The sequence below is a fragment of the Lentilactobacillus sp. TOM.63 genome (assembly GCF_030361045.1).
Taxonomy (GTDB): domain Bacteria; phylum Bacillota; class Bacilli; order Lactobacillales; family Lactobacillaceae; genus Lentilactobacillus; species Lentilactobacillus dabitei.
Map to the genome: position 1 here is coordinate 1 of NZ_JAUCAP010000008.1, position 57,671 is coordinate 57,671.

General features: G+C 41.1%; 59 protein-coding genes, 2 tRNA genes and 1 other annotated feature (1 of these 62 running past the window's edge). Of the genes, 10 read left to right on the forward strand and 51 right to left on the reverse strand.

Going from position 1 to position 57,671, the window contains the following annotated elements:
• Positions 1–137 precede the first annotated feature (137 nt).
• The 25 genes from rpmF to QUF07_RS02700 form a co-directional block, all read right to left on the reverse strand.
• Positions 138–314 (reverse strand): 50S ribosomal protein L32, encoded by a 177-nt coding sequence (gene rpmF / locus QUF07_RS02580; RefSeq protein ID WP_289426740.1) that lies wholly within the window; start codon positions 312–314, stop codon positions 138–140.
• A 55-nt stretch (positions 315–369) separates the two neighbouring features.
• Positions 370–924 carry a DUF177 domain-containing protein gene (locus QUF07_RS02585; protein WP_054746682.1) on the reverse strand — a complete coding sequence of 185 codons (555 nt, stop codon included), beginning with the start codon at positions 922–924 and terminating at the stop codon, positions 370–372.
• Positions 925–1,010: 86 nt separating this feature from the next.
• Positions 1,011–2,144: a nucleotidyltransferase gene (locus QUF07_RS02590; protein WP_289426741.1), complete on the reverse strand. Its 1,134-nt coding sequence runs from the start codon at positions 2,142–2,144 to the stop codon at positions 1,011–1,013.
• A gap of 6 nt (positions 2,145–2,150) precedes the next feature.
• A complete protein-coding gene (locus QUF07_RS02595) occupies positions 2,151–2,906 on the reverse strand; it encodes a class I SAM-dependent DNA methyltransferase (protein WP_289426742.1) in 756 nt (251 codons plus the stop codon).
• Positions 2,903–3,259 (reverse strand): ribosome silencing factor, encoded by a 357-nt coding sequence (gene rsfS, locus QUF07_RS02600; protein ID WP_217163327.1) that lies wholly within the window; start codon positions 3,257–3,259, stop codon positions 2,903–2,905. Before rsfS ends, QUF07_RS02595 begins: the two co-directional genes overlap by 4 nt.
• A 9-nt stretch (positions 3,260–3,268) precedes the next feature.
• On the reverse strand, positions 3,269–3,874 hold the full coding sequence (gene yqeK / locus QUF07_RS02605; RefSeq protein ID WP_217163325.1) for a bis(5'-nucleosyl)-tetraphosphatase (symmetrical) YqeK: 606 nt from the start codon (positions 3,872–3,874) through the stop codon (positions 3,269–3,271).
• A complete protein-coding gene (locus QUF07_RS02610) occupies positions 3,864–4,496 on the reverse strand; it encodes a nicotinate-nucleotide adenylyltransferase (RefSeq protein ID WP_217163323.1) in 633 nt (210 codons plus the stop codon). Before QUF07_RS02610 ends, yqeK begins: the two co-directional genes overlap by 11 nt.
• Positions 4,497–4,508: 12 nt before the next feature.
• Positions 4,509–4,820, reverse strand: coding sequence for a ribosome assembly RNA-binding protein YhbY (yhbY, locus tag QUF07_RS02615; RefSeq protein ID WP_217163320.1), 312 nt, complete (start codon positions 4,818–4,820; stop codon positions 4,509–4,511).
• 17 nt (positions 4,821–4,837) lie between these two features.
• Positions 4,838–5,974: a ribosome biogenesis GTPase YqeH gene (gene yqeH / locus QUF07_RS02620; RefSeq protein ID WP_217341649.1), complete on the reverse strand. Its 1,137-nt coding sequence runs from the start codon at positions 5,972–5,974 to the stop codon at positions 4,838–4,840.
• 9 nt (positions 5,975–5,983) lie between these two features.
• Positions 5,984–6,499 (reverse strand): YqeG family HAD IIIA-type phosphatase, encoded by a 516-nt coding sequence (locus QUF07_RS02625; protein ID WP_217163309.1) that lies wholly within the window; start codon positions 6,497–6,499, stop codon positions 5,984–5,986.
• A gap of 88 nt (positions 6,500–6,587) precedes the next feature.
• Complete coding sequence (gene rplT / locus QUF07_RS02630) at positions 6,588–6,944, reverse strand: 50S ribosomal protein L20 (protein ID WP_008856900.1); 357 nt, start codon at positions 6,942–6,944, stop codon at positions 6,588–6,590.
• Between the two features lie 52 nt (positions 6,945–6,996).
• Positions 6,997–7,194 (reverse strand): 50S ribosomal protein L35, encoded by a 198-nt coding sequence (rpmI, locus tag QUF07_RS02635; RefSeq protein ID WP_008856901.1) that lies wholly within the window; start codon positions 7,192–7,194, stop codon positions 6,997–6,999.
• Between the two features lie 36 nt (positions 7,195–7,230).
• Positions 7,231–7,740: a translation initiation factor IF-3 gene (gene infC / locus QUF07_RS02640; protein ID WP_054746689.1), complete on the reverse strand. Its 510-nt coding sequence runs from the start codon at positions 7,738–7,740 to the stop codon at positions 7,231–7,233.
• 38 nt (positions 7,741–7,778) lie between these two features.
• Positions 7,779–7,915, reverse strand: a sequence feature (ribosomal protein L20 leader region).
• 65 nt (positions 7,916–7,980) lie between these two features.
• The gene (gene thrS, locus QUF07_RS02645; RefSeq protein WP_217163307.1) at positions 7,981–9,930 is read right to left on the reverse strand and encodes a threonine--tRNA ligase; all 1,950 of its coding nucleotides are present in this window, start codon (positions 9,928–9,930) and stop codon (positions 7,981–7,983) included.
• A gap of 336 nt (positions 9,931–10,266) precedes the next feature.
• Positions 10,267–11,208 carry a primosomal protein DnaI gene (dnaI, locus tag QUF07_RS02650; protein WP_217163305.1) on the reverse strand — a complete coding sequence of 314 codons (942 nt, stop codon included), beginning with the start codon at positions 11,206–11,208 and terminating at the stop codon, positions 10,267–10,269.
• Between the two features lie 10 nt (positions 11,209–11,218).
• Positions 11,219–12,592: a replication initiation and membrane attachment family protein gene (locus QUF07_RS02655; RefSeq protein ID WP_217163303.1), complete on the reverse strand. Its 1,374-nt coding sequence runs from the start codon at positions 12,590–12,592 to the stop codon at positions 11,219–11,221.
• Positions 12,593–13,084 carry a transcriptional regulator NrdR gene (nrdR, locus tag QUF07_RS02660; protein WP_056982630.1) on the reverse strand — a complete coding sequence of 164 codons (492 nt, stop codon included), beginning with the start codon at positions 13,082–13,084 and terminating at the stop codon, positions 12,593–12,595. It lies immediately after the preceding gene.
• A gap of 14 nt (positions 13,085–13,098) precedes the next feature.
• A complete protein-coding gene (gene coaE / locus QUF07_RS02665) occupies positions 13,099–13,695 on the reverse strand; it encodes a dephospho-CoA kinase (protein ID WP_217341647.1) in 597 nt (198 codons plus the stop codon).
• Positions 13,688–14,530, reverse strand: a complete 843-nt coding sequence (gene mutM, locus QUF07_RS02670; RefSeq protein ID WP_217163300.1) for a DNA-formamidopyrimidine glycosylase — start codon at positions 14,528–14,530, stop codon at positions 13,688–13,690. The genes coaE and mutM overlap by 8 nt, the downstream gene beginning before the upstream one ends.
• Before the next feature lie 42 nt (positions 14,531–14,572).
• Positions 14,573–17,227, reverse strand: a complete 2,655-nt coding sequence (gene polA / locus QUF07_RS02675) for a DNA polymerase I (protein WP_217341646.1) — start codon at positions 17,225–17,227, stop codon at positions 14,573–14,575.
• 164 nt (positions 17,228–17,391) lie between these two features.
• Entirely contained in the window at positions 17,392–18,114 is a 723-nt protein-coding gene (locus tag QUF07_RS02680; RefSeq protein ID WP_217341645.1) for a Bax inhibitor-1/YccA family protein, read from the reverse strand.
• Positions 18,115–18,224: 110 nt separating this feature from the next.
• Complete coding sequence (murC, locus tag QUF07_RS02685) at positions 18,225–19,556, reverse strand: UDP-N-acetylmuramate--L-alanine ligase (protein WP_217163292.1); 1,332 nt, start codon at positions 19,554–19,556, stop codon at positions 18,225–18,227.
• Positions 19,557–19,585: 29 nt separating this feature from the next.
• Positions 19,586–21,817, reverse strand: coding sequence for a DNA translocase FtsK (locus QUF07_RS02690; RefSeq protein ID WP_289426743.1), 2,232 nt, complete (start codon positions 21,815–21,817; stop codon positions 19,586–19,588).
• A 15-nt stretch (positions 21,818–21,832) separates the two neighbouring features.
• Positions 21,833–22,471, reverse strand: a complete 639-nt coding sequence (gene ytpR / locus QUF07_RS02695) for a YtpR family tRNA-binding protein (RefSeq protein WP_217163288.1) — start codon at positions 22,469–22,471, stop codon at positions 21,833–21,835.
• Positions 22,472–22,489: 18 nt separating this feature from the next.
• Positions 22,490–22,816, reverse strand: a complete 327-nt coding sequence (locus tag QUF07_RS02700) for a thioredoxin family protein (RefSeq protein ID WP_217163333.1) — start codon at positions 22,814–22,816, stop codon at positions 22,490–22,492.
• A gap of 124 nt (positions 22,817–22,940) precedes the next feature.
• Between QUF07_RS02700 and QUF07_RS02705 the strand changes: the two genes are divergently transcribed.
• Complete coding sequence (locus QUF07_RS02705; RefSeq protein ID WP_217163286.1) at positions 22,941–23,252, forward strand: hypothetical protein; 312 nt, start codon at positions 22,941–22,943, stop codon at positions 23,250–23,252.
• Here QUF07_RS02705 and trmB read toward each other — a convergent pair.
• The 3 genes from trmB to QUF07_RS02720 form a co-directional block, all read right to left on the reverse strand.
• On the reverse strand, positions 23,242–23,883 hold the full coding sequence (gene trmB, locus QUF07_RS02710) for a tRNA (guanosine(46)-N7)-methyltransferase TrmB (protein WP_217163284.1): 642 nt from the start codon (positions 23,881–23,883) through the stop codon (positions 23,242–23,244). The genes QUF07_RS02705 and trmB overlap by 11 nt on opposite strands.
• Positions 23,884–24,124: 241 nt before the next feature.
• Positions 24,125–25,357: an ABC transporter permease gene (locus QUF07_RS02715; protein ID WP_217163282.1), complete on the reverse strand. Its 1,233-nt coding sequence runs from the start codon at positions 25,355–25,357 to the stop codon at positions 24,125–24,127.
• Positions 25,354–26,091, reverse strand: coding sequence for an ABC transporter ATP-binding protein (locus QUF07_RS02720; RefSeq protein WP_217163280.1), 738 nt, complete (start codon positions 26,089–26,091; stop codon positions 25,354–25,356). The genes QUF07_RS02715 and QUF07_RS02720 overlap by 4 nt, the downstream gene beginning before the upstream one ends.
• Positions 26,092–26,219: 128 nt before the next feature.
• On the opposite strand from QUF07_RS02720, the gene QUF07_RS02725 reads away from it, so the two are divergent.
• The 3 genes from QUF07_RS02725 to QUF07_RS02735 all read left to right on the forward strand — a co-directional run bounded on the left by QUF07_RS02725 (position 26,220) and on the right by QUF07_RS02735 (position 27,978).
• Positions 26,220–26,648, forward strand: coding sequence for an HIT family protein (locus tag QUF07_RS02725; RefSeq protein ID WP_056982616.1), 429 nt, complete (start codon positions 26,220–26,222; stop codon positions 26,646–26,648).
• A gap of 1 nt (position 26,649) precedes the next feature.
• Positions 26,650–26,964, forward strand: a complete 315-nt coding sequence (locus QUF07_RS02730) for a hypothetical protein (RefSeq protein ID WP_217341642.1) — start codon at positions 26,650–26,652, stop codon at positions 26,962–26,964.
• Positions 26,965–27,096: 132 nt separating this feature from the next.
• Positions 27,097–27,978, forward strand: a complete 882-nt coding sequence (locus QUF07_RS02735) for a peptidylprolyl isomerase PrsA (RefSeq protein ID WP_217163276.1) — start codon at positions 27,097–27,099, stop codon at positions 27,976–27,978.
• Between the two features lie 86 nt (positions 27,979–28,064).
• Here QUF07_RS02735 and QUF07_RS02740 read toward each other — a convergent pair whose 3' ends face one another.
• The 7 genes from QUF07_RS02740 to QUF07_RS02770 form a co-directional block, all read right to left on the reverse strand.
• Entirely contained in the window at positions 28,065–29,060 is a 996-nt protein-coding gene (locus QUF07_RS02740; RefSeq protein ID WP_217163274.1) for a 3'-5' exoribonuclease YhaM family protein, read from the reverse strand.
• Between the two features lie 10 nt (positions 29,061–29,070).
• A complete protein-coding gene (locus tag QUF07_RS02745) occupies positions 29,071–31,656 on the reverse strand; it encodes an ATP-binding protein (protein WP_289426744.1) in 2,586 nt (861 codons plus the stop codon).
• A complete protein-coding gene (locus QUF07_RS02750; RefSeq protein ID WP_217163270.1) occupies positions 31,653–32,891 on the reverse strand; it encodes a metallophosphoesterase family protein in 1,239 nt (412 codons plus the stop codon). Before QUF07_RS02750 ends, QUF07_RS02745 begins: the two co-directional genes overlap by 4 nt.
• A 134-nt stretch (positions 32,892–33,025) precedes the next feature.
• On the reverse strand, positions 33,026–33,370 hold the full coding sequence (locus tag QUF07_RS02755) for a YlbF family regulator (protein ID WP_217163268.1): 345 nt from the start codon (positions 33,368–33,370) through the stop codon (positions 33,026–33,028).
• A 76-nt stretch (positions 33,371–33,446) separates the two neighbouring features.
• Positions 33,447–35,534 carry a PBP1A family penicillin-binding protein gene (locus tag QUF07_RS02760; protein ID WP_217163266.1) on the reverse strand — a complete coding sequence of 696 codons (2,088 nt, stop codon included), beginning with the start codon at positions 35,532–35,534 and terminating at the stop codon, positions 33,447–33,449.
• Between the two features lie 237 nt (positions 35,535–35,771).
• Complete coding sequence (argS, locus tag QUF07_RS02765; RefSeq protein WP_217341972.1) at positions 35,772–37,463, reverse strand: arginine--tRNA ligase; 1,692 nt, start codon at positions 37,461–37,463, stop codon at positions 35,772–35,774.
• Between the two features lie 315 nt (positions 37,464–37,778).
• Positions 37,779–37,849: transfer RNA gene (locus QUF07_RS02770), tRNA-Gly, on the reverse strand.
• A 126-nt stretch (positions 37,850–37,975) separates the two neighbouring features.
• Here QUF07_RS02770 and QUF07_RS02775 point away from each other — a divergent pair.
• The gene (locus tag QUF07_RS02775) at positions 37,976–38,314 is read left to right on the forward strand and encodes a YisL family protein (protein ID WP_054746703.1); all 339 of its coding nucleotides are present in this window, start codon (positions 37,976–37,978) and stop codon (positions 38,312–38,314) included.
• An 8-nt stretch (positions 38,315–38,322) separates the two neighbouring features.
• On the opposite strand, the gene QUF07_RS02780 is transcribed toward QUF07_RS02775, so the two are convergent.
• From QUF07_RS02780 to asnB, 4 genes are read right to left on the reverse strand one after another with little or no spacing between them, the layout of a single operon-like run.
• On the reverse strand, positions 38,323–39,039 hold the full coding sequence (locus tag QUF07_RS02780; protein ID WP_217165157.1) for an aspartate/glutamate racemase family protein: 717 nt from the start codon (positions 39,037–39,039) through the stop codon (positions 38,323–38,325).
• 13 nt (positions 39,040–39,052) lie between these two features.
• The gene (locus QUF07_RS02785; protein WP_289426745.1) at positions 39,053–40,303 is read right to left on the reverse strand and encodes a carboxylate--amine ligase; all 1,251 of its coding nucleotides are present in this window, start codon (positions 40,301–40,303) and stop codon (positions 39,053–39,055) included.
• 4 nt (positions 40,304–40,307) lie between these two features.
• Positions 40,308–41,843: a UDP-N-acetylmuramoyl-L-alanyl-D-glutamate--2,6-diaminopimelate ligase gene (locus QUF07_RS02790; RefSeq protein ID WP_217165154.1), complete on the reverse strand. Its 1,536-nt coding sequence runs from the start codon at positions 41,841–41,843 to the stop codon at positions 40,308–40,310.
• 29 nt (positions 41,844–41,872) lie between these two features.
• Complete coding sequence (gene asnB / locus QUF07_RS02795) at positions 41,873–43,753, reverse strand: asparagine synthase (glutamine-hydrolyzing) (protein WP_217165152.1); 1,881 nt, start codon at positions 43,751–43,753, stop codon at positions 41,873–41,875.
• Between the two features lie 204 nt (positions 43,754–43,957).
• On the opposite strand from asnB, the gene QUF07_RS02800 reads away from it, so the two are divergent.
• Positions 43,958–44,194 carry a hypothetical protein gene (locus QUF07_RS02800; RefSeq protein WP_056982597.1) on the forward strand — a complete coding sequence of 79 codons (237 nt, stop codon included), beginning with the start codon at positions 43,958–43,960 and terminating at the stop codon, positions 44,192–44,194.
• A gap of 81 nt (positions 44,195–44,275) precedes the next feature.
• On the opposite strand, the gene QUF07_RS02805 is transcribed toward QUF07_RS02800, so the two are convergent.
• Positions 44,276–44,719 carry a universal stress protein gene (locus QUF07_RS02805; protein WP_217165151.1) on the reverse strand — a complete coding sequence of 148 codons (444 nt, stop codon included), beginning with the start codon at positions 44,717–44,719 and terminating at the stop codon, positions 44,276–44,278.
• Positions 44,720–44,937: 218 nt separating this feature from the next.
• On the opposite strand from QUF07_RS02805, the gene QUF07_RS02810 reads away from it, so the two are divergent.
• Positions 44,938–45,429, forward strand: a complete 492-nt coding sequence (locus tag QUF07_RS02810; protein ID WP_217165150.1) for a cupin domain-containing protein — start codon at positions 44,938–44,940, stop codon at positions 45,427–45,429.
• A gap of 70 nt (positions 45,430–45,499) precedes the next feature.
• On the opposite strand, the gene QUF07_RS02815 is transcribed toward QUF07_RS02810, so the two are convergent.
• Both QUF07_RS02815 and QUF07_RS02820 read right to left on the reverse strand, forming a co-directional pair.
• Positions 45,500–45,583 (reverse strand) — tRNA-Leu (locus QUF07_RS02815).
• Between the two features lie 21 nt (positions 45,584–45,604).
• On the reverse strand, positions 45,605–46,303 hold the full coding sequence (locus tag QUF07_RS02820) for a DUF2238 domain-containing protein (RefSeq protein ID WP_054746704.1): 699 nt from the start codon (positions 46,301–46,303) through the stop codon (positions 45,605–45,607).
• A 126-nt stretch (positions 46,304–46,429) separates the two neighbouring features.
• On the opposite strand from QUF07_RS02820, the gene QUF07_RS02825 reads away from it, so the two are divergent.
• Complete coding sequence (locus QUF07_RS02825; RefSeq protein ID WP_217164703.1) at positions 46,430–46,882, forward strand: MarR family winged helix-turn-helix transcriptional regulator; 453 nt, start codon at positions 46,430–46,432, stop codon at positions 46,880–46,882.
• Between the two features lie 76 nt (positions 46,883–46,958).
• On the opposite strand, the gene QUF07_RS02830 is transcribed toward QUF07_RS02825, so the two are convergent.
• The 9 genes from QUF07_RS02830 to QUF07_RS02870 form a co-directional block, all read right to left on the reverse strand.
• On the reverse strand, positions 46,959–47,720 hold the full coding sequence (locus QUF07_RS02830) for a serine hydrolase (RefSeq protein WP_289426746.1): 762 nt from the start codon (positions 47,718–47,720) through the stop codon (positions 46,959–46,961).
• The gene (locus QUF07_RS02835) at positions 47,717–48,607 is read right to left on the reverse strand and encodes a C40 family peptidase (RefSeq protein WP_217164707.1); all 891 of its coding nucleotides are present in this window, start codon (positions 48,605–48,607) and stop codon (positions 47,717–47,719) included. The genes QUF07_RS02830 and QUF07_RS02835 overlap by 4 nt, the downstream gene beginning before the upstream one ends.
• Positions 48,608–48,782: 175 nt before the next feature.
• Positions 48,783–49,859 carry a dipeptide epimerase gene (locus QUF07_RS02840; RefSeq protein WP_217164709.1) on the reverse strand — a complete coding sequence of 359 codons (1,077 nt, stop codon included), beginning with the start codon at positions 49,857–49,859 and terminating at the stop codon, positions 48,783–48,785.
• Between the two features lie 12 nt (positions 49,860–49,871).
• Positions 49,872–51,491 (reverse strand): peptide ABC transporter substrate-binding protein, encoded by a 1,620-nt coding sequence (locus QUF07_RS02845; RefSeq protein ID WP_289426747.1) that lies wholly within the window; start codon positions 51,489–51,491, stop codon positions 49,872–49,874.
• 125 nt (positions 51,492–51,616) lie between these two features.
• Positions 51,617–52,168: a C39 family peptidase gene (locus QUF07_RS02850; protein ID WP_217164714.1), complete on the reverse strand. Its 552-nt coding sequence runs from the start codon at positions 52,166–52,168 to the stop codon at positions 51,617–51,619.
• Entirely contained in the window at positions 52,168–53,274 is a 1,107-nt protein-coding gene (locus tag QUF07_RS02855; protein WP_217341967.1) for a P1 family peptidase, read from the reverse strand. The genes QUF07_RS02850 and QUF07_RS02855 overlap by 1 nt, the downstream gene beginning before the upstream one ends.
• A gap of 115 nt (positions 53,275–53,389) precedes the next feature.
• Positions 53,390–54,100 (reverse strand): CPBP family intramembrane glutamic endopeptidase, encoded by a 711-nt coding sequence (locus QUF07_RS02860; RefSeq protein ID WP_289426748.1) that lies wholly within the window; start codon positions 54,098–54,100, stop codon positions 53,390–53,392.
• An 18-nt stretch (positions 54,101–54,118) separates the two neighbouring features.
• Positions 54,119–55,972: a S53 family peptidase gene (locus QUF07_RS02865; RefSeq protein WP_289426749.1), complete on the reverse strand. Its 1,854-nt coding sequence runs from the start codon at positions 55,970–55,972 to the stop codon at positions 54,119–54,121.
• A 10-nt stretch (positions 55,973–55,982) separates the two neighbouring features.
• Entirely contained in the window at positions 55,983–56,249 is a 267-nt protein-coding gene (locus QUF07_RS02870; RefSeq protein WP_218043502.1) for a hypothetical protein, read from the reverse strand.
• 156 nt (positions 56,250–56,405) lie between these two features.
• On the opposite strand from QUF07_RS02870, the gene mscL reads away from it, so the two are divergent.
• Positions 56,406–56,774, forward strand: a complete 369-nt coding sequence (gene mscL / locus QUF07_RS02875; RefSeq protein ID WP_217164722.1) for a large-conductance mechanosensitive channel protein MscL — start codon at positions 56,406–56,408, stop codon at positions 56,772–56,774.
• 123 nt (positions 56,775–56,897) lie between these two features.
• Positions 56,898–57,671, forward strand: the 5' end (the start) of a protein-coding gene (locus QUF07_RS02880) for a glycoside hydrolase family 65 protein (RefSeq protein WP_217164724.1). Its footprint extends 1,944 nt past the window's final position; 774 of the gene's 2,718 nt are visible here — the first part of the coding sequence; its start codon is at positions 56,898–56,900; its stop codon lies off the right edge, out of view.

Below are 57,671 nucleotides of genomic sequence, written 5' to 3' on the forward strand. Positions count from 1 at the left end.
TCAAAACAAAAAGAGCCCTAATCACAAAGTGATTAGAACTCGAATTTAGTTTCACCAACAACAGTTGACGAAGAGCCCAAATTTTGGGTATAAAAAAACAGCTTAGAATCCATGGCGTTCTAAACCGTTTTGTCAAACTACTTGTTATCTTTAATTACTTTACGGCCTTTGTAAAAGCCTGATGGTGAAACATGGTGTGGCATGGTGTATTCACCGGTCTTAGGGTCGAGGCTCAAATTAGGAGTCGTCAACTTAATGTGACCGCGACGCAAGCGTTTTCTTGCTTTTGAAGTTCTACGTGCTGGTGTTGCCATATTCTTTCCCTCCTTGCAAAAATAAAATATCCACTAGTGAAATTTTTAGGCCCGGTTATTTTGAATCTTGATCTTTAAAAAGATCTTTCAATTTTGCCAGACGTGGATCAACTGTGTTCAACTCTGCCTTCTGATTCTTATAATCATCTACTGACATGACGTCCCAATCTTTGCCACTGGGCATCTGTTTGCCAGCAATCTCGTCAGGAGACAAAATGTGCATTGGAATATGCAGAATAACATTATCGCTTACTGCAGATTCCATATCAACTTCGGCATCTTCATCGAGGACAAACACCACATCATCTTTACCATATCGGGCTTCAGCAGCCTTAGAAGGCACATAAAACTCCTCGATGGTAAAGTCTAAAGGTAAGTCTACCGGCTCAAGTGACCTTGAGGACGGTACAACAAGCTTACCCACGATATGAGTGTCAATAATTACATCTCCCCGATCAGCAAATGCCTGACCATCAATATCGAACGGGGTTGCATCGATAACTTGTTCGGAATATCGTTGCAACAAATCATCCTTGATATCAATACGCTCATTAAACGTGAAAGGATCAGTATCAGAGTACTTTTGGAGATCCTTAAAGTACCATTTCAATATAATTCCTCCAATGCAACAAAACTCATTATACCGGCAACAAATAGGCTTGTCAAGGTGTTTTGCTTGATAGGTTCAGCCCTCTTTTAGCGAATAATTGGATGCTTATAAAAATCTTGGGAGACCTGATTGATCATTTGAAATAACATCCCTGACTTGAAATCCATTTCAATGTAATCTTGAACAACATCCTCATTAATTTTGGTGATAAGCGGTAATGACAACTGCTTTTTGACTTGATTAAGATAAATCCGACCGTTGCGGCTAAACCCCAACAGACGGATATAACTTGGTTTAACCAGCATATCTTGAGGGTAAGCGTGAACCAAGACATAGGTACACAATCGTTGGATTCGCGTATACGTATACCGCTTTGTTTTGACTAATCGTAAAAAGTCACGAAAAGAAGTTGCTTTGATCGCACAACGCTTAAGGCGATACTCGATTCCCTCGGTCATCTGATAAATGTTGTGTAGCTCATTAATTGGTGTTTCGACCAATTCAAATCGCAACATGGGCCAGAATTGATCCCAAGTCATCAGCTGTTGAACCTGAATCAGTTCCTGCGTTTTAGTTGGAACAAACCGGGCAACAGCTGTTGAATTTCCAGCCAGTAAAGCCGTCCGAATTGCCGATCCGCTCGAAGTTGAGCTTGAGGAATCAATTTGACGATCATTGTGGCCGCTCCCAATGCGTTTAACCGGGACCAGCTTCAATGGGGCTCCCAAATTAAAATTAGCATTCGCATAGCCAAATGCAAGCATATCATTGGGCTGATTTAACCGAATCCCAGTTTTTTTGAACAAATAATCTTGAAAAATGGAAGGATACGGACGATCAAATTGTTTAAAACTCTTATCATGCCGAGGTTGATTGTCGATCAGCTCCTGATAATCAATACTGGGGTTTTCCGCGCCAAACGACAACCAATCGCACTGCAGGTCTGCTGCCAAAGCAACCGCCCCAGATGCGAATATATGGGATGGTTGGACAGCCGAAAAAAAAGGCAACTCAACAACAATATCAATCCCATTATCGAGAGCCAATTTGGTGCGTTGCCATTTATCAAAAATAGCTGGTTCGCCCCTTTGCAGCCAGTTGCCACTCATGATCGCAATTGACACATTGGCACCTGTTTGGACTTTGGCCTGCTGCAGGTGATATAAATGCCCGTTGTGGAACGGATTATATTCAGAAACGATCCCAACTGCATGAAGCATCAACCATTACCCCTTTGTAGACTCAACAAACCACCGCTTCACTTGCTTAGCAAAGGGCTTATCACCGAAATCCGTTGTAAATTTGAGGTCCCTGAAACCACCAACCATCAGCATATTCATCAATTCATCATAATCGTATGCCCGCTCCCGATGAAGTTCACTATATGCATCATAAGCATCTTTTTCAGCGTTATAACTGAAAAAACTCAAATCATGTTCTACAGCCGCAGGGGCAAAATCTCCCTCATAACTCGTCCACATGAAAGCTGAATCTTCAGTGCGATAGTTATACATATAGCCTGGATAGACATCGGTCACTTGATAAGGGGTGATCACATCAAATAAGAATTTTCCACCTGGATTCAAATGTTGACTCACAGAATTAAGCGTTTTCTGGAAATCTTCTTGGCTAATGAGATAGTTTAGGGAGTCGTCAAAACACGTGATCACATCATAATTATCTAAATCTGATAGGTCCCGCATGTCAGCCTGGATAAACATCACATTACTATTAGTTTGTTGAGTTCGTTGATCGGCCAGTGTCAACATGTCAGGAGATAAATCAGCTCCATCCACTTGATAGCCACTTTTGGCAAGCTTAACTGCCAACCGCCCTGTTCCACATGCTAAATCCAGAATCTTAATGTCATTATTAGGCCTTTTTGGATTAGTAATTCGATCGGTCGTGTAAGTTAACCATCGATCATATAATGATTCATCGAACAAATCATCGTAGAATTGCGCAAATTCTGTATAGATCATACCTCAACCCATGAATCGATATTGACCAATGGTGCCTCAGACCATAATTTTTCAAGATTATAAAAATCACGGACTTCTTTTTGGAAAATGTGAACAACCACATCACCTAAATCGATTAAAATCCAGCGACCACTATTCTTGCCAGAAACACTATAAACATTAACGTCCTCTGCTTCAACCTGATCAATCACTTCATCGGCAATCGCCTTAACTTGACGATCAGAATTGGCATCGGCGATCACAAAATAATCAGCCATTAAACTGACTTTCTGCATGTCTAAAACAACAATGTCGTGAGCCCGTTTGCTATCGGCGGCTCGAACAACTATTTGAGAAATTTCTTTACTATCCATATTTACTCCTTATTTCAATCCAGAATCTGGGACCCAACTATTATAGGTTATGATAGTCTGTGGAAATACCGGTTTGTTATTCTCGACCAAATAACTTAACGTCTGTTTGGTTTGGTATGCCACGCCCTGTTTTAAGTCATTGAAAGTTACTTTTCTGGCCTCATCGACGCCCGGAAAATCTCTGGCAGGTTCAATATAGTCGGCCATATAAACAATTTGTTCAAGTGGCGTCATATATTCATGCCCAACCGTATGGTAACGGACTGCATTTAAGATTTCAATATCATTGATCTGAAGTTCATTTTTAACAAAGATCCAACCGACAACCCCATGCCAAATTGCGTTCCCGTAGTTTAATAATTCAGGATCTAAATGGTACGTTTTAATCGCTTGAATGAAGTCTTCATCGGGCCGCTGTTTCGCGTAATCATGGACCAAACCAGCAATACTTGCGCGCTGTAAGTCTACCCCATTAATATCCGCCAAGTCCATTGCGGTTTGTTCAACTCGCAACACATGGTGAAAGCGACTGTCCGTTAAGGCATTCCGCAATTTTTCAACGAGTTCTGTCCTGCTGAATGGGGTACCCCGATACGTTAACTGACTATTCTCCATATAATTGATGCTCCCTTATATATTTCGCAACACACGTTGGTACAAGATAGCGAATCGACTGGTGTTGGCGAATCTTTGACCGGATATAAGAAGAAGAAATGTCAATATAAGGCACGTCAACCCAGATAATTGGATACTTCGAGGATGGGGTGTACCCATCCCGCTTGACGCCAACGAACGATACCAGCTTGACCAAATCATCGATTCGGTGCCATTTAGGCAAATAATTAACCATGTCACCGCCAATAATGAAATAATAATCATTTTCGGGATGCTTTCTGGTCAATTCTGCCATTGTATCATACGTATAACTGATCCCACCGCGATTCACTTCGGCCATTTCTATCGAAAAATTAGGATTATTCCAGATAGCCAAATTGATCATTGCCACGCGATCCTGTGCATCAATCGCTAACTTACGGTCAATGTGAGGTGGATTTGCATCAGGCATGAATAAAATCTTATCCAATCCAAGTTGGTCCAGGACTTGTTGAGCAACAATCAGGTGACCATTATGAATTGGATTAAACGTTCCGCCAAGGATGCCGATCCGCTTGCGCTTATTTTGAACGATCGTTTCAGTTTTCGGCAGTGCTTCTACAGTGCGAACAACATTAGACATTTTAAAATACCCCTACATTGAGAATACTTTTTTTGATAAATCTTGATGATCTTGATTCTTTGATTGCTTGAATAGGACAAGTGTTTTACCGATTGTTTGAACAACCGTAATATCGCTATTAGATTCAACATAGTCTTTGATTTCGGTCAGAGACTCAGCGGCGTTTTGCAACACGTTGACTTTAATTAGTTCTCGGCTGTCCAAAGCCTTATCAATTTCAGCCAACCAAATAGGTGATAATCCATTTTTACCGATCTCAAAAATCGGTCTCATTCGATTCGCACTCGCACGTAAAAATCGTTTTTGTTTTCCAGTTAATTTCATATATACCTCTAGTTTTTTTAAATCATTGCCGGTCTTAACAAAACTGAAACCCCTTTTGGTGCCCAGCCAGACACTGAAACACCTTCAGGAACTGTTACCCAGCCCAGACCTTCAATGACCAAATCACTTTTTTGAGTCGTCTTGAACTCATGAGCTTCCAGTGGTGGAAAATCAGCTTTATTTTCTTCGGATGGCGGTGTTAGCAGATTACCAACGTGTTTTGGATAGAACTCATCAGCATTCTCCAGTTTAGTCCGATGAATATACAGGTTATTTTCGGCGTAAACTGTAAAACCTGCTTTACCATCACCTGAATTATAATCAAACCGAGCAACGCCGCCAAAGAAAAGCGTTTGGGCGGGATTTAATTGATATTCTTTTGGTTTGATCCGCTTTTGAGGCGTTACTAAATTCAATTCCTTGCCAACCAGATGATGAGCCATCTGTTCAGGCTGAATAATTCCCGGAGTGTCAACCAAAAGCTTGCCATCTTTCAAAGGGATATCAATCCGATCTAAGGTGGTACCAGGGAACCGAGAAGTTGTAATCAACTCCTTGATCCCGGTGGATTGGCGCACAATTGAATTAATCAAAGTTGACTTACCCACATTGGTGACGCCAACCACGTATACATCTTTGCCGTTTCGATATTTTTCAATTTGATCCAGTAATCGGTCAACATCAAGATTGGTTTTAGCTGAAATTAGCTCAACGTCAACTGGTCGGATACCAGCAGCATTCGCTTGTTGACGCAACCAATCCTTAACCTTGGTTTTCTTCAATCGAGCTGGAAGAACATCCAATTTGTTTCCCGCTAATAAGATTGGATTATTACCAACAAAACGATGAAGCCCCGGAATCATGCTCCCATTCACGTCAAAAATATCGACCACGTAGACAATTAGTGAGTCAGTATCAGAAATACTTGTTAATAGCTTCAAAAAGTCATCGTCGGATAGACTAACCGGAGCAATTTCATTATAATGTCGCAGCCTAAAACAGCGTTGGCAGTACACTTCACCATTTTCAAGACCTTTTTTCAACGCCGATTCCGGAGTGTACCCCAGTGCTGTTTTGTCAGTCGTTTGCACTTTAGCACCACATCCGATACAACGAACTACTTCGCCATCCACAACAACTTCATTTTCTGCCATAAATTCCTCCTATTTCCAATGTAAATCCGGATATTTCTTAATTAACATGTTCCAAACAATCTTCTCGAAGCCACGATTAATCGTCGTATTCCATGCATCCGTTCGAACTAACGGCTTCACGAGAATACTGCGAACCCCACAATTGTTAGCTGAAACGACATCAGTCATCAACTGATCACCAATCATCACCGTATTTTTCTTCTTTAGATGAAAAGCCTTAATCGCATGACGAATACCAATCGATAGCGGCTTCATCGCCCGGGGCACAAAGGGTAATTCATAATCTTTTACCGCTTCTTGAATCCGGCGATGGCTGTTATTTGAAACAACAATCACTTTAATACCATACTTTTTGATACTTGCCAACCAATTGCGTAGTTCGTCAGAACCCGCTTTTGAATTCCATGGAACCAAAGTATTATCTAAATCGGTTAGAACACAGTTGATATTATTATCCAACAAGAACTCAGGAGAAATACTGTAAATATTTTCAATCATCCACGCTGGTTTAAATCGAGACAACATATGTCGCTCCTTAATAAATAGTTATTTATTTAAAACGTGGCTGGAACAAAAATAATTTTTGCCCAGCCACGTTTCATCAATCATCAAATTACTTAAGAGCTTCTTTGGCAGCGTCAGTGAGCGCCTTAAAAGCATCTGTGTCACTAACGGCAAGGTCTGCAAGCATCTTACGGTTCATATCGATGTTAGCAAGTTTCAAGCCGTGCATAAATTGGCTGTAGCTTAAATCGTTAAGACGAGCAGCAGCGTTAATGCGGGCAATCCATAATTTACGGAAGTTACCTTTGTTGGCACGACGGTCACGGAATGCATATACCTGTGACTTCATTACTTGATCTTTAGCAGTCTTGAATAAACGGGATTTACCTCCGCGATATCCTTTAGCTAATTTTAAAACACGCTTACGACGTGCATGTGTGACTGTTCCACCTTTTACTCGTGGCATTTTGAATTCCTCCTATATTTTAAAAACGAAATGATTGAATGAATAGTAGATTTTATAGATGTGGCAATAACTTCTTATAAGTCTTGATATTAGTCTTGTCCATCATACTGGTACCACGAAGTTGGCGACGTTGTTTCTTTGTCTTACCGTGAAAACGGTGACTTGTGTAAGCATTAGCACTCTTAAATCCACCGTTAGCAGTTCTCTTGAAACGTTTTGCTGCAGCACGGTTTGTTTTTTGTTTAGGCATTGGTAAAAATCCTCCTCAAGTATTTAACGAACTAAATTAGTTTTTGTCTGCGTCTTTTGGTGAGAGCATCAAGAACATGCTTCGGCCATCCATCTTTGGCCGCTGGGTCACAGTGGCAACGTCAGACGTTTCTGAAGCCATTCGGTCAAGGACTTTTCGACCAATATCCTTATGGGTGATTGCACGACCTTTAAATCGAATTGAAACTCTTACTTTTTCGCCCTTTGCCAAAAACTTCTTAGCATTCTTCAACTTAGTGTTAAAATCGTTCACATCAATTGTTGGGCTCAAACGGACTTCTTTGACACTGATGACTTTTTGTTTCTTACGAGATTCTCGTTCCTTCTTCTGTTCTTGGAAACGATACTTCCCATAATCAAGAATCTTTGCAACTGGTGGCTTAGCCTTAGGTGCAACGAGAACTAAATCTAAATCAGCATCCTCAGCTAACTGAAGAGCTTCGTTCTTAGACTTAACCCCCAATTGATCACCATTAGCACCAATCAAACGGACCTCACGTGCGCGGATTCCATCATTAACCATCATATCTTTTGCTATGGTACTTCACCTCCGAATTTTGTGAAAAAGCAGAAAGAGAGCAGGCACAGAATTGCGCCCGCTCTCAATTAAAGAACTTGGATAACCCAGTTCTTACTCGATATCATGCCCAGCAAATTTGAAGTTTACTCAGGCGAGAAGCGGGTAGCCTCTGCTTTCATTTGAACAACTATTACATGTTATCATGCATCCAAATCCCTGTCAACAACAAGCCCGTTATGAACGGCCTTATTTGTTGTCTTCACGAGAATATGAATTGATATCTTTTTGAATCTCATCAACGAAACTATCAAGGGATTCAGATTCTGTGTTCTTTTCACCATAACGACGAACAGAAACTGAATTGCCATTAACTTCTTCATCACCAACAACCAAGGTATATGGAATCTTATGGGTTTGAGCATCCCGAATTAAGTAGCCCATCTTCTCACCTCGGCTATCAACTGATGACCGAATCTTCAGCTTGCGGAGCTGCTCGTTAATCTTCTTGGCATAATCCCCATGCTTATCTTGGCTAACAGGAATAATCTTAACCTGATGAGGTGCCAACCAAGTTGGGAAAGCACCCTTATAAATTTCAGTCAGGTAGGCAACGAATCGTTCCATCGTTGAAACCAAGCCACGATGGATCATAACTGGACGATGTTGTTTGCCATCTTCACCAACATAATGAAGATCGAAACGATCAGGCAGCATGAAGTCCAACTGAATCGTTGACAAAGTTTCTTCATTACCAAGCGCCGTCTTTGTTTGAACATCCAACTTAGGACCATAGAAGGCAGCTTCACCTTCTGCTTCCGTATAATTAAGGCCCATTTCATCCATGGCACCCTTCAACATACTTTGAGCTTTTTCCCACATCTCGTCATCATCAAAGTACTTTTCAGTATTTTGGGGATCACGATAACTCAATCGGAAAGTATAATCATTGATGTCAAAGTCATGATAAACGTCGACCATCAAGTTCAAAATATTCTTAAATTCTTCTTGAATTTGATCCAAAGCAACGAACGTGTGACCATCGTTCAAGGTCATTTCACGAACCCGTTGTAGACCTGATAGAGCACCAGACTTTTCATATCTGTGCATCATACCAAGTTCAGCAATTCGTAATGGTAATTCACGGTATGAACGAATATGATGGTTATAAATTTGAATGTGGCTTGGGCAGTTCATTGGCCGTAATTCAAGCATTTCACCATCGCCCATATCCATTGGTGGGAACATGTCTTCACGATAGTGGGCCCAGTGTCCAGATTGTTTGTAAAGGTCCAAGTTGGCAAGTACTGGCGTGTATACGTGTTCGTACCCGTTAGCAACTTCCTTATCAACAATGTATCGTTCGATGGTTCTGCGGATTGTGGCGCCGTTTGGCATCCAATATGGCAAGCCAGCACCAACTTTAGGATCAACGAAGAACAAATCAAGTTGATTTCCAATAACTCGGTGATCACGATCATGGGCTTCTTGACGCTTTTCCAAATCGGCATCAAGGTCTTTTTGTTTGTTAAAGGCAGTTGCATAAATCCGTTGGAGCATCGGATTAGATGACTTACCCTGCCAATATGCACCAGCAACGGAGAGTAATTTGAAAATTTTGACTTTACCGGTTGATGGTAACACAGCGCCTTCAGCAATTGACTTAAAGTCGCCAATTTCAAAGAATTTAACTTGACCATCAACGGCGTTTTCTTTAACCAATTCACTTTGGTAAGGATCGTTGCCGGCAACCTTTTTAGCTTCGTCAGCACTCAAGAAGACAACTTTGATTGGCAAATCTTCTTTAATAATCTTATGCATAGATTTGCTGAGGTCCTCTAGTTGATCCACGCTGATTTGAGTATCAGGCTTATCAGTATCAACAAAGAAGCCATCCTCATCAGCTGCACTTTCACCAAAGTTAATGTTATCAAAATCATTGGCAATGGCCATCTTTAAAATTTGAGCAGCAGTTGCCCGCAAAACACTGAGGCCGTCGTCACTATCTGAAGTGACGATTTCGATTTTACCACCCTTATGTAGTGGTTCGTCATTATTAACAAATTGACCGTCCACCTTACCGGCTACGGCTTTTTTACCTAAACTAACAGCAATTGATTTGGCGATATCTTGGGCCGTTACGCCATCGTCAAACTGTTTAACACTGCCATCTGGAAATTTAAATGAAAGTTGTGACATATCTCTTACTCCCTTTTTATTTTTTGGAACCACAAAAAAATCCCTAATATACACTTAAGTATATTAGGGACGCAATTAGCGCGGTTCCACCCGTATTGGATTCATAGGCAAATAAACCATAGCTGCCCATAAAGCTCTCAAGTGGTTGCTAACGGTACCATCCGGGATAGCATTATCCGCAATCCAGTCCAAGAAGTGGTAACAGTTATTTTCTAAACAAATGGTCTTCCAGGCTAGAACCATTCTCCCTGTGATGAGAAGTAACTGTCATGTCTCCTTGATTCATTGCTTATAAGTATAGAATTGCTCTTTTAAAAAGTCAATTCAATTTGAAAATTAACCAGGTCGACGATTTTCACCAGTCATTTCAACTTCCCGGGATAAGAACTTAATTCGTTGCATCAAGCGCTTGGCTTTTAGTGGCTCATCGTCTCCCCGTTGGTTGATTCGTAGATGCTCTTGTTCAAGCTGCTCCATCGAGAAATTCGAGGTAAAAAAAGTTGCGAGTTGTTGCTGCATTCGATACTCTAAAATAACCCCAAGCACTTCATCTCGAACCCATGACGACATTGAATCTGCACCAATATCATCAATCATCAGAACGGGGGACTTCTTGATGGTATCAATTTTATCGGCAACATTATTTGTCGCAATTGCAGCTTTCATTTCAACGGCAAAACTTGGAAAATGGACCATGGTGGTTTGAATGTTGCGGTCAGCAAGTTCATTTGCAAGCGCACCGGTTAGATAGGTTTTGCCAACCCCAAAGGGACCATAAATATATAATCCGGGATGAAAATGCTTAGGATCCGACTTAACAGCGTTGATGAAAGCAATCCCCTTAGTTAAAGCCTCAACTCTTGAGGGATCTTTATCGAAGCCATCAATCTTAGCCTGCTTAATATCCTTCGGCATTGAAATTGTCGTAATCCGACGAGCCAACGATTGTGACTGCTGCCTAGCAAGGGTCTGTGGTGAGGCTGCATACGAAATATCAATCAAGTGATCATTGATAACCAGTTGTGGCAAATACCCTGGGGCAAACGACTGCTTGTCCTCGGAAATCTGACGTTTTACATTCGCATACTCGTACAGTTTGGATGCTGATCGTTCCACGGCATTATCTGCTAATTCATTTTGATGTTCGTTAATAAACTTAGCGATTTCAGGATCATGCTGAATGTCATTCATAATCTTATTGAAAGTTTCACTAAAAGTGCCCCCATTGATCTTACGGTCCTGCATGAGCTTTTTCACGTAATCGCTGACCCGTTCCATTGATTTTCACCTACTTTTGCTTTTTTAATTGATTGAGTTGCTGTTCCAATTGTTTCTTCTGTTCCGGACTCAAGCCCTGTTTTGACTGCTTCGGTTGACTCTTCTGGGGCTGTTTTGCCCAATCAGGTAACGTTTCCTTCACGTTAATGCGCTTTTTGGAATAACGCCGAGTCGTCTTCTCTGCTCGTTCTTTGCCGCGATTTCTAAGCGCGTTAATGGCATCTTGCGCACTAGAAACGTGTTTTTGAGACCAATCATCCGCAATTGTCGAAATGAGATTTTGGTTGAGAGTGGAATGTTTTTCAACCACCAAAATCTGATAAACCAGCAGATTAAGGACTTCATTTGGAAAAACCCGTTTATTGACGAGATCCCGTAAGATTCGTTCCTCTCCTGGGGTGACAATTCCATGTTTCTGATCCTTGATTTGCTGCAGAAAAGTCATGGGTGCATTTGATTGCGTAATTTTGATAAGTTGCTCAGTGGCCGCATCAAAGTTTTGGGCCGACTTCTCGGATTCTTGACTGCCTGGCTCAGCTTTAACCTTGTTGGCCGGTTGACGCATCTCAAATTGTTGAGAAATGAGCATTTTCAATCGGCGTTGATCCAACTCATTTGTGCTTAAGTTTGTCGCTTTTTGAATGAGTTTCACCATTTCAACCTCATCAATGCCATATAACAAATGCTCGGATAAAATCAGATCGTGACTTTTCTTGACACTTGGCTGGTCAACATAGGAATTATTAAGCATTTCAAGGATCAAATTGAAGTCAAAATCATCACTTTGAGGCCTTAGTTGATCATTGCTGGCGCCTAAATGATCATCGTTTAACACTTGTTTGGTTTCATTAACCGTCCCAGGAATGTTCTTGATTAAGGTCGTTGGGACATCAAACGTGTCCAGGAGAGAAGCAGAAATATTCTTCAAATCACCCAAATCGGGTAAGGGAGCAATCAACCTTGAAACAATTTGCTTGTAGGTCTCATCCCCAACCTTTCCCAATAACATGACCGCCAAAATATCAGTCTTCAAAAATTCTTTGGCAGATAAAGGAACCTGCATGGCATACACGAGAGAATCTGGTGATTTCCGTGAGGTAAACGTTCCTAACAAATTAACGGCTTCCAAGAGCTTTCGTTGCGCAACAATCTTGTCAGTCCCAATATTGAGCATACTTTGTAACTCATAATGTTTATGCAAAACGAGTTGATTATGGTCACTCACACTAAAATTCCAAAGTAGCTCGTACAGTTGAAGCGCGCCATCTCCAATGATTGGTAAATACAAGTTATTAAGTACATTGTGATCAAGCATACCATTAACAGTCGCGTTAACCACAACAAACTTGGAATCCGGGGTTAATTTGTTGAATGCATCTGCCATTTATTTCCCCTCCGGATCGTTTTTGGAATCTTTTTTCTTATCCTTTTCCATAATTTCTTTAAGTTCTTTGTAGAACACCGACATATCCTTAAACTGGCGATAGACACTGGCAAACCTGATATAAGCAATTTCGTCCAAGTTGACTAATTCTGCCATGACATACTCGCCGATTTGTTGACTGGAGACTTCATTTTCACCCAATGACCGAAGTTTGTTCTCCACCCGGTCAACTAATTCAGTGATGGAATTCATTGAAACCGGTCGCTTTTCAGCCGACCTGACAATGCCTTTCATCAATTTTTCACGGTTGAACTCTTCACGGTTCCCATTCTTTTTAACAACCAGCAAAGGGGTCACTTCGACTCGTTCAAATGTCGTGAATCGAAAACCGCAGTGTTCACATTCTCTTCTTCGCCGGATGACGCGGCCATCATCGGTCGGTCGACTATCAACAACTTTGGAACCATTGTAACCACAATGAGGACATTGCATGGATTTCACCTCGTTTAATTCGTTTCAGCGGCCAACCACTCATCAACCTGTAACCGGGTCTGAGCAATTGTACCGGAATTATAAATAATTGTATCAGCCAAATCACATTTTGTCTGCAACGGCCATTGATTCTTAATTCGCTGGCTCGCCTGACTAATATTCAATTGATTTCTTACCATCAGGCGGTGAAGCTGAGTGACGGGGTCACAGTACACGACAACTACTTCGTCTACGATGTGTGCATAACCATTTTCAAACAACGTCGGGGCATCCAGAATAACCAAATCAGCCCCTGCCCCTGTACGCTGCTCAAATTGTTTCGTAATTTCTAAGCGGATAAACGGATCAATTGTTCGGACCAGTTTTTTAAGCTCGGCTGAATGATTGAACACTAATCTTCCAAGTTTTTTGCGGTCTAGTTGGCCATCTTTAGTCAAAATTCTCTTGCCAAACTGGTCAACAATCGCATTGAAACCACCTTGACCCTTTTTCTCCACCTGGTGAGTAATTAAGTCAGCATCGATGATCGGTACCTGATTCTCTTTTAAATAACTGCTGACGGCCGACTTACCAGTCGCAATCCCGCCGGTCAGCCCAATTAACTTAGTCATTATCTACTCCATGAATCACTTGGCATTTCGGGCAAAAATGGGTGCCCCGTTGTGCCAGCTTAATTTTCACAATTGGTGTCCCGCAGCGTAAACACGGTTCGCCTTCTCTACCATACACATTTAATTGATTCTGAAAATTTCCGGCTTCACCATACGCAGTTGAATACGAATGAACCGTCGTACCATGGCCGGCAATTGCTTTTTGAATTTCAACAATAATATTTTTTCGCAGCCGTTTGATTCCAGCTAACGAAATGGAATTGACCGGCTGTTCTGGATGAATTTTACTCAACCACAATACTTCATCAGCATAGATGTTTCCCAAACCGGCAATTTTGCTTTGATCGAGAAGAAATGGTTTCACCATCTTTTTACTTTTGCCAAAGATGGTTTGCATATAATCAATCGTTAAATCTTGTTCCGTCGGTTCTGGACCGATCGTTTTAAGCCCTGCCACTGATAACTCCTCACCAGTGTTTACCAGATTCATCCGGCCAAACTTCCGGGTATCATTATATCGAAGTTGGCGGCCATCCGTTAAATGAAAAATCACGTGGGTATGTTTACCAATCGGGGCGCCTTCTGGTTCAACATCGTATTTACCTTCCATTCGCAAATGCGACACAATTGTGAGGTCGTCACTTAACCGGATGAGTAAATACTTCCCACGGCGGTCAATTTTCTCAATTGTTTTATTTTTTAACGCTTTTTCGAAAGCTACTTTTGGTAAATTAACCATTTTTGCATACAGAACGTCCACACTGCGAATCTGACTGCCGGCAACAAGCTCAGTCAATCCGCGGCGAACGGTTTCTACTTCTGGTAATTCAGGCATCCCAATCCCCCATCATTTCAAAATAGTCAGTGTGTTTAATTGTTACTTAGCATCATACCACGTCTTACCCCAATGACTTTCGACCTTCAGGGGAACGTTCAATTGAATGGCAGAATCCATCACCTTTGGAATTAACGTTTTAACAGTTTCAAGCTCATCTACTGGAACTTCGAAAATCAATTCATCATGCACTTGAAGCAGCACTGTCGTTTGCATATCTTTTAGCGCTTCGTCCATGTTGATCATGGCAATTTTAATAATATCTGCTGCACTCCCTTGAATTGGTGTATTCATGGCAGTCCGCTCAGCAAATGATCTCAAATTAAAACTCTTGGAGTTAATATCTGGCAAATACCGTCTGCGATGCGCAATTGTTTCAACGTATCGGTGATTTCTGGCGAATTCGACAATATCTTCCATATATTTCTTAACACCGGGATATTCTTCAAAATAGCGTTGAATAAACTGATGGGCTTGTTTTCGAGTGATACCCGTGTTCTTTGACAAGCCAAAGTCACTGATACCGTAAACGATCCCAAAGTTGACGGCCTTGGCCTGCCTACGTAATTCAGGGGTCACTTCATCGTTGGACTTTAAACCAAAGATTCTTCTGGCCGTTGTGGCATGAATATCTTCGCCCTCTCTGAAGGCTTCTTGCATGTTCTTGTCGTTAGTAATCGAGGCCAACACGCGTAATTCAATTTGAGAGTAATCAGATGAAAAGATCTGCCAACCCGGATGAGAAGGAATAAAGGCTTGACGAATTAAACGGCCTTCTTCGGTTCGAACTGGGATGTTTTGTAAGTTGGGGTCTACAGACGATAACCGTCCAGTCTGAGTCAGTGTTTGTAAATATCTGGTGTGGACTTTTGAATCATCCTTGTGAATGACTTTGAGTAGTCCATCCACATAGGTTGATAATAATTTAGAAATTTGGCGGTAATTCAATACGTTTTGAACAATTGGCGCATCAGGAGCCAACTTTTCAAGTACGTCAACTGAAGTCGAATAACCAGTTTTAGTCTTCTTCAAAATTGGTAATCGTAACTTTTCAAACAAGATTGTTCCCAATTGCTTCGGTGAGCCAATATTAAATTCTTCACCGGCTTGTTGATAAATAGTTTGCTTAATTTCACTCAATCGTTCAGTAAATTTACTGCCCATTTCTTCTAAAGTACTTGCTTGGACTTTAATGCCACTGATTTCCATTTTGGCAAGCACAAACGCAATTTTGATTTCGATGTCCCGATAAAGGGTGGTTTGATTATGCTTATCCAAATCGGCAAACATGGCATCATGAAGCGCATCAATTGCCTTGGCTTTATGCACCAGGTGATCTAAAAATGCTTGAGATTCTGGGTCAATTGATCGTTTAGCACCCTTACCGTAAACTTCCTCATCAGTCTTAATATTGCTAAAGCCGTGCAACTTTGCAACGGTCCCGACATCATTACTGTTATTAGTTGTATTAAGCAAATAGGAAACGAGCAACATATCAAAGTCCACGTTCCGGAGTTCAATCGATTGCCGAAACAAGCCCACAAATGTCCGCTTAGCATCAAACACGTTCTTCTTGATTGTTGAACTGGTCAATATATCTTTGACAGTTGGCGTTTTAAGTAAAGTAACATCATGAGTAACGAACCACTTTTTGCCCTGCCCAATCGCAAATCCTAAGAGATCCGCAGTATGATAGTTTTCATCACTCATTTCCAATTGGAATGAAACTTCGTCTTTAAACTGTTTCAATTCATCTAAGTTCTTATTTGTGAGAACTTCGCATTTGATTGTGGCTAATTGCTCTTGACTCGATTGGTCATTAACCCCCAATTTTGACAGAAAGGATTTAAAGTTCATCCGTTCATAAAAATCAGTCAGCTTATCTAAATCATCACCGGTATAATCTAGGTCTGCAAGGGAGATTGTCACCGGTGCATCCCGATTAATTGTCGCAAGAACTTTGGCACGCCTAGCCTGATCTTCATCATGAACAAGATGTTCCTTGAGCTTTTTACCAGAAACCTCATCAATGTGATCATAAAGATTATCAATCGTCCCAAACTGTTGCACGAGCTTCAGTGCAGTCTTATCACCAACCTTTTCGACGCCAGGATAATTATCGGAATTGTCTCCTTTAAGTCCCTTAATTTCAATGATTTGGCTGGGCTTAACTCCCAATTTTTTCTCCACATGATCGGGTGTGTAGGTTTCCAGCTCAGTCACCCCTTTTTTGGATACCTGAACGGTTGTTTTATCTGAAGTTAGTTGGGTCAAGTCACGATCACCAGTCACAATCACAACTTGATAATCACCAGCTGTTTCTGCATGTTTGGCAAGGGTCCCAATAATATCATCGGCTTCGTAGTCAGGCAGCTCATAGGATTTAATGCCCCGAGCCGCTACCAACTCCTTTAAAAATGGAAATTGTTCAGATAATTCGGTCGGCGTTTTGGCCCGGCCTCCCTTATAATCTGAATACATTTTGGTTCGAAAAGTGACCTTACCAGCATCGAAAGCAACTAGCACATCGGTGGGCTTTTCTTCCTTCAGAACTTTATCGAGCATTCTGTTAAAACCGTAGATGGCACTGGTATGTAAGCCAGATGAATTGGTAAACCGGTCGAGGGATTGATATAGTGCATAAAATGCTTTGAAGGCAATACTGTTGCCATCAATTAACAGTAATTTTTTTGTCATGTCGTTCTCCTCTAATTTAAAACGCTTAATCTAATTCTACCACGCGAAAGCTGGGGCTTCACCGTTTCTAAGAGAATTTTTCCGAAAGCTTTTGTTAACAGCAAAAGGGCTGGATCAAAACAGATGTTTTGTCCAGGCCCTTATACCCGCAATTTTCATTTAATTTAACGATTATTACTGTTGCCAAAGATTGAAAGTAATTGTAAGAATAAGTTAACAAAGTCCAGGTATAACTGTAAGGCTCCAAATACAGCCAGCCCAGTCATTGAAATCTCACCACTACCAGAATATCGGTTGTACATTTGCTTCATTTTTTGAGTATCATAAGCAGTTAAAATTGTGAAAATCACGACAGCGACAATGGAGAATACGAAAGCGATAATGGTACTTCGCAGAAAAATATTAATCACCATTGCGATAATCAAAGCAATTAACGCCGCAGTTGCCTGAGCACCCCATTTATCAAGATTTCGGCGGGTCACTAGGCCATAAACGGTCATGGAAATGAAGATCGCCGATGCAGACACAAATGCCGATGCAATCGATGCGCCAGTATAAGCATAGGCAATTGTTGAAAAGACAAACCCACTCAAGATCGCATATAACATGAGTACTGCGAACGCAAGGGTTGGCCGCTTAAGTGCCTGAAATGAAATAATAAATGGTAAAACAAACCAGGCAATTAACGCAATCCAGATTGTGCCGCTGTGAGGGTTAATGGATGCGCCCGACTGGCCAAGACCGGCACTGATTAAGAAGGCCGTTGCGGCTGAAACCAGGACAGCCAAGCTCATCCAACCATACATTTTAGTTAAAAACGCATTTAAGCCGGCGGCATTATTGACCATCTTTCGTTCGTCCGGTCGTTCATTTGGGTAATTATCCATAAAATCCGCTCCTTTTGTAATTGATAACTATTTTCTTCGTTACATCATTCTACCAAACAAAAGCCGATAATCAAGTAAAAATACTTGAATATCGGCTTTATAAGAATTCCTTAATTAATTTTCTTGCTTAAATGACTCAGTAAGTCTTCGTAAGATTTTTCGTACTTTTGGATGTCACCGGCACCCATGAAGATAACGACATCGTTATCGTAATCAAGCAACGGGGACATGTTATCAACTGATAAAATTCGACCGCCCTTAGTAATTTTCTTGGAAAGATCCTCGCTGGAAACTTTTCCGTGGCTTTCACGCGGAGAACTGTAAATGGAAGTCAAAAATACTTCATCAGCAAGGTTCAAGCTCTTTGCAAAATCATCCATTAAGGCAATTGTTCGACTAAACGTGTGAGGCTGAAATACAACGGCAATTTTCTTGCTTGGGTATTCCTGACGGGCAGCATCAATTGTCGCTTTAATTTCAGTTGGATGATGGGCATAGTCATCGATGATCGTCATTCCAGAAATCTTACGTTCTGAGAATCGCCGTTTAACACCTTGGAAGGTCATCAATTCTTTTTTGATTTCACCAAGATCGACTTCTTCAAAGTAGGCCACTGCAATAACGGCCAAAGAATTGAAGATATTGTGTTCGCCAAATAATGGGACCGAGAAGTCACCCAAATCCTTGCCTTTATACAAAACATGGAAACTTGAGCCACTGGTCGTCCGTTTAACGTCAACTGCTTGAAAATCATCTGTCTCATTCAAGCCGTAGTAATAAATTGGGACACTGGCCTTTAATTGACGAAGCCGTTTATCGTCTCCCCAAGCAAAGATTCCTTTCTTTGTCTGGTTGGCAAACGTTTGAAATGCATCTTGGACATCATCAATGCTCTTGTAATAATCTGGGTGATCAAAATCAATATTGGTCATAATGGCGTAATCCGGTTGAGTCGCTAAGAAATGACGACGATACTCATCAGCTTCATAAACAAAGAAACGCGCATCAGGAACCCCTTTACCAGAACCGTCACCAATTAAGTAATCAGTTGGAGCAATTCCAGAAAGAACGTGAGCAAGCAGCCCAGTCGTACTGGTTTTACCATGGGCACCAGACACACCAATACTGGTTTTACCCTGAATCATTTTACCCAGAAATTCATGATAACGATAAACAGTTAGACCCATTTCACGCGCCTTTTTGATTTCTGGATGGTCATCGGTAAACGAGTTTCCGGCAATCACCGTCAACCCCTCGTGGATGTTCTTTTCATCAAAAGGCAAAATTTTGATGCCTGCCTGTTCCAAGCCACGTTGTGTAAACGTGTATTGCTCAATATCTGAGCCCTGGACCTTGTCACCACGGTCATGCAAAATTAAGGCCATGGCACTCATTCCAGTCCCTTTAATACCAACAAAATGATATACAGTGTTTGAATTCATATTCCAACCTACCCATCAATCTTAAATTTTTAATTATCGTCAGGTGATTCGTCGCTGGCTTGGTTTCCAGAGGGCTTGTAATAAACCGTTCTGGGTTTTGCGCCTTGCTGTTCTGAAACTAAATGGCGAGTTTGCAAATCGTCAATAATGTTTGCAGCTCTATTATAACCGATTGAAAATACACGTTGAAGCTTTGATGTAGAAATTGTGTCTTCTTGGGCAATATATTTCATGACCTGGGGCATCAATCGGTCGTGAGCGTTCTTGTTAGACACGGTTTGTTTCAATGATTCCGGCGTGAATAAATATTTTGGTTCACCTTGCTGCCGAACTGCATCAATGACACCATTTAACTCTTGATTCGTCACAAAGGCGCCCTGAAGTCTGATTGGCGTGTTAGCCCCACTACCAAGATAAAGCATATCACCACGGCCAAGCAAACGTTCAGCACCAGCCGAATCCAAAATCGTTCGGGAATCAACTTGACTGGAAACCATGAAAGCAATTCGACTGGGAATATTATTTTTAATGGTTCCAGTTACAATGTCGACACTTGGCCGTTGAGTTGCAACAATCAAATGAATACCCGCAGCCCGGGCTTTCTGAGTAATTCGAACAATGGCATCTTCCACTTCGCTTGATGCAACCATCATCAAATCGGCCAGCTCATCAATGATGACAAGAATGTATGGCATTTTGAGCCCATACTCCCCTGCTTTTTCTGCTTTTGCGTTAAATTGTTCAATATTACGAACGCCGCCGGCAGACAATTTTTCATAGCGCTCGTCCATTTCCTTCGTAACCCACTTTAAGGCAGCAGCCGCACTTTGAGGATCTGAAATGACCGGTGAAAGTAGATGAGGAATCCCGTCATAGGGTGCAAGTTCAACCGCCTTTGGATCGATTAATAATAATTTCAAATCCGCTGGAGTCGCTTTATACAACAGCGAAATGAGCAGACTATTAATGAAAACACTTTTCCCTGATCCAGTCGCTCCGGCAATCAAACCGTGTGGCATCTTTCGAATATCTGTCAATCTTGGCATCCCTGACAGATCAACTCCTAAAGCGGTGGTTAAAGGTGACCGTGCATGCTTAAACTTATCGGTTGAGATAATTTCTGATAATAACACCGGCCTTGGATGTGGATTGGGAATTTCAATCCCAACTGTTGATTTACCTGGAATTGGGGCCTCAATCCGGATGTCCTTAGCCGCCAAGGCCAGCTTTAGGTCATCGTTCAAGTTGGTAATGCGACTCACTTTCACGCCAAGGGCAAGCTTGACTTGGAACTGGGTGACGGTCGGACCATTTGTCCAATCAACCACTTCGGCAGCTACTTTAAAAGCACTAAACGTTTTGTCCAGGACATCGATCTGATGCTCAATCCATGTATCAATCGAATCATCCTGGTCAGCCTTTGGTAAGGCCAATAAAGAGGTGGTTGGGAATTTGTACCCCGATTGCTGCTCCATCCCCTGCTTATCCGGATGATGCTCTGAAACGACTGGTTGACCAGCCGATTTTTTAACCGGTGTGACTGCGATCTCCGACTTACTGGACTCAGCAGGATTCCTCTGAGTCTTAATGTCGTCACTAAAAAGCGCCAATTTTCTCGGATTGGCTTGTTCTTTATTAACAATTGTTGCCAAAGACTGCCCCAACCCGTGATGGGCATTAAAATTTCGCCGCTGGGAAGTCTGATGCTTCGGATTTGGTTGGGTCGGGATTGATGGTTTTGAACCTGACCGGTCTTGACTCGGCTTTGCAGAAGACATTTCAGTTTTTCGCTGGAGATGATCATCAATTTTGCGTGATTGTTCTTCTGCGCCTGTGGCTCGACGGATTAACTGATCATCTGAAATATGTAAAGGAGAGGCCGTTTGACTCCCCTCCGTTGAGGCCTTCTTATCCGCCAAAACAATGAGTTCATCTCGCGAGAGCCGAAGCCGCTGAGTTAGTTCATTATATAAATGACGTTGCCGTCTTTGTTGGCTCGCAAAGTAATTCTTAGCAATTTGCTGTTTTCGGACAACATTTTTTGGCTTTTTTCTGGGTTTGAAATTCTTAATTTCTTTGAGGAAAGCCGGCACCTCATTCGAAGTTTGACTCACTTCTGGCTTAACGATCGGCTTTGGACGTGCCACTTGTCGACGTGGTGTAATCTGATGCCGATTTTGTTGTTCAGTTTTAACTTTTTTAACGACAGGTTTTCTATTTGGCCTTCGTCGAAAAAAAGCTGGTCCATCATAGCTCGTCATCATATACCACCCAAACTAATTAAATAAATTCTGTGCCTGATCAAAATCAAATGGTGCTCCAACCTGATAATCATCCGGCAAAATGAGTGCTCCGGGAACTTGTGGTGCATGAGGAAGATGTAATTCTCTTCCCGAACAAATCATGCCGTCACTTTCCACACCCCGAAGTTCACCGGGCCAGATGATTTGTCCGTCCGGCATCATGGCGCCAATTTTAGCGACAACGACCTTGATATCAGCCCTCATATTTGGTGAACCACTGACGATTTGGAGTTCTTGATTATGATCGACTTTTGTTTTCGTAATTTGTAAATGATCAGACCTTGGATGATCAGCCACACTTTTGACATAGCCAACCACAAATCTGGGTTCTTCATCAAACTGAAGATCAGCCGGGAAATCATGGGCTGCCAAATAATCGTTAAACTTTTTAATTTGAGCATGACTAAGTGCCACCTGCCCGTTATCATTAACAATTTCGGGAAGAATGGCACTCGTCTTTAAAAAGTTGTAACCCAACGTCGTGTTGGTTTCTGAATCAAAGATCCTAGCCACGTCATCATGGATAGTTACCTGTTGGTCAGGCGTATCCTGATTCATGATAACAACCATTGTATCACCGGTACTCTTAGGGTTATAACTTGCAATTAGCATTAATTTATCCTTCCAAACTTACTTGATTTTTAATGAGTCGATAAAATCTTCGACCTCTTTTTTCGTTTTACGATCGCCATTTGAAAAACGGCCAATTTCTTTACCGTCTGAATAGGCAATGAAACTTGGAATCCCCATAACATTCATTTCACCAGCAAGATCGATGTTTTCATCACGATCCACCTTTAAAAATTGATATTCAGGATAATCCGCTTCAATCTGGGGCATTACAGGTTTGATAAAACGGCAATCTGGGCACCAGTCTGCGGTAAAGAACAGCATGTAACGACCGTCACTAAGCTGTTGGTTCAAGGATTGTAAATCTGTTTTTAGCAAATCTTTCATTATAAATCGTCCTTTCTTGTTACGAACTAAAGTATAGCGCAAACAGGTAAATTCTTTACTTAATTTGCTCAAAGCCCACTCATATACTACAGTATACTTAATAATCAGAAAAAAGGGGCACATTATGAAAAAACAACCACTTCTTTATGGCCTAACGCTAACAGGATTGGCCATTGGATCATACATTGAGTATAAAATTGCTCAGAACAGAAGTACATTTCTGGAAAAAATCGTTCAGCGTGCTAAAAACGCTTATCCCTTACAGGGTGTCACCTACATTGGCAGTTGGCGGATTTTGCCAGAAACAAGCGCCGATCCATCCCGCTTTCACTTTGGCTTCAACTATCAGGATAACAACGGAAATTTAGAAGTTCAAGCGTTTTGGGCGGACAGCCAAACCGGTAAGATCATTCGTTATGAGACAACTAGGCCATAAAGTGGGCGACCAATTTATAAATTGGTCCTTTAGGACTAAATTTTTGCTCATACTCGGTTTCAATGTTGTCAACATCTTCTGGTGAATGATGCAAATCTAATGACACGTAATCAAATTTGAGTGGAAAATTATTCATTGTGACCAGCGTGTATTCGAATAAACCCCGATTATCAGTTTTAAACTCGATGTCCCCATCAGTATCCAAAACGTGCCGATAGGTTCTCAAAAATCCTGGAGACGTCAATCGTCGCTTGGCATGGCGTTTCTTGGGCCATGGATCTGAGAAGTTTAAAAAGATCTTTTTAATTTCATTCTTTAAGAAAATCTCGTCTAGATTAGCACCATCGGTTAATACAAATTGGAGATTGGGCACAGGTTCATCCATAAAAGTTCTTAAAGCCGTGGCAATGACCGATTTTTGAAGTTCAACGCCGATATAATTAACATCCGGATGTGCTTTGGCCATTTCAATAATAAATCGACCCTTTCCGGTCCCAACCTCAACATTTAATGGTTGTTGCTTCTCAAAGCGGGATTGCCACTTTCCTAACCATTTTTGAGGATCGACCACGATATAAGCTTCGTGATCCTTGATATATTTATCAGCCCATGGCTTATTTCTTACACGCATAAAATTCTCCTAACATTCGGTAATAAAAGTGAAACAACAAATATGTTGATTCCAGAATCTAAACGAATATCGCAATCATTCGAACTTGGAATGGTTGTGATGTTTACGTAGATAGGATCCTATCAGCTATCTGTCGCAAGTTTACCTGACAACCTAAAAATTTGGCAGGCTACGAGGCTATTGCTACGGGGCTATTAAAAAAACAATCCAATTGGTGCCTTATATTGGCTTTCAATGATCATTAGGCACGATTTCTTTGACTGCGAGCAATCCTTCTAGGCAGGTAAATATAAATGAATGCCCAAATTTCGATCAACTCACCGACAACCACCCCGATAATCGTGATGGGATTATTATAGTTGATGGCGATCACGGCAATGCCGAAAACAACAGCAACCGATCCCAGCATGACTAACAAGACTCGTTGAAAACTCTTCATTTGATTTTGATGGGTAACCGGATAAATGTGAACAAAGGCATTGTCATCAAAATGAAAGTAGAATGGGATCATTTGGAACCCAATTAGATAAACAAATAACAAGCACAGTGCGATTGGCAAGGCTTCACCCTGAATAAACACCAAAAATAAAGTGCCAATCACTAACAAGCGAACATACAGCCCACTCATCTCATTGTCGCGGGCAATCCCATGAGAATACAAATAAAGATAAGTATTCTTAGGAATCAACTTAGTACGCCGTAATAACCCATCAAGGTATCGACGCCGTTTAACTGACCCAGAAATTGCCGGCACATCTGTAAACAGGTTAAAGAATTGGTACACCGTGTGCATCCGGCTATTTTCATCGTCAATCATAGTTTTCCAATCAATTGAATGAGTCGTCCATGACGGTCGTCGAAGCAAACTATCAACGGTAATCAAAACTGCTACTATCAATGAAACCAAATAGCTGAAGTAAACAGCGTTAATCAAAAGAAGTGCTGGAATGATCAGTCGCCAAAGTAATCGGTTATCCCTCAGCAACCAAGTGGATTTAATTCGATATTTTCTAGCGAAATCAGTATTAAGCCAAGTGGTTTTTAAACAAATCAACATTGCTAATAATGAGATGAGGTTCACACCACTAGCTTGAGTTGTCACCTGGATGAATGGCAACAGTAAGAACCAAATCAGCACCTGAATTAACCAAGCTAATCCGAGGCTATAATTAAATCCCCGCTTAAGATAATTGACCATTTCAGATTCTCGAGGCAGTAAAAAAACATAGTCAGGCGCTTGAACCAGAGTCGCAAATCGGCCAAGTTGCAGGCTGACTAGCAAAATACCAATAATGACCACTGGTGCCCACCACAGGCCTGTGTGGAGCTGTTTGAGGGCATTAGAGTAATAATAACCCAATCCACCAATGACAAATAACAATGCCAAGACGAAGTAGTCATTAAACACCAATCGCAGGTATTTCATCATTTCTTTTAGATGGTCAACGAGCCGTCGTTTAAATAATTGATTCATGACTGCTCGCCCTCCCTCGCAAGGGTCAGATAAATGTCATTTAATGAATCACCGGCTTCAGGGAACAATTGCCGCAATTGTTCAATTGTGCCCTCAGTACGAACTGTGCCATCATGTAAAAGTACGAAACGGTCACAGTATCGCTGAGCTGTATCCAAGACGTGTGTCGACATTAAGATGCTGGCGCCCTGCTTCTTGCGGTCTGAAATCAGATTCAGCAGGTCGTTGACTGCCAGCGGATCGAGCCCCAAAAATGGTTCATCAATGATAAACAGTTTGGCATTTGTCAAAAAGGCACAAACAATCATGACTTTTTGGCGCATTCCTTTGGAAAAATTGTCTGGGAACCAGTCAAGCTTATTATCTAAGCGAAACATTTTTAATAATTGATGAGCCCGCTGCCAAGATTCATCTTGGTCCAGATTGTAAGCCAGCATCGTCATTTCTAAATGCTCTTTTAAAGTCAATTCTTTATAAACAATTGGCGCCTCAGGAATATAGGCAATTTGCTGTTTATACTTTTTGACATCCTCATCTAATGTGATGCCATTAATTTTGACCGACCCTTTAAATGGTGTCAAAAGGCCAATAATATGATTGATGGTGGTTGACTTTCCTGCCCCGTTAAGGCCGATCAAGCCAACTAGCTCACCGTCTTTAACGTCAAAACTGACGTCTTTTAAAACGGGAACTTGTGAATATCCACCAACCAAGTTGGAAACTTCTAAAGTCATCTTTTCACTCCACATTCGTCATAAATTTACAGAAACGATTATACCATAGAAAGAAATCCCATGAATGAGTTCAAGTCGACATTAATGTTATAATATCAGTATTATCAGCAGAAAGAAGGTTTGTTTTTATGAAAGATTGTATTTTTTGTAAGATTGTTCGTAACGAAATACCGAGCTACACCGTGTACGAAGACGATATTGTCAAAGCTTTCTTGGATATTTCCCAAGGGACACCCGGACATACGTTGGTCATTCCTAAAAAACATATTCCAAACATTTTTGAATATGACGAAGAGCTCGCCAGTCAAGTGTTTGCGAGAATCCCCAAAATCGCCAGAGCTGTTAAAGAATCCAATCCGGACATCAAGGGAATGAATATTTTAAACAATAATGGCCAGGTTGCCTACCAGTCAGTATTCCACTCTCACTTCCACTTGATCCCCCGTTATAGCAGTGACGATGATTTTAAGATGATTTTCAAGGATAACTCCAATAAATACGACAGTGATTCATTGAAGAAAATCCAAGATTCAATCGTCGAACACATGGGTGATTAGGATGAAAACATTTTTTAAGATTGCCGGGACGTCGGTATTTGTAGCTGGTGCCTACCTCTATTCTCGAAAGGAAACGCCTGCTGCATTCGTTAGTAAGACTAAGGAATCAATCATGGCCAAAAAAGCGGCAGCGGATGAATGGAAAAATTCTTATGAAGATTTCAAGAAATCTTTTGCAACTTTTAAAGAACAACTACCTGAACTCACAAAGGCAATTAATTCAATTCAGCGAGATATGGATGATGCCCTCTTCCAAATCCAGCCGCGGATCGAAGAGATTACCAAATATAGTTCAAACCTTACCAAGAAGCCTTAACAAACTTCAGCTAATTATGAACATTTGTTTAAATTCAGGGACAGGTTATAAATATTCCAAATATTATGTTATTATTATCTGGAACGTTTGCTTTACAAACGAATACTATTGTAGAAATGGATGTGTTTTTGTATGAAAAAGTGGCTAATCGTTTTAGCCGGCGTACTTATGAGTTTTACTCTTGCAGCATGTGGCAGCAAATCTGTTGCAACTACTGACGGTGGTAAAATCACGGAAAGTGCCTATTATAGCAGCTTAAAGAGTACTTCAAGTGGTAAACAAGTATTGCAACAAATGATCTTGAACAAAGTTCTGGAGAAGCAATACGGTGACAAAGTTAAGAAGTCAGAAGTTAATAGTGAGTTTAACAAATACAAGAAGCAATATGGCTCATCATTTAACGCCGTTCTCCAACAAAACGGCATGACCGCTTCACAATTAAAAGATTCGATCCGTTCAAATCTCTTATTGAAAGCAGCCGTTAAGGATAACGTTAAAATTACTGACGCTCAACTTAAAGACCAGTTCAAGTCATATCAACCAAAAGTAACTGTTAACCAAATCTTGGTATCAAAGAAATCAACTGCCGAGACCGTTATCAAGCAACTCAAGGCTGGCAAGAGCTTCTCAAGCTTGGCTAAGAAGTACTCAACTGATACTGCTACTAAGAACAAAGGTGGCCGAATTGCCGCATTTGACAACACTAATACTTCACTTGACAGCAACTTCAAGAAAGCTGCTTTTAACTTAAAGAACGGTGAATACACGAAGACCCCTGTTAAGACTCAATATGGTTATCAAGTGATTCAAATGGTTAACCATCCAGCCAAGGGTAATTACAAAGACCATGAAAGTGAATTAAAGAGCCAGATCGTTGATAAGAAGATGGCTGATAGCAATACCTTGCATTCAGTTGTTTCTAAAGTTTTGAAGAAGGGTAACGTTACTATCCAAGATAAAGACCTTCAAAACGTCTTGTCTGATTACCTCTCATCAAGCTCAAAGAAGAAGTAATTCTTTATAATCTATTATCAAAAAAAGATTGAATCCTCAGTATCAGGATTCAATCTTTTTTATTCCTAAATTTGCCAATCATACAGCTAAAATAACTGGCTTTGGGCTGGGCCAGTCGGCTTTTTCCCAGTTTCAATGGTTAGTTTTGGCTTGTAAAAGCGTCGATTATCCAATCCAAAGATTCGGTCTGTATAGTCTCCTGGATTGACATTCTTAAGAGCACCTTGAATCATCATAATGGTTGCATCAAGCTCATCCAGATGATGCAAAATTTCGGCTTCTAATATTTGCGGACGTTCTGGTGACCCATATTCGAGAAGGCCATGGTGCGCCAATATCATATGCCTTAATAGAATCAGATCCTGTGAGTCTTTACTAATTCCTAGTTTATCGGCAGCTTCTACGATTTCCGCATCCATAATGCTTAGATGACCAAGCAAGTTCCCTGCCAAAGTATATTCAGTAGCCACAGGACCGGACAACTCAATTGTTTTGCCCAAGTCGTGAAGAATTGCCCCGGCATATAATAACGGTGCATCAATTTCATTATATTGGTTCACGACGGAATGGGCCAAACGCAGAATCGAAATGGTATGAAAAGCCAACCCACCAGCAAAATCATGGTGATTCGATTTAGCAGCCGGAAATGTAAAGAATGCATCAGCATGTTTCGAAATCAGCGCTCTGACAACGCGATTATAGGTGGCATTGGTGATCTCAAAAATTGTTTGGTTAATGATATCCTCCATCTGTGATCGACTCATCGGCGCTCGTTTGACAAACGCAAGCGGATCATGAGGCTCATCATCCCTTGCCAAGCGCATTGCCATAATTCTCACCTGTGGCGCATTCATATAATTTTCCCGCTTCCCCTTGAGCAAGACAACGCGTCCTTGGGAAAACTGTTGGATATCTTGATCAGATGCATCCCAATACTTGCCCGGCAGCTGGCCTGAAGGATCCTGAAAAACTAACGAGATAAAGTTTTTCCCGTTTTTGGCGACTCGTTTTTTCGCTTCCTTCAACAATACATATAAGTCAAATTCTTCATCCAATTTTAAATCCATTAATTGTTTTGCCATGATGCACCTCCTAAAATTGACTTAAATCCAATACTTCAAACCCATGATTTCGAATTTCATCATTAGCGGTAAAGTACAGTACCTGTGTTTTCTGGCTGACTTGCTTAAGAATCGCAAAGGCGGCCTGTCTTCGCGTTTTATCAAAGTTGACAAAGCCATCATCAATCATGATTGGCAACGGGTATTGGTCGCTAAAACCCACTGTCATCGATAAGATGAGCGCAAGATATAATTGTTCCAAAGTCCCCTTTGATAATTCATTGACTGTGAAGGCAACATCGTCTTTTCTGACAACACTGATTTCATTCTCAAATAGAATGTTTTTGTATTGATGATCGGTTAGCGTCGCAAAATATTGTTTGGCCAATTTAAGAATCTTAGGCACCCTGCCCTTTGTTGCAATGTTTAACACATTTTGAATCCATCTGGTCGATAATTGCAACGCCAAATAACGATGAAGATCATCCAAAATGTCAGTTTCCAAATTAGCAAGCTGTTGTCTCAGGTCAAAATAATGCCCGCTTTCCACCAAATGAGTGAGTTGAACATTCAATTCAGCCTTCTGTTCACTCATATTATTGACGGATCTTTGAAGGTCGTCAAGTCGTTGCCGTTCTTGATCAAGTTTAGTCTTTAACTTTGACTCATCCAAATCATTTGGCATATTAATGTTAGCTCCTTCAAGTTGCTCATTAAGTTCAGCTTTGCGTCGTAACTTTTCACGTAATTGTTTTTGTTGCGCAAGGGTCCGCTTAAATTCATCTTCAGAATGAACGGCTCGTTGGGTCAAAAAATCGGTTACCTGCTTTTTTGTTTGAGTTAACTTAGCGTTCGTTTGATCAACTAAGTTTTGGAAAATAACCAAGTTCTTTTGTTTTTGCCTAAATTCAGCAAATTGTTGTTGCCAATGATTAACAGTTTGTTCAAGTAAATCGAGATTATGCGTATATGCATCGGGATCGAAATGAATCCAATCTCTTGCGAATTGCCATTGGTCAAGATAGTGCTCATACTTTTTTTGCTCAGCTTCAAGCTGATGATTATTTTCACTCAGAGATTGTTGTAAATCGTCGACTTGATGAAGTGCGGATTGAATGGAAAACCATTTTGCTTCCTCAATTCCACTTAGTCGGTAATCGGATGAAATTTGTTGCAACTGATTTTGAACAACAGCTAATTGCCGATTGAGGGCTTGCTGATCAGTAATGGGTTGGCTCGAGAACTGATCGCGTGATTGATTTCGTTGTTGGGTGAATCCCCACCCAAGAATACCAAGTGCCATTAAATACCCAATAATGCTGATGACGGCATGCTGGCTTACCAGAATCGCCACTAATGCGATGATACCAGCTATTACATAGTAAGGCGTCAAAGATTTCTTCGCGGGCTTTGGTCGACGAGTCGTTCGACTTTCACCATTTCTAAGTTGATCTTTGAGATTCCCCTGCTGTCTGAGCAACTCATTAATATGGTTCATTTGATCATTGGGAAATGGTAATGGTAACTCCCCGGCCTCATTCTTAGGAAGACTCGCCTTTAGCTGTAATAACTTCTCTTGAGTCTTGTCACGTTGACTGCTCATCAATTGAATGCGCGAGGCAACATTTCGCTGGCCTGCCAAATCACCCATCAATGCATCAATTTGAAATTGATTTTCTTCATAGAAGTGTTGTGCAGGAGTCTCACTGGAAGCTTTTTTAATTTCATCAACTTGTTTTTGATTGTCTTTAACCTGAGCAATAACCGACGTGATATCGGCGCGATAACGATCAAAAATTGCTTCGTCAGTGTCGTCAAATCCGGTTAATAAGTCATTTTCACTGATTTTTGCCAACTCACTCCGCTCTCGAATTAAAGGCAAATAGCTCTCGAGTTGCTGGTCGGCTTGAATATGTCTTTGTAATTGTAGTAGCTCATTGTGCTGATGAGCATAGTTGGCCGTGACGTCATCTAATTTGCTTTGAAGGTTTAAATACGCTGGATAAGCTTTTTTGGCATCTTGAACTTTTTGCTCGAGCTCATGGTAGTCTTTCAATTTGACATTGATTTGTTGCTTTCGACCACGGGGCTTATATAATTCATCAGCCATTTTTGAAAGTTCTTTTTGGAGTCCGGCCCATTTATCGGCGTCTGTCACCCCAATTCGCTGAATCCGCAATCCTAAATCGGTTTCGTCAGTTTTATAAAATTCTTTTTTATCGAAATCACCAAAATAAAATAGTTGATTATACGATTGTCGATCAATTGGGGAAAGGAGCGCTTCAAAATCAGCCGATGGGAGTTCAATATCGTGATCAATATCAAAGAATTTGACGTTGCCGCCCTTCGGCCCATCTATTCTTACTAACTTATAATTTTGATGACCTTGTTCAAAAATGAGCTCGCCACCGTATGCTTTAGACGTCTTTGGATAAAATTGCCCATGAACGGCCTGCTTTTTGTTTTGAAAGCCAAAGAGCATTGATTCGATAAAATCTATAATCGTACTCTTACCGGCTTCATTCGGCCCATAAATGGCTTGTAAAGGGGTGGCGAAGGAAAAATGCTGATCGACCCACTTTCCGTATCCGTATATCACTAACTCTTTAATAATCACTTCTGACTGGCCTCCCCGTCCTCGGCACCACTGACATGACGCTGTAAAATAGCAGTTGTCTGCTCAAAAATATCCTGTTGGCTATTACGAGTGGCTAAGTCAGCCTTGATGAACGGATACTTATCCAGGCTCTGTTGGGTTAGTTGATCAAGTTGCTCAGAAGTGAGAGTTTGCTGCTTAGCCTCGTCAAAAAAAGATTGGTCAAGACTGCTGATAATTCTTTGAGATCCAGTAGCTGCCTTAATTGAGGTCACCCACGTATTTAACTGTTGCCAGCTGCCTGTGTTCATTTGTTGAACGGCCGTTAATAAGTCTCCACTAGCCAACGATTCCAAAATTTTATCGGGAATTGCTTGATCGGCAGTCAACCGAATTCTGATGAAATGTAGCTTCGAATAATGTTGCTTGGAAAGGGCATTCATAATTGAATTCGCCAAATTATCAACCGATTTATCAGTGATTTTCATCGCGACAACTTCCCAAACAATTGGTGAAGTTGGCTGAAAAGCAGTTGTCAATTCGTGTCCAGTGCTTTGAACCAGCAAGTAACCTTTTTCCCCGGTTTCATTAATATGTCTGCCCTGGGTATTACCTGAATAGTTAATTAATCCCTTATCGTCAAGTGATTGGCGTTTGTGAATGTGTCCCAACGCCCAATAATCGTAATTTTTCGATTGAAGTTGCTCCAGTGTAAACGGCGCATAGTTGGCTTCAGGTGAGTCTAACCCAGCCAAGCTACCATGGAGCATGCCGATATTCCAATCAGCGGCCACCGCATTCGGATAATCATTGATCATAGGTTCATTAACCCACTGGTTTTGAAAGCTAAATCCCGTAATGGCAACAACCTGGCCATTTAGTAGCTGAATCTTTTTGGTTTCAACCTGATTGCCGAAAACGCTGGTATTGTCCGGATAGCCTAGTTGCTTTAGGTCGCCACTGTAATAATCATGATTGCCAAAAATAATCAAGACTGGGATCCTTGCATCCGCCAATCTTTGTAACTGTTGAATTAAAAAAACTCGTGCAGAAACACTGCGCTCTTGGCGATCAAAAAGATCCCCTGCCAGCAAGACGAAGTCCACATTTTGATCAATCGCACCGTCAACAATCCGTCGAAAAGAGGTAAACGTTGATTGGCGGATCTGTTCCCACAAAGGTGTTGGCAGAGAGTCGTTATGTAAGCCCTGAAAAGGACTGTCTAAATGTAAATCCGCGGCATGAATAAATTTCATATTAGTTCCTTTCTCCGCATGAATGACTGGATTTGAGGTATTTAAGCCAATAGCGCAACCACTCCACATCAGGAATGGCTGCGCTATTGCTTAAACGGTAGAATCTGGACAAAAAACAATTCCAACTTTACTTATTAATTCCGGTACAATTCCATGATTGGTTTGGTGACCAAATCATTCACATCACCTAAGACCTTATTAAGTGCCTTTTCATTGTTCATCAATTCAGAAATAATTGGGCTTTGTCCCATTTTAGTTGCCATTGCTTGCGCATTTTGAATTTCTTCTTGGGTTGGTTGAGTCCCTTGCATCTGCTTCTGTTGTAATTGCATCTGAGTCTGTTGGAATTGTTTGAATAATTTAAAGGTGTCAGCGTCTGCTTGCAGTTTTTCGTAGGTACCCTTCAAATCAGTATATTCTTTGGTCGTGATCAATTCCTGTTGTAATTGAGTCGCAAGATCCGTTAATTTTTCATTCATTAAATTTTCCACCTTAATTTGTATTTCTTTTAGTTTAACACAAAAGCTACTCGGACTCTGTTGGGATTAGGATTAATTAATGGCCAAACCAGCTCTTGGCATCGTCCACAAACTCTTTAGCCTTTTGTTCAAACTTATTAGAGTATTCATCCGTTTTCTTCTGAATCGTATCCCAAAGATTATCATTATTACTTTCACCTTGAACAATCGTTTGGGCATCCTTGGTATTGAACGTTGAGTTCTTGGTGTATGGCAACATCGTCTGCATCTCGTTCTTGAACAATGGGCCAACGCCTGTCCCACTCAGATTTTCAAGATGATGAGCTTGGCTGGTACTGTCGAAGCCTTCCCAAGTTGCGACAACCAGATCTGGTGTATAACCAATAATCCATTTGTCCTTGGTTGCATCCGCCGAACCGGTATCATCGGCCTCTGTACTTCCGGTTTTCCCGGCAACTTGATACCCATAAGGCTTCGCATCCACGCCAGTTCCGTTATTGAAAACGCCCAGCATCATACTGGTCATTTGCTTGGCAACGGAAGCTGACATAATTTGACGACCTTGTTGCTTGGCCGTGTTGTCCACCACAACTTTACCTGTCGAGTCGACAATTTTACGAATGTAGAAGGGCTTAACCACTTTACCACCATTGGCAAACGCGGTATAGGCTCCAGCCATCTGTTGGGGTGAAACGCCGCCGTCCATCCCACCGAGTGCCAAAGCAAGGTTCTTGTCTTTCTTAGTAACCGGGATATTGAAGTCCTTCACAGATTGGTAACCGCGATTAACCCCGATTTGATTAAGCAGCCAAACAGCTGGGGCATTCATACTCTGAGCCAACGCTTCATACATTGGAACCTTACCTTGGTAAACGTTATTGTAATTCTTCGGCGTATAGTGATTAGCACCATACGACTTTTTCTTGTCGACCAACTCTGAATCAAACTTGTACCCAGCTTCTAATGCAGGTGTGTAAACCGCAAGGGGCTTCATGGTCGACCCGGGCTGCCGACTAATCTGGGTTGCTCGGTTATATCCCCGGAAGACGTGTTGACCCCGGCCACCAACAACGGCAGTTACGCCACCAGTACTTGGAGAAACACCGATCGAAGCAGCCTGCACCTTTGTTCCATCAGCAGCATTTGCCGGGAAGTAATAATTATTATTAAACGTTGTCTGCATTGCCTGCTGTTGGGATTGATTCAGATTGGTGTAAATTCGATAACCACGATTCATGATTTCGGATTCAGTCAGCCCATACTTGCTGATCGCCTCATCGATAACCGCATCGAAGTAATAGGGATATTTATACCCATCTTTTCGAACATAGGTATCACGCAAGACAATCGGTGTTTTCTTATAATAATCAGCCTGCGATTGCGTCAATTGATTGTTTTCAACCATCAATTGAAGAACCACGTTGCGCCGCCATTTAGCAGCTTTGGGATGGTCAATTGGGTTAAACGCACTCGGCGACGTCAGCATCCCTGCCAACACTGCGGCATCGGGAACCGATAAATCAATCGCATTTTGACCGAAATATTTTTGGGAAGCATCCTGAACGCCCCATACTCCGTTACCAAAGTACGCGTTGTTAAGATACATCGTCAAAATTTCTTTTTTGGAATAAACATTTTCGACCTGAATTGACAGGAATAATTCTTTGAGCTTTCGAGTCATGGTCTGTTCTTGCGATAAATACGCATTCTTGACCAATTGCTGGGTTAATGTGCTCCCACCACCGCTGATATAATCACGATGTAAGATTTTGTTCTTTAATAGTAAAAACACTGCCCGAGCAATTCCCTTGAATGAAAAACCATATTCATGGTAGAAATTACGGTCCTCAGTAGAAAGAACGGCCTTGGGAATATTTTTCGAAACTTTATTTAGTTGAACGTAAGTCCCTTTTTGGGCATATAGTTCTCCTGCCTTATGGTTACTTGCGTCAAAAATTTCAGTTGTTTTGGCAAGCGAGGATTCAAGATTTTGGACGTGAGCCGTTTTAGCCAGGAACACTAAGTAGGTACTCGTCATCAATCCAACACTCAGGAACAAAACAACCAACCATTTAACCAAATGATACTTTCGACAAAAGCGATTAAATCGTCTAAACAAAGGTCCAGCCTTTTTCCTAAATGATTTGGTTGAATTGTTGTTCATACTCATGCTCCTTTTATAAATACTTACACATTGTATCACACATGAAATTCAGGTTTGAGGGGCATGTAAAAATTTAAAAAGGATTTAAGAGATGAAAAACCAATTCAAATGGCCGATAACGGTATTTAAACAAGAAGAACCAACCATTCCAACATCCGGAATAATTGGTCCTTCTTGTTAAATTTCCGGGATCAAAACGCGGACTCCCAGTCTTTCATTTAGTCATTTATATTTAAATTACATTGCATCTGGGGCTTTAACTCCCAACAAGTTAAGTGATTCCTTCAACACAATCGATACAGCCTTAACCAGTGATAAACGAGCACCTAATTGGTCATCTTCAACCAGAATCTTTGAGTGAGCATAATATTTGTTAAATGCTTTAGCTAATCTCAATGAATACTTAGCGATCTCTGATGGTTCGAAGTCCTTGCAGGCACTCTTAACAATGTCAGGGAATTCCTTCAATGAAGTAACGGTTTCCCAAGCTGCAGGGTCATCAAGAGATTTATTCGCCCCATGGAAATCGATGTCGTTGGCCTTATGAAGAATACTTTCGGCTCTGGCATGTGAGTATTGAACATATGGACCGGTTTCCCCTTCGAACTTCAGTTGATCTTCAAGGACAAAGTCGATGTTATTGGTTCGTTCGTTCTTCAAATCACCGAAGATAATTGCGCCAACCCCAACTTCATTGGCAACTTCTTCTTTATTTGGCAAATCAGGATTTTTATCTTCAATTTGTTTTTTAGCCAAATCGATAGCGTCATCCAAAACTTTGTCCAACAAGATAATTCGACCAGAACGAGTTGATAATTTCTTTCCGTTAACGGTAATCAAGCCAAATGGAATATGATGAAGATTTTCAGCTGATGGCAAGCCCATTTCAAGCAGGACAGCTTTCAATTGTTGGAAGTAGTATGTTTGTTCTGAACCAACGACATAAAGGTTCATAGCTGGTTTGTAGGTTCTGTCACGGAAAATTGCGGTGGCAATATCACGGGTGATGTACAGAGTGGCGCCATCACTCTTCAAAATCAAAGCAGGATTTAGATTGTACTTGTCGAGGTTAACAACTTGCGCACCTCTGGATTCAACAAGTAAGCCCTTATCTTTAAGAATCTGAATTCCTTCATCCATCTTATCGTTATAAAATGCTTCACCATTATAAGTATCAAAAGTGACACCCAATTTTTCATAAATCTTATTGAATGATTCAAGGGAAACTTTTCGGAACCATTTCCACAAGAAGACCTCTTCTTCATTGCCCTCTTCAAGTTTCTTGAAGGTCTCACGGGCCTCATCATCCAACTCAGGATGTTCTTTGTCTTCTTGATGGAACTTAACATAATACTTAACTAAGTTATTAATTGGGTCTTTCTTAACGTCTTCCTCGTTACCCCATTTTTTGTAGGCAACAATCAATTTTCCAAATTGAGTTCCCCAGTCACCAAGATGATTATCCTTGATTGGATGATACCCATTTTTAACCAAAATTTTGGCGATTGAGTTACCGATAACAGTTGAGCGCAAGTGACCCATTGAAATGGGCTTGGCAATGTTAGGTGAGGACATATCAATTGGCACATTACCACCCTTACCATGATCGTTTTGACCATAGGCGGCGCCTTGCTCAATGACATCGGTCAGAACCTCATTGCTAAATTGACCTTTATCTAAGAAGAAGTTAATGTAAGCACCCTTAGCCTCAACCTTTTCGTACGATGATTGGTCAATTTTACCAACCAGATTCTCGGCTATCTGATTAGGGGCCTTATGCAAAACCTTTGCTAAAACGAATGCCGGAAATGCTAAGTCACCCATTGCTTGGGTCTTAGGTTGTTCCAACTTCTCATAAACTTCTGCTGATGATAATTCGTCATTCAAGACACTTAAAATTGAATTTGTCACTTGTGCTTTATAATCCATTACTATTTCCCTCCGTCTATAAATATACAAAAAAACTCTTACAAAAAATTGCAAGAGACGAGTAAACCCGCGGTACCACTCCATTTGATAAAAATATCCGCTCAACTTATTAAATTACTATTCTAAAAAGCGCGCTTCGTTGACTCAATACTTCGGCTCTCACCATCCCGAATTCGCTAGATATTCAGCAACCAACTACTACTCTTTTATCATTGAATAAATATAACATACCAGATGTATAATAACTGGTTAACAGTAGAAATGTCAACCTCATTCGATCATCAATCCGGTGATCCGTAGCTAGGAACACTACGAAGCGGGTAACGGGAATCGGACCCGCGACGCAAGCTTGGGAAGCTTGAATTTTACCACTAAACTATACCCGCATAGCAAAGATAATTATATCACGCAAAATTACCTTTGTCATAAAGTTTTGAAATTTGTAAAAGAACGGCAATAGATATTGCTTTTTCTGGTCGGATTATTGATACTTAAGTAAAGAGGTGTTCTGAATGTGGATTATACTGAACTATTTTTGTTGGGCAGTCTTTTTCGTTAACTTAATCTGGGGTCTCACCCGGCCGATCAAGAAACGAGTAATCGACTCAATGATGATCTCCAGGTTATTCTACTGGATGATCATTATTAGTCAAGTTGTGATTGCGCTTCGCTCTTTTCACCGGCATCCACTGATTGTTGCTATTGGTGCTGTCACGACGTTAGCGATCATCGCGCTCAGTGAAAATGCATACGGTCGCAAACAGGATACTCACTATACCCCAAAGCTCCTTTGGCTATTGGTAATTGCAACTCCTATTGCCATCGCAATTCAAACTTTCGTCAACTATTAATTAGTTGGCTATTTTTTTTGCTTCCTCAGCTGTTGAACCAGCTCAATTGAGCGTTTGGCCAGAACATCTTGAGAATCGATGACCGGATAACCATGATCGCCCGCCCGCTGTTGGGCAACTGATAGTTCTGTACAACCCAAAACGACGATATCGCAATGAAATTGATCAACCATTTTGGCTAAAATATCATGATAAAGTTTGGCATCAACATAATTCTTCTGCTTCACATCATCATAAATTAATTCCATTGTTTGATCGGCAACTTCCGCAGTGGGTTTGAACAATTCATAACCGGCATCGATTATTTCTTTATCATAAATACCGTCATGAAGTGTCCCATTTGTGGCAATTAAACCAACTTTGCGGGCATTAGGAACCATGGTCTTAATTTTCTTGATTGTTTCATGCGGCATATTCAGAATTGGAATCGTCGTCAATGCCTGAAGCTCATCATAGAAATAATGGGCAGTATTACATGGGATCGCAAAAAATGCTGGTTGAAGCTGACTTTGTTGCTTAATGTCAGCTGCTAACGGCAGAAAAGGATTGGGCTTCTTGTGATCCATAATATAATCGGTCCGATCAGGAATTGTGGCATGATTAACTAAGATGTAATTGAGATAATCTTGATCCTTGGTTGCCGGTGTCTGTTCATTTAAAAGATGAATAAACGTTTCGGTTGCTTCGGTCCCCATGCCACCAATAATTGTAAAAAAGTTATCCATAAATAATCAGTCCTTACTTGGCAACGAAATAGCGCTTAAAGTTCTTTGCGTAGTTATGGAACATCCATTTGTATAACGCAAAACGTTTGATACTCTTATCCTTACCATACCAGAAAGTATCACCGTATCGGCCTTCATTGATCAATTGAAGCGCCTCTTTTTTGGCTTCGTTTTCTTTTGCATACTTTTTAAAGACCTGAGTTGAAACGCCCAGCCACAAGAAATATTTATTTCGATCTTGGTTAGCGTAAAGGGTCGGTTTGTCCTTAAGAGAGTCAAAAACATAATCTTGAACAACCCAATCAGCCAATTGGTAACCATTTAAAGTCACAAAGAAGCTACTCCGGCCAGTCCGCAAGTTGATTTCAAATAACTTATAGGAGTTGTCCCTGGTATCAAATTTGATATCAAAGTTTGCATAGCCGGTAAACTTAATTTCCTCCAAAAACTTTTGGACGCGGTCATAAATATCTTGATTGAATTCCGGAATGATCGCGACGTAATTACCGATTGCAGAAGGAGACGGGTCCTCAAGAAGTGGATGCCCCAAGCACATCAGCTTAACCTGGTGATTCTTATCAACATAGACGTTCAATGTCCGCATATTGCTGTCATCACCTGGAATGAAGTCTTGAAGGATAAAATCTGATGTGTAGCCGTTATCATAACTTTTAGCAACCACGTCTTTAAACTCAGATTCGCTTTGAATGATAAATGCCTTTTTGCGGCCTTCAAAATGAATATCCAGCCATTCAACACTATTCGCTGGCTTCAGCGCCACTGGATACCCAAATGGCTGGTTGATATCCTCACCAGATTCATACATTTGCTTTGAGATGATCTTGGTCTTTGGGTACGGCAAATCGTACTTGTCGCACATTTTGTAAAAATTCTCTTTGTCGTTCAACTTTTTGATCAAGTCGTAGTCAATGTACGGGCAGACAAAGACATCTTCCAATTCCGACTTATGTTTGGAAATCAGTTCAGCATAACCATCACCGCACCCAATTAGAATGACTGGTTCATTGTGATCAGCATATCGCTGTTTAATTCGTTTCATGGAATTGATCCAAGTTGGGTCCTCGCTAAAACCTGGAATTAGTTCGAGATCAACTACTTTGGTATAACGGGTTGGGGCAAGTTGAACCTCAGCAAATGCTTTGACCGGCTTCCCATAAATTTCATAAAGGCAGCGAGCCATTCCGTACACATTAAAATCACTCCCCAAAAGAACTGGGGTAAAATCCGCTTCTTGATTATCCATTTGATTAAAGTCCTTTCACGAGATTAGCAACAATTGCCGCATCCCCAGCATAAGGCACATTTTGACCATTGATTTTCTGAAAGGCATCATGTCCTTTGCCAGCAACCAACACAACGTCACCTGGTAAACTTTCAGTCACGGCTTTCGTGATTGCAGCTTTACGATCGGCAATGTAAGAAACTGCAACTTTATCATGATCAATATGTTGGGATATTGTTTCCGCAATTACTTTCGGATCCTCAGTTGCCGGATCATCAGTCGTTAAATAAGCCTTATTGGCAAACTCGCCAATTGCTTTTCCAAGTCCTTCCCGACGGTCAATTCCTTTATCGCCGGTGCTGCCAGTGATCACAACAATTTGCCCCTTGGATTGTTGTTCTTTGATGAAATTCAACACGGAATGCAAGCTACCATAATTGTGGGCATAATCCACATAAATGGTCCCATGCTCTTTAGTTGGATAAATTTCCATTCGGCCAGGGACTGTTGTGTGAGCTAAACCATATTCGATATCAGCAACGCTTGCCCCCATCAAGCCACTCGTAATTGCAGCGGTCACGGCATTACCCTCATTGTAGTCGCCGGGAATGCTAATTGTGTAATTGCCATCAATAGCCAGCTTCTTTGCATGATTGGTATTGGCAGTAATCGAAATTTTGTTACTGGTCAACGAATCCTCCAGTGATTGATACTGAAAATCAACTGGGATTCCAAGTTCGGTTACCTCAGCTTCCCGACCATAAATGTAGATGTTTTCTGGCTGGGTCGTCGTCTTGGCAGCATAATAAATGTCTCTGATGTGCGTTCCATCAGCATTCAAAATACAAATATTAGAGTTAACCAAAAGCTGTTCTTTGCAGTGTAAGTAATCCGCAAACGTTGGGTGTTCATTTCGGCCAATGTGATCTGGCGAAATGTTCAAAAACACCCCAACATCGTAATGAAGCCCATAAACGCGATTTTTCTTATAGGCCTGAGAAGAGACTTCCATTACCAAATGTGTCATCCCGTTTTGGACAGCAGCGTTCATATTTGTGAACAAGTCCAATGATTCTGGAGTCGTCAAACTGGACTTCACAACATCGTTGGCAGTATTCCCTACCACCGTGTTGATAGTGGAGAATAAAGCAACTTTTTGTTGATAGGTTCTATCTAAAATTGACTTTGCAAAATAGGCCGAAGTCGTTTTCCCTTTGGTTCCGGTAAACGCAATTGTCGGCAATTGATTCTGCGGGAACCCAAAAAATACCGCACTTAACAGCGACATTGATTTTTGGATATCATTCACGATAATACCGGGAATCGCAACATTGGTGAATTCTTGTTCAGAAACGTAAGCAATCGCACCTCGATTCTGAGCATCCAACAAATAGCTTGCTTTAAAATTACCCTTACAAAAGAACAGGCTTTTTCCTGAAACCAATTTAGAATTGTACGCAATTTGCTTAAAATTGAGACTTAAGTTGCTCAATTGACTTTTCACTAATAAATGATGTTCGTTTAAAATCACCAAAGCTTCGTCAAGAGTAATTTGTGCCAACTTATGCACCTTCCATTTCCTTACGAATTCTAAATTTGTGTTCTATGAACCAAACTAACGGTATTTTCAGTGGTATCTTCAGGGAAGTATACCTGGTACCAGAGAATGAAGGTATAGATTGTGAAGATTTTTTGCATGTTGGACTTACCTTCAGCATGTTCTTTTAATAAACGGTCAAGTTGTTCAGTGTTAAAGAACTTCTGACCCGTATCTGAATGGAACGCGTGCACGATGCGTTCATGATATTTTGGATCATTAATCCAGCTGGCAATCGGTGATGGGAAACCGAGCTTCTCTTTCAGGGCTGTCTTCTTAGGCATTTCCCGTTCAGCGGCTGTCCGCAAGGCAATCTTCGTTTCATCTGGGGTAATTCGGGTCTTAACCGGCATGGTTTCCGCAAACTTGGCAACCTCTTTGTCAACGAAAGGAACTCGAACTTCCAGTGAATTACACATACTCATTCGATCAGCTTTATGCAAAATATCATAAGGAAGCCAAGTGTTAATATCGAAATACTCCATTTGAGTCATTTCATCCTTGTCAGCAACATCGTCAAAAATGTGCTTCGTATATGCACCGGAATCGGTATTGATTGACGGATCTTTCAGTACCTTATTTCGATCTTCGTAGTTGAAAACATAATTAACTCGATAATATCGTTCACTTAACGGTTGGGCGCCCCGCATTAAGAAACGCTTACCATGAAACCTTGGCAGGCGTTTTGCAACTGCTGCTAAGCCTTTACGTACCGGCTTGGGAACGTATTTCTGATAGCGATCAAATGGAATTGCTTCCAAATACGTGTTATAACCACCGAAGAACTCGTCAGCTCCTTCACCGGATAAGGCAACCTTCACGTGCTTGGAAGTCTCTCGTGACAGATAATAGAGCTGAATTGCAGCGGGATTTGATAACGGCTCATCCATGTAGTACATCATGGTTGGTAGGAAGTTGAAGTAGTCATCGCCATCCATGTAAATTGGCGTGTTCTTCTGTTGAATTGTTTTGGCAAACTCTGTCGACCAAGCGAGTTCACTATATTTAGAATGGTGGAACCCAATTGAAAATGACTGAATTGGCTTAAGCTTAGCTGCTTCATTCAATACGTAACTGGAATCAATCCCACTTGACAAGAAGCTGCCGACTTCAACATCGGCGATCATATGTGCTTTCACAGAATCATCAACCAACTTACCAATTTTATCGGCATCACCTTCAATCGTCTGACTATTATCAATGTGATCATAGTTGAATTTAAAGTAACGGTGGGTTTCAGTCTTGCCGTTCTTGTGAAGGAAATATTGGCCAGGAAGTAATTTGTAAACATTCTTAAACATGGTTTCTCTAGACGGAATAAATTCAAAGCTCAAATGGATTGGCAGAAGTCTGAGGTTTAATTCCTTCTTGAAATTTGGATGCTCCAAAAATGCCTTGATTTCTGATCCCCAAAGGAAGGAATCCCCATCGTCATAATAGTATAATGGCTTGATACCAAAGTGATCTCGGGCGCCAAAAACCTCATTCTTCTTTTGATCATAGATCACAAATGCAAACATCCCGCGAAGTTTGTCAAGAAGTGCAGGTCCCCACTCCTCATAACCATAAATCAGGACTTCAGAATCAACATCTGTTCGGAACTTATAACCCAAGTCACGCAATTCTTCCCGGATTTCTTTATAATTGTAAATTTCGCCATTAAACGTTAACACTTTGGTCTTGTCAGCGTTATACATCGGCTGGCCACCATGGGCTAAGTCAATAATGGAAAGTCGGCGGAATCCCATGGACACGTCGTTATTAGCAAAATAAGCTTCGTCATCAGGTCCACGATGCTTAATTCTATCTGCCATATCATTAATTGTATTTTCAGGAACATCTTTTTGGTTAACGTAACCAACAAATCCGCACATAACTTATTCCCCTTTTACTAATTCAATCTTCATCAAAACATAACGCCTATTATTTTATCAGATAACGACCCAAGCTACCAGTAGTATAATGTTTTCTTAAAAAAGGTCCAAGAAAACAAATTAAAAATAGCTGAATTTTGTTTTAGCATTATTTTACGTTATAATTTAATTAAGAGTTAAAAAGCATTGAAGGGAGCGGTATTTATGGATGAAATCGTATTTTTTAACCCGGGCGATTCAATTGGCAACTTTCATGATCACAATGAAGCTGTCAAAACTGCTCAAATTTATAAAGAAAAACAAAATCAGAACAAACGAGTCCTCGTCGTTCACGGCGTTGATAACAAAGATTTTGATATTTTCTTGGCAGACGATGTTGTTTCCCACGATAATGAAAAAAACGCGATTCAAAAACCATACAAGGTTTCGGATCGTTTATAGTTAGACACAAAGTAAAAGAGCCGATAGTGATAAGCTATCCGCTCTTTATTTTTTTGGAAACAATTTGGTTCCTCTTTTAAATTATTCATCCTTAGCATTCACAACTAACACTTTGGTTGTGGCGTTACGAACGACATAAGCAGTTGTTGAACCAATCAATACCCGATTCAATGCATCAACACCGGATTTACCAATGACAATTAAATCAATGCCATGTTGATCCGGATAAATATGGGTAATAATGTTCTTGGGGTTACCAATGTCAACGGCTGTTTCATACTTAACGCCTTGTGAATCAACATACTTTTTAGCTTCATCAATAATGTTATTAGCAACATTTTTTTGATCGTCGTACATATTTGCAGGCAATCCTGTCCCACCAGCGCCGTAATAGAAATTGGTGTTGTTAATGACTGTGATCAAACTGAGTTTTGAATTAAACTGTTTGGCTAATTTGACTGCTTCTTCAAGAGCTTGCTGCGAATTCCTACTGCCATCAAGTGGTACTAAAATATTCTCATACATGCTGATCATCCTTTCTAAAATCCTGTAAGCGCAATCAACTTCACTACACCTACTATAATGCAACGTTTATAAATCAAATGCAATTAATAAGCTTTATGATATATACAAAATCACAAACTTACAGATTATAAAAAAGCTTAGTGACCAAAATGTGTGATTTGCTATAATTTAAATCAATTCATTTGTAACATCACATTTTTCTTAGAAAGGAATCCCTAATGATAACGAAACAAGACTACATTAAACAGTTAAATTTAGAACCACACCCAGAAGGTGGTTCGTATAAACAACTTTACCATAGTGAAGATACGTTTTTTGCACCTGAAAGTCGTGGTGACCGCTATCGATACACGTCAATTCTATTCCTACTCGATTACGGAAGCCCTTCTCACTTTCATCGGCTCAATCATGATGAATTATGGTATTTCCATGCGGGTAAGCCAATTATAATCCATTGTATTGATGAAATTGGCAAGTATAGCAACTTTAAGCTTGGCAGTGACATTCTCCATGGGGAACAGCTGCAGTTTCGAGTGCCTAAGAATACGATCTTTGCGTCAGAAGTTGCCGACCCAAATTCTTTTGCTGTCGTAAGCTGCATGGTCTCGCCTGGATTTGACTTCCACGATTTTGAATTATTTCATAAAGCTGATTTGGCTGCTGACTATCCAATATATAAGGACTTAATTGACCGTTTAGGGGCAGAATGAATGATACAAATAAATCGCGTTAATCCACTCAATTAAAGTGAATTAACGCGATTTATTTAACCTGTATTAGTGCCCCGAGCAAGATTCGAACTTGTACTTGATTTCTCAAACAGCGACCTGAACGCTGCGCGTCTGCCAATTCCGCCATCGGGGCAACAACAAGTTTAATTTTACACTAAAAGTACGAACTTGAAAAGAAGTTTTGGTGTTTTGATTTAAAAATTAAGTAACGACTGGCACTCGGATCGCGTTTCATTAACAAATAACCGATTAATGCCATCAAGAAAGCCCCGATTAAATCAGCAATCAGATCAGTCATTGTATCCATTAAGGCTGCCCGACCGATGAGCATTCTTCCAGCTTCTTCGTACCGCTGCAAATTAAGACCGCCCAAACCGTCTGCGGTGAATTCGTACAGTTCCCAGAAGACCCCACAAGCCGTCCCAAACGAAAAGGCAAATAGACTCATCAAAAATGGTGCTCTTCGTGAATTATCCCTAGAGTCAAGTAATCCTTGGAAAATAGAAAAGCCCAACCCTGCCAACATCATGGCCGATAAAACATGTTCATATTTATCCCAGAACATCACACCATAAAATTGCAGTCCGGATCCCAGAAAAATCGACATATAGAGGAACACGTAGAAAAAGATTAATTCAACTTGAGGAAAGTAAAAATACCCAAATTTTTCAATGATAAATGGTAAAATAGCAATTAAGATTCCAACAAAAACTTCAATTAACAATAATAATTGACCATGAAACTTAGGTTCACCTTTTAGGAACCAAAATCCGTAGTATCCTATGTATCCAATCATTGAAACAACGGTAATCATAAATAACCACGTGCTAAACCTCAATCGACCTATATTCATATTATTTTATTCCTCCCGTGACGGTAAAAAGATTGTTCAAAATTTAATAGTTAAAAATCTACTTCTTGCTTTTATTCTGAGATACCTTACAATAATATTATATATAAACTAATAGGAGCTAAACTTATGCCTAATATACAGCCTATTCAGTTGGATAGCCAACTGTGTTTCCAACTTTATACAGCAAACAAGAAATTCAATCATTTCTATCAGAACGTCTTAAAACCATTCAATTTAACTTACCCTCAGTATATTGCTATGCTCACTTTATGGCAATATGCACCGCTTTCGGTTAAAGAATTAGGTGGCCATCTTAATTTGGATAGCGGGACACTAACCCCACTGTTAAAGCGTCTAGAAAGCCACGGCTGGATAAAACGTAATCGGAGTGAAAAAGATGAACGAACGGTCATTATTCAGTTAACCAAGATGGCTGAAGATGAAAAAGAAGAAGTCTTCGGCCATGTTAAAAAGTGCTTCGAAATCTTGGACTTAGAGGAAACTGATAAAGAAAATTGTGCTGAATCCATTGCAATGATTGAAAAGAAACTCGATCAATATAATCGTAAAATTGACTAGTTGCTTATTACAAAAAGGCTGGTATCAAGACCTATTCACGTCCTGATACCAGCCTTTTACTATCCTAAAATACCATTCAAGCGTCAATTTGTTCCAACTCTTCGGCTGCCAACTGGCCAATTTGATTAAAAATCGAAATCACATTCATCCGGTCAGATGTGCTCAAAGTGAGCATCGCGATTTCAAGCGAATGCTTGCCATATACAAACCGCGCCACATCATGATCAATTTGGTTACCTTCCCCGGTTTTATTGAATACTTGGATCGCGTCACCCGACTCATCAAAATTACCGGGAAGCTTATATCGAAACTGCTGATTTTTAAACCAATTCGTCACAATGTCACCGTGGCTTAAGGCCATTTCAAGCAGCCGCAAACTTTCCGCTGCATTGGTCTGATTGTCAACACCTTGCTCCAACGCGTGAGAGTCCATCAAATATCTATTAAGCCGAGTAGTCTGAAAATGATGATCTTCCAAATAATGGTTAATCGACCTCGTGCTGAAGTGGTGAATCAAAATATTACTGGCAAAATTATCAGAATCACTAATCATAAGGGCCAGCAAATCCCTTAAGTGCCAGTCAGCTTGGGAAAGTAGTTGTAAAACACCTGCCCCACCTACCGGCTTCTTGCCAGATACAACAATTGATTGATTGAGATCAACTTGACTATCCAAAATTTCATTTAGAATTGCTAATTTAATCAAAGAAGCGGATGGGAAAACGTCCTGAGCATTTTTCTCATAAACAATTTGACCATCCAATTTGATCATCGTGCCAACCGTTAACCAATCGACATCCAACAACTTAGACACCTGCTTGTGAAAAGCTGTTCTCATCGCCAATATCTCCGAAAGCCCGCAAACTCTGAAGCAAACTTTGGCTCGGTCAAGTCAGCGATATCAACTTTCGCACCTGGTGTTCGTGACTCAATCATCTGCCCGTTGCCAATGTACATGCCAACATGGTGGACGTAACCAGTACCATGATCATACGCAAAGAATACTAAGTCACCAGGTAAAATCTCTTCTGGTGATAATGGCAATCCTGATTCTTGCTGATCATCAGCATCCCGCGGAATATCAAAGCCTAAAACTCGATGAAGCGTATAAGCAAATCCCGAGCAATCAAATCCATAGGAACTGACACCACCCCAAAGATAGCGCATCCCTAAAAATTGACGTCCCATTTGAACCATTGTCTCACCGGCATTCTGGCCAACAAATGGGAAAACAGCCGCTTTTTTGTCAATGTAGCCCTTTCCAAGTGGGGAAACAACTTCAAAATAGTCGCCATCAGTCCCGGTTTGAAGAAGAACTGTCCCTAAACTCAATTCTAGAATTGGTTGCTTATTTTCGTTATACAAATTAGCGGTCCTAACGGCAATTCTCACCGTTGCAGTGACCGGTGGGTAAACGATTTGTTTAGCGCTCAATAGTTTTGTCGGAACCCATCCTGGATAACCTCGTGAATCAGAATCATCCGATTGACTGGCAACGTAAACCTTAGCCCAATCTCCATCAAAATGATCGATAATCACTTCATCGTTAAATAAAGCTTGAGTCTCCAATAAATCTTTCTCTGAAAGGTCAATCGATTCTTGATCGCTCATTTGATCGGCCCAAGTTTTGCCATCACCCTCTAAGGCAGGGCGATCCACTTTTCTTGGTGATTCTTTAGACTTCCAGATAGTTGCTACAGGAACTTTAACCCTTCTTGTTTCCATCTGGGCACCTCCATTCGTTTTTATTTATGATAACACTTATTAGCAGTTTCTTGAACGATAACCACTGACCCTAACAACAATCCAAATCCAATACAAAACGAGACTGGAGTCAAACTTGATGGTTTGTCTTCAGCCTCGTTTATAATCTATTTTTAACTTTGGGGAGCAGGACGGGTTATTTTGCAAACCCCAGTCCGGCAATCGTCGGTAATTTAATTTGATTATGTTCGTTGATAATCCCACCAGAAGTGGGATTACTAGAGAACATCATTGATGCATCCAAATCGACATACTTAATATTGCGCTTTGCAGCCGCTAAGTGAGCCGCAGCAGTGACTGAAACCGATGATTCAATCATGCTGCCCACCATACAGGGAATGCCAGCAGCCTCGGCTAGAGTATTAATCTTTAAGGCATTATCGAGCCCGCCAGCCTTCATCAGCTTTAAATTGATGATATCACAGCCGTTGAGCTGAATGATTCGATAAGCATCAGCTACTGAAAAAATACTCTCATCAGCCATGATCATAGTGGTTGTATTCGCCGTCACGTCTGCCATTCCTTCAAAATCAGATGCCGGAACCGGCTGCTCGACTAATTGAATATCAAGCCCCAAATCACGCATCTTATTGATGATATAAGTTGCTTGCTTTGGATGCCAGCCTTGGTTTGCATCTAACCTGAGCTTAACTTCAGGACCAACTGCCTTTCTAAGGGCAATCATCTTTGCCAAATCCTCTGCTTCAGAGTCGCTGCCAACCTTGATCTTCAAAGTTGTAAAACCGCCGGCAATCAGCGCTTTAGCTTGGGCAATCATGTCAGCCGTTGTGCCGACACTCACTGTGTAATCTGTGGTGATTGTATCCGAACGACCACCCAACAATTGATAGAGCGGCACACCATAATGCTGGGCAATCAAATCGTTCACGGCGATATTTAACGCGGCCTTGGGGCTGGAATTGTGAACCATTGCACCGTCAATTGTCGCTTTTAAATCCTCAGAATCAACTAAGGATTGACCAATTATCTTGGGACCAATCACAACGTCAATGGCTTCTTTAATGCTTGCCATTGTATCGCCAGTGATTACAGGGGTTGGTGCTGCCTCCCCGTAACCGACTTTGCCTGTACTATCGGTCAACTTAACAATGATAGTTTGAGCAGTGGTCACCGTTCTCAACGCTGTTTTGAATGGGCGCTTGAGTGGAACGGCTGCACTTTGAATTTCAATTCCCTTAATAACTGGATCCAATCAATCTACCTCCTACTTGATGTAAGCATTCTTAAAGTTGTAATTGGCACCAGCTGTGTTATAAACAATTCCCTTAACTTTTGAATTAATCATCCATTTTTCCCCCGATTGATACAGTGGAATAATGGCTTGGTCCTTCAATGCAAGGTTTTGCGCCTTTACCATATCGTTCCAACGAGCTTGCGCGTTACTCCCATCATCGTTATTGCTTGCCTTGATCAAACGATCATACTCGGTGCTCTTCCACTGTGAAATGTTGCTTGGGTTATCCGAAGTTAAAATGTTCAAGAACGTAATTGGATCAGAAAAGTCGGCAAACCAGTTAGCAACCGTTGCAGTGAACTGATGATCAGTCTGTCTTGAGAGAATAACTCGTCCAGGAATATTATTCAAAGTTACTTTCAAACCCGGTAATTTCTGCAAGGCACTTTGGAGATATTCACTCAGTTGCTTTTGATCATAGGAATCTGAATTCATCAAAGTAAAATGCAATGAATTAAGGCCAACTTCCTGCATCCCTTCTTTGAAGAGCTGCTTTGCCTTGGTTGGATTGTAAGTCATTGATGCCGGAGCAGTCACGTCTTTGGTGAAGTCAGTCCCGTTTTGAGGTGAAACGGCTAATCCTTTGGAAACGAAACTATCAGTATCCATGGCACCGCCACCAACCACTTTATTAGCTAATACTTTTCGATTGATAATCATCGACATTGCTTGGCGGATCTTCAAATTCTTGAAGGCCTTGTTCTTTTGATTCAGCGCAATGTAGTAACAGGATGACTGTTTTCGAGAAACCATATCCTTCTTGTTGCCCATTTGTTTAGCTTGAGTAGCTGACAATTGTGCCATATCAAGCTTCTTCTGGTTGAATAAGTTCAAACCGGTTGAAGGATCTTTGACAACGCTAAACTTAACGGCATCGAGTTTAACGGCCTTCTTATCCCAATAATTAGGGTTCTTCTTTAAGGTCCAATTCAAGTTTGTCCCGGTCCACTTGGTTAACGTAAATGGTCCGTTATAGACTTGGGTTTTAGACGATGTGCCGTAATCGTTACCATACTTGTTAACCGTCTTGGAGTCTTGAGGGAAGAAGACTGGGAATCCCATTAACAACTTGAAGTAAGGAATCCGTTGCTCCAAAGTAACGGTGAGCTTGTATTTGCCATCGGCTTTAATTCCGAGTGAGGAAACCGCAGCTTTTTTATTCTGAATCTTGTCGGCGTTCTTAATTCCTGAGAAAAGATAGCCATATTGAGAAGCGGTCTTTGGATTTAACGTCCGCCGCCATGAATAAACAAAATCTTTGGCGGTAACTGGATCACCATTGCTCCATTTAGCGTTCTTTCTCAAGTTAAACGTGTAGGTCTTACCATCTTTTGAAATAGTTGATGAAGTGGCAATTCCCGGTTCAACCTTACTGTCTTTGCCTAGTCGATATAAACCTTCATCGACGTTATTCAGGACATTAAAAGTACCAACCGCTGTCGTTTTTGACAAATCCACGGTTGTTAATTCTGAATCAGTCGATGTTGTAATTGTTTTCTTCTGCTGACTCGATTTGGACCCACAACCTGCGAGAATTAACGAAATGCTGGTAACCCCCGCTAACATAGCAACACTATGCGATAACTTCATAATAAAATCACTCCTCAATGATTTGTCCAATTCTTAACAAAGCTTAGTTCCTAATTTAGCATAAAAACCACAAAAAAACAGGTCTTTTCTAATACTATTTAGAAAGACCCGAATAATTCATACTTTTATTTCAAAATCGTTATTGCCATTCTACGAAGGTTGTAGATTCTTTCGAATTGATCTTTGGACAACCAGTATTTCCCATCGATCGGATCACTTACATGAACTTGGTCAGCTTTAAGGCCATCCAGTAACACTGCATGATTATTAACGGGAACCTTGCCAAATGGATACTGCTCCCATTCCGGATCGGCGAAGTGAACCGTGACAAATGTTAATACCGGATTGCCTGCTTTCACCGCTTCATACAACCATTCTGGATTAGCCCCACTTAAATCCTGAAGGTGATCGTACCGACTTGCCCACAAAATGAGTGGTCGGACAAAAATAGCTTCAAACTTCCCCTTTTGGTTCTTAAACGGCGACCCGCCAAAGCCCCGATACGGATTGGCATCGTTGCTAATCGGCATCTCCAAGAGAAATTGACCGTAATTGATATCAAAGGCGTGATGCTGGTAATGGAGCCCCGCCAGCATACTTGCGGCCTCACAGCCGTTAATTGCCCCCCATGCATTTTGATTGATATTTTCTGCATTTAATAAAATTTTTGAACTCATTAACTGACTCCTAATTGGCTAAAAATAGTTGCCACCATGTCCGCATATTCCGGTTGCTGCTTGGCAAGTTTGCGAGCTGCATCACAAAAGCTCAACCGCAGCCAATCCTTTCGATCCACAACCGAATCTGCGTGAACCAGCGAACTCAACACTGATTCGTCCACAACCGCTGCAGTTGCCCTAAAGAAGACGTCGATCGCATTGTCGTTAAACCGCGTCACAGTGTCAAAATTGCTGGCTGGAAAATGGCTCACTAAATTGGCTGTTGAAAAGGCAAAGACAATTTCACCACTACCATTCCCAATGAAGCCACCAGTCCGATTGATGCCAACAGTAGCCCGTTTAGCCAATCGCCGGAGTTGGCGGGCATTTAATGGAGCATCGGTGGCAAGCACGGTGATAATTGATCCCTTTTCTTCTCTATTCTTATCAGCTGCCAGCATTTTGGCCAAAGGTTGACCAATTGGTTGGCCAAAGATGTTCAAATCACTGAGAAACCCATAGTTGCTCATTACAAGAGCTCCGATTGTATACTCATGGTCATCATCAACTTTGACAACCCGGGATGCTGAACCAATTCCTCCTTTAAGGTCATAGCACATCATGCCACGGCCAGCGCCAACCGCGCCTTCAGTGAAGACATCGCTTGCGCCGTTAAGGGCTTCAGTCACATCTGATTCGGTGATTCGCATTTTGCGAATATTTGAGACATCCCCATCATTACATTCGGCTACGACGGGATTCACGGTACTGGTTGTGTCGCCAATTTCCGGGTTTTCGGTCAGCATCATTTTAGTAAGGGCGTTGACGGCGGTGCCAACTCCAAACGTATTGGTCAGCACAATTGGGGTTTCAATTGTCCCAAGCTCGTCAATTTGAACTAAGCCAACACTCTTGCCAAAGCCATTAATGACGTATGAAGCGGCTGGAACCTTATTCCGAAACAAATTATCAGGATGAGGAAAAATCACCGTCACTCCGGAATGGACATCCTGATCATCCACGGTCACTTGCCCCACTCTGACACCAGGGACATCTGTGATTAAGTTTTTCGCCCCTTTGAGACCATCTGATACATCGTTTAATAGTTTTACATTTAAGCCCATCTTATCCACCTCAAATTCATTTAAACTCAATTTAGCACGGTTAATGAAGATCCGTCAATCAAACAAAATAGGCCAGAAACTGAAGTTACCAGTCCTGACCTAAACAGTTAGACAATCAATTCACCATGACGATTTGGGCAATCATCATGCCAACTGCAATTAAATTATTTAAAAAATGCAATCCAATTGACACTTTAATGTTTCGAGTTTTAACAAACAAATACCCAAGGATGCCACCAAGCAGCGCATAAGTCAGAAAACTAATCACGTTGATTGTCTCCATATGGGCCATAGAAAAGATCACCGCACTCACGATGATTGGAGCCCAAAAACTTTTAGCGTTAAAGAATGCGCCAATTAAGAATCCTCTAAAGACCAGCTCCTCTAAAATTGGCGAACAGAACACCGCTGTGATCCCCATTAGCACTAGGGTTAAGTGACTACTGGTCATCATCTTTTGAATGACCTCATTATTAGACGTTTGATTAACGTGGTAAACTGCTTGATTCAGCATCCCTAAGACAATTTCGATCACAAAGAACGCCAACCAGGAATAGACAATCCATTTAATATTGTTACCCGTTAATTGCAGCTTGGTAGCTGGCCGAGCATAGCGCTTGAAAATATAAAGCGCAATTCCAATCGCAACTGCGAAGCCAATCAAGTACAACGCTCCAATTAACAAATTGATCAAGTTTGAAAAATGACCGAGGATAATGAGCTGAAGTGGCAACTGGACGATGCCCACAATAATGAACAGGCCCACAAAAACCATCGTCCGTTCAAAATAGTCACCGAAGCTTAACTTTCGTGATTCATCGTTCATAGCGCATTCTCCTTCTTGTTAACCGTTAAAAGCCTGGTTAAGCTTTGTAAAGTCGATAGTACCGAGACCGGTAGCTTGATTATACAGCTTACCAGGTTGCCCCGTGTAATAAAGATTGGTGTTATTCGTTCGACTGTCTAACGGGGTAAATGGCGAACTGCTGGTTGCGGCAAATTTATAAATCTGTGGATTCCAAAAGCCAAGCCGCCCGACAGAATTATTGGACATCAAAGCACTTGCGGCCGCCATTTGAGGGGCAACGACACTTGTCCCACCAGAAACTTCCCATTCACCTTTGGCCCCAGAATTTTTCTTGGGAGTGACGAACATACTGTAACCCGTGAATGGGTCAGCGTTAGCCGAAATATCAGGCAAATTGCGCCCAGACTTTGTACCACTCACCTGTTTAGGATGCTTCAGTCGAACTGGCTGACCATTTTTAAATGTCCACAATTGAGTTGCTTTATAAGTCCCAACCCCGCTGAATCCAGATTGATATTTAGGAGTCGCGTTGTATTGGCTAAAACCACCGCCACCACCAGAAAAGTAGCTCTGAATCATGTCCATTTGGCTAAAGAACCGCTGATGGATATAGTTTGGATAAAGAAATTCCGATCCCCAAGCGCGCTCTGTTGGGATCGTCACTTTCTTTTTGTTAACCACATACGTCCGCGGTAAGGTCGTCCCCCCGACTGACGTCACATACGGCGAATTTGATGGCGTATCAACCGACAATCCTTTTGTCATGCCGGTCGTGATGCCGTCATAGGCGCCATTATCACCACTGGCAGTAAACACGCTGATGCCTTGGGCTGCGGCTTGTTCAAACAAGAGATTTAAAATTTGATTATATTTTCGTGGGGTAATTCCCTGCTTAATTTCATAAGCCACTTGTGCTTCGCTTTGACCCCAACTCAGTGAAAGCGAATCAACGACATTCTGACCAGCTGCTGCTGCAATCGAGTTGACCATCCCCGTGATATTCGATTGGGCTAGGTATGTCTTAATATTACTGTCTGGCGCAATGGCACCAGCCTGCTCGACATCCATGGTCGTTTCGTCATAACCGTCCCAAGTTCCCTTATAACCATTCGTCCGATAAACGCTCAAGCGATTACTTTTTACATTGATGCCCTCACCATCCCAGTACCGGTAAACATCATTCGGATGGAAATTGGCAAATGAAATGATGCCAATGGTTTTACTGCGACCGGTTGATCCACCAGCATACAAAGATGACAAGTTGTATCGGTGAACAAATTTTTTTGGAGAATACTTAGCGGGCTGATTATTGCTTGATTTAGCGGCCGTGTAAAAGGAAGAGAGCTTTATTCCAGATTGGGTTGATGAAAAAGGTGAATAAGTTGACAAACCAAAAACAGCATAAACCGACTTTGAGATTGATTTTGGCAGCTTTGGCGCCCCTTTAGATTTCTGGTAATGAACCCCGTCTTCTTTGACGTTCACCAAGTTGACCTTGAATGCCTTCTCAACATTTTTAGTTGTTCCCCTTACGACCATCACGAGGTTACCCCGATACACAGTGGCCCTCAAATGATGCTTTTTCAAATATTTTCGAATTTGAGTAATTTGCTTGGTACTTTGACCAAACCAGCTCGCAAATTGTCCTGAAGTCACGAATTTACGATAATGACGATTTGATGGATCCACCGAATCGTAAACAAAATTCAGCAACTTTGTCTGACTTTTTGGTTTCAATACAATATCAATCAGTTGTTGCTTAGAATCAGATACTTCAGAAGTTTGGGTTGTTGCGGCAAAAGCTGTTGGGGCAACATACAATGTCCCTCCACAGACAATTAATCCCAAAACCAATGATATTAATCGCTTTCTAAGCACATGTCGTTTCATAAAATTCTCCTTAGTCGTCAAAATTATTTTGGTGATCCTCGATGGACTTTTGGCCTGCACCCATTTTTGTTTTTTCAAGCTGCTCTTTTTTGGCATCTCGTGACCTGACAATCATCACAACCAGTGGGGTTAACAGTATTCTGATTAGAATGATTGCAACGATCCAAATACCGACAAATAACAGCATTGAGTGATCAACCTGCTGACTGATATAAAAAGCAATCGAAAGAATCAGGACGATTACAATTCCCGTGAAAATCGTACGCTTATTTTTCAAAATCTTACTCCTTTGAAATTACTTACATCATAATATCATACTTCAGTAGTCGAATTAAAAATTAAGTTGGCGTAGCTCTGGTTTGTATTTAAGAAGATCCAGTCGATATAATGATAGTCATACCATATCATAAAAATTGCGAGGAGATTAAGACTTATGTTAAAAGAATTCAAAGAATTTATCTCAAGAGGCAACGTTATTGATTTAGCTGTTGGGGTCATCATTGGTGGGGCATTCACCTCAATTGTGACATCCCTAACCACCAACATTATCAATCCATTCATCGGCATTTTCCTGGGTAAAATTGACCTCTCAAAATTAGCCCTTACAATTGGTCAGGCCACCTTTCGATACGGGGCATTTTTAAACGCGGTCATCAACTTTATCATCATCGCCTTCGTTGTCTTCATCCTGATCAAAATCATTAACCGGGTGGTCAAAAAGCAACCGACAGCCCCTAGTGTTGATCGCAAAGAAGTCCTGCTTTCAGAAATCAAAGATCTATTAGAAAATCAGCAAAAATGACAGCGTCGGGCGTTGCTCAGATAGCTTTCAAACCCCGAATTAATTGCGATTACCCGCTACATGAACTAGAATTGACTTATAGATGGATTTCACAAATGGAAATACTTGAGAAGAGGTTTTGTTATGAGAACGTTTGCGATAAGGGCTCGTGATGGGGTCATGGAAATCAATTATTCAGAGAATTCCAATAAGCCCCCTTTTAGGAAGTTTATGATCACCTACAACCCCAAATTTTCAATTGGCGATAATCTTGAGAACATTAAGGCTGCCCTCACTGGGTTGCCAATTGATGCAGCAATTATCGAGAATTCATTGAACTATGAATTCTCAGACACGATCATCGGTATTAATCACCAAAAGATCGATATTGGCTTGGCTATTGCCAACATGATGAATATTCCGGTCGTTAACCTGCATAAGGTTCAAGATATTGGTTTGGAAAAGGCCGTGGCAGAAAAGCAGGAATATTTGAAGTGGCACCTTGATTATTATGGTGAGTACAGCGGCAAGCGTAACTACGGGCAAGAGGCCATGCTGACAATCGGTAACGGCTACTTTGGCCTGCGGGGTGCGTATGTCGAAGCGAACGCCAACCAGGATAATTACCCTGGGATGTACGTTGCTGGTGTCTACAATCAACTCACAACCAAAATTAACGGTCGGGATGTTGTCAACGAAGATCTAGTAAACCTCCCCAATGCTCAATACATCAGTTTTGGGGTGGATCATCAACAACCGTTTGAAATTAAAAAAGAAGATATTCAAGATATTTATCGAAGCTTAAATTTGCGAACCGGTGTTTTAACAACCACCTTGCATATTCAATTATCAACTGGCCACATTTTGCAAGTTCGGGCTACCAAAGTTGCCAATATGACAAATTGGCACCGTTATTCC

Bases quoted from the DNA above. Each gene is read 5' to 3' on its own strand.
- mutM (WP_217163300.1), bottom strand. From the start codon at position 14,530: ATGCCTGAATTACCAGAAGTAGAAACCGTTCGCCGCGGATTGACTGAG.
- QUF07_RS02850 (WP_217164714.1), bottom strand. From the start codon at position 52,168: ATGAGTTCAAAAATTTTATTAAATGCAGAAAATATCAATCAAAATGCA.
- QUF07_RS02730 (WP_217341642.1), top strand. From the start codon at position 26,650: ATGAAAACATTTTTTAAGATTGCCGGGACGTCGGTATTTGTAGCTGGT.
- QUF07_RS02810 (WP_217165150.1), top strand. From the start codon at position 44,938: ATGATAACGAAACAAGACTACATTAAACAGTTAAATTTAGAACCACAC.
- trmB (WP_217163284.1), bottom strand. From the start codon at position 23,883: ATGCGTGTAAGAAATAAGCCATGGGCTGATAAATATATCAAGGATCAC.
- mscL (WP_217164722.1), top strand. From the start codon at position 56,406: ATGTTAAAAGAATTCAAAGAATTTATCTCAAGAGGCAACGTTATTGAT.
- QUF07_RS02720 (WP_217163280.1), bottom strand. From the start codon at position 26,091: ATGACTTTAGAAGTTTCCAACTTGGTTGGTGGATATTCACAAGTTCCC.
- QUF07_RS02800 (WP_056982597.1), top strand. From the start codon at position 43,958: ATGGATGAAATCGTATTTTTTAACCCGGGCGATTCAATTGGCAACTTT.
- QUF07_RS02835 (WP_217164707.1), bottom strand. From the start codon at position 48,607: ATGGAAACAAGAAGGGTTAAAGTTCCTGTAGCAACTATCTGGAAGTCT.
- QUF07_RS02595 (WP_289426742.1), bottom strand. From the start codon at position 2,906: ATGATCTATACAGAATTTGCGCAATTCTACGATGATTTGTTCGATGAA.
- QUF07_RS02655 (WP_217163303.1), bottom strand. From the start codon at position 12,592: ATGGCAGATGCATTCAACAAATTAACCCCGGATTCCAAGTTTGTTGTG.
- QUF07_RS02700 (WP_217163333.1), bottom strand. From the start codon at position 22,816: ATGAAAGATTTGCTAAAAACAGATTTACAATCCTTGAACCAACAGCTT.
- yhbY (WP_217163320.1), bottom strand. From the start codon at position 4,820: ATGAAATTAACTGGAAAACAAAAACGATTTTTACGTGCGAGTGCGAAT.
- rpmF (WP_289426740.1), bottom strand. From the start codon at position 314: ATGGCAACACCAGCACGTAGAACTTCAAAAGCAAGAAAACGCTTGCGT.
- QUF07_RS02750 (WP_217163270.1), bottom strand. From the start codon at position 32,891: ATGAAATTTATTCATGCCGCGGATTTACATTTAGACAGTCCTTTTCAG.
- murC (WP_217163292.1), bottom strand. From the start codon at position 19,556: ATGAATTCAAACACTGTATATCATTTTGTTGGTATTAAAGGGACTGGA.
- QUF07_RS02855 (WP_217341967.1), bottom strand. From the start codon at position 53,274: ATGGGCTTAAATGTAAAACTATTAAACGATGTATCAGATGGTCTCAAA.
- yqeH (WP_217341649.1), bottom strand. From the start codon at position 5,974: ATGGCAGAAAATGAAGTTGTTGTGGATGGCGAAGTAGTTCGTTGTATC.
- rsfS (WP_217163327.1), bottom strand. From the start codon at position 3,259: ATGGATAGTAAAGAAATTTCTCAAATAGTTGTTCGAGCCGCCGATAGC.
- QUF07_RS02735 (WP_217163276.1), top strand. From the start codon at position 27,097: ATGAAAAAGTGGCTAATCGTTTTAGCCGGCGTACTTATGAGTTTTACT.
- QUF07_RS02760 (WP_217163266.1), bottom strand. From the start codon at position 35,534: ATGAACAACAATTCAACCAAATCATTTAGGAAAAAGGCTGGACCTTTG.
- QUF07_RS02865 (WP_289426749.1), bottom strand. From the start codon at position 55,972: ATGAAACGACATGTGCTTAGAAAGCGATTAATATCATTGGTTTTGGGA.
- QUF07_RS02610 (WP_217163323.1), bottom strand. From the start codon at position 4,496: ATGTCTAATGTTGTTCGCACTGTAGAAGCACTGCCGAAAACTGAAACG.
- thrS (WP_217163307.1), bottom strand. From the start codon at position 9,930: ATGTCACAACTTTCATTTAAATTTCCAGATGGCAGTGTTAAACAGTTT.
- QUF07_RS02825 (WP_217164703.1), top strand. From the start codon at position 46,430: ATGCCTAATATACAGCCTATTCAGTTGGATAGCCAACTGTGTTTCCAA.
- nrdR (WP_056982630.1), bottom strand. From the start codon at position 13,084: ATGCAATGTCCTCATTGTGGTTACAATGGTTCCAAAGTTGTTGATAGT.
- QUF07_RS02805 (WP_217165151.1), bottom strand. From the start codon at position 44,719: ATGTATGAGAATATTTTAGTACCACTTGATGGCAGTAGGAATTCGCAG.
- QUF07_RS02625 (WP_217163309.1), bottom strand. From the start codon at position 6,499: ATGTTGTCTCGATTTAAACCAGCGTGGATGATTGAAAATATTTACAGT.
- QUF07_RS02705 (WP_217163286.1), top strand. From the start codon at position 22,941: ATGAAAAAACAACCACTTCTTTATGGCCTAACGCTAACAGGATTGGCC.
- QUF07_RS02830 (WP_289426746.1), bottom strand. From the start codon at position 47,720: ATGAGAACAGCTTTTCACAAGCAGGTGTCTAAGTTGTTGGATGTCGAT.
- asnB (WP_217165152.1), bottom strand. From the start codon at position 43,753: ATGTGCGGATTTGTTGGTTACGTTAACCAAAAAGATGTTCCTGAAAAT.
- QUF07_RS02845 (WP_289426747.1), bottom strand. From the start codon at position 51,491: ATGAAGTTATCGCATAGTGTTGCTATGTTAGCGGGGGTTACCAGCATT.
- QUF07_RS02755 (WP_217163268.1), bottom strand. From the start codon at position 33,370: ATGAATGAAAAATTAACGGATCTTGCGACTCAATTACAACAGGAATTG.
- QUF07_RS02690 (WP_289426743.1), bottom strand. From the start codon at position 21,817: ATGACGAGCTATGATGGACCAGCTTTTTTTCGACGAAGGCCAAATAGA.
- QUF07_RS02860 (WP_289426748.1), bottom strand. From the start codon at position 54,100: ATGAACGATGAATCACGAAAGTTAAGCTTCGGTGACTATTTTGAACGG.
- argS (WP_217341972.1), bottom strand. From the start codon at position 37,463: ATGGATTATAAAGCACAAGTGACAAATTCAATTTTAAGTGTCTTGAAT.
- polA (WP_217341646.1), bottom strand. From the start codon at position 17,227: ATGACAAAAAAATTACTGTTAATTGATGGCAACAGTATTGCCTTCAAA.
- dnaI (WP_217163305.1), bottom strand. From the start codon at position 11,208: ATGGAACGGGTCAGCGATTACGTGAAAAAGCTCATGCAGGACCGTAAG.
- rpmI (WP_008856901.1), bottom strand. From the start codon at position 7,194: ATGCCTAAACAAAAAACAAACCGTGCTGCAGCAAAACGTTTCAAGAGA.
- QUF07_RS02775 (WP_054746703.1), top strand. From the start codon at position 37,976: ATGTGGATTATACTGAACTATTTTTGTTGGGCAGTCTTTTTCGTTAAC.
- QUF07_RS02780 (WP_217165157.1), bottom strand. From the start codon at position 39,039: ATGGATAACTTTTTTACAATTATTGGTGGCATGGGGACCGAAGCAACC.
- infC (WP_054746689.1), bottom strand. From the start codon at position 7,740: ATGATGGTTAATGATGGAATCCGCGCACGTGAGGTCCGTTTGATTGGT.
- coaE (WP_217341647.1), bottom strand. From the start codon at position 13,695: ATGACTAAGTTAATTGGGCTGACCGGCGGGATTGCGACTGGTAAGTCG.
- yqeK (WP_217163325.1), bottom strand. From the start codon at position 3,874: ATGGAGAATAGTCAGTTAACGTATCGGGGTACCCCATTCAGCAGGACA.
- ytpR (WP_217163288.1), bottom strand. From the start codon at position 22,471: ATGCTAATTGCAAGTTATAACCCTAAGAGTACCGGTGATACAATGGTT.
- QUF07_RS02740 (WP_217163274.1), bottom strand. From the start codon at position 29,060: ATGGCAAAACAATTAATGGATTTAAAATTGGATGAAGAATTTGACTTA.
- QUF07_RS02715 (WP_217163282.1), bottom strand. From the start codon at position 25,357: ATGAATCAATTATTTAAACGACGGCTCGTTGACCATCTAAAAGAAATG.
- QUF07_RS02725 (WP_056982616.1), top strand. From the start codon at position 26,220: ATGAAAGATTGTATTTTTTGTAAGATTGTTCGTAACGAAATACCGAGC.
- QUF07_RS02820 (WP_054746704.1), bottom strand. From the start codon at position 46,303: ATGAATATAGGTCGATTGAGGTTTAGCACGTGGTTATTTATGATTACC.
- rplT (WP_008856900.1), bottom strand. From the start codon at position 6,944: ATGCCACGAGTAAAAGGTGGAACAGTCACACATGCACGTCGTAAGCGT.
- QUF07_RS02785 (WP_289426745.1), bottom strand. From the start codon at position 40,303: ATGGATAATCAAGAAGCGGATTTTACCCCAGTTCTTTTGGGGAGTGAT.
- QUF07_RS02590 (WP_289426741.1), bottom strand. From the start codon at position 2,144: ATGCTTCATGCAGTTGGGATCGTTTCTGAATATAATCCGTTCCACAAC.
- QUF07_RS02680 (WP_217341645.1), bottom strand. From the start codon at position 18,114: ATGGATAATTACCCAAATGAACGACCGGACGAACGAAAGATGGTCAAT.